Source organism: Mycobacterium celatum, assembly GCF_002101595.1.
GTDB lineage: Bacteria > Actinomycetota > Actinomycetes > Mycobacteriales > Mycobacteriaceae > Mycobacterium > Mycobacterium celatum.
In genome coordinates this window covers 1-55775 of sequence record NZ_LQOM01000017.1, presented here as the reverse complement: position 1 = coordinate 55775, position 55775 = coordinate 1, and the positions used below count along the sequence as shown (strand labels likewise).

The following is a 55775-nucleotide window of genomic DNA, read 5'->3' as shown; positions in this document are numbered from 1 at the left end:
GGAGACCTCGGGGTTGCACATGCCGGGGGCGGCGAAGCGGGCGAACCAGGCGTCGAGGTTGGCGCGCAGCTCGGGGGTGGCGGTTAGCTTGGCGATGCTCATGCCGTCGCGGCGCTGCGGGCTCCAGCTAAAGCCGCGGGCGCGGGCGCGGTCCTGGTCGCTGAATGTGCCGTCGGGGTTGATGGTGATGGCGTAGCGGTTGGCGACCTTCTCCAGCTGTTCGGGCCGGAGTTGGGTGGCTTGGTCGGCCAGAAACGCTTCGGCCTTGGCGATGATGGCCGCTGGGGTGTCGTGCGGCAGGTCGCGCATGAAGCTCTGGATCACCCGCAGATGGTGGGCATCCAATTGCCCGTCGCGCCACACCACCGCAGTGGCCGGCAGTTCGGGCGGCAGTGTTTGGCCGGTCAGGGTGGTGCGCGGGGCCAGCTGTTTGGCGTTGTGCAGTCGCCGCCGGGCCTCGGTGGGGCTGATGCGCAGCCAGTCGGCGACCACTTTGTGGACCGCGCCACCGATGGCGGCCGGCTCTTCCTTGGTTAAGCCGACGATGATGTCGTGGCCGGCCACCGCCTGGCGGCGGGCCGCGGTTTCCAGCCGTTGCAGGGCGCGTAGCCGCACCGCTGGCTCGTAGCTGGCGAAGTCGAGTTCGCGGACGTGTGCTACCGCGGCGTCCAGCGCATCGAGCGCGGCAGCCAGCTGCGGCGGATCGTCTAGGTGTATCGAACTCATGTTCGAAACACTACCGACACGCACCGACAAGTTTGCCATTCGTGCGCCCAGAGCCGCGGTTATCCACAGTCCGACATTCGTCCACAGCCTGAACGTCGCGCGTTGGGTTCGAGCGACAACCGCCGTCTCCTGTAGGCTTTCGACCTGCCGCCAGTGTGCTTTCGGCGGTATCGGGCTGTGGCGCAGTTTGGTAGCGCACTTGACTGGGGGTCAAGTGGTCGCAGGTTCAAATCCTGTCAGCCCGACCAAAGTCCGAGGGGTCAGGTCTCTTCTCGGTTGCCACGGCTGAGGCCCCAGGCAACAAGGACGACTGCGAGTGCTAACGTCCCATAGCCCAACGCCGAGGGCCACCAGGGTCCGCTCGAGTGGTTGGGCTCCTCCAAAGCGGCCAGCGCTACCAGGTAGCTGCCGTTGTCCGTCGGCCCGACACCGGGCAGCGACTGAGTCTTGGTCACCTTGATCTGGGAGCTGCCGCCCGGATCGTTGATCTGACCCCAGGCCAGGGTCGAGTCGTCGAGCAGGAAGGTGTCCCGGCTGCCCGCGGGTTGGCTGTCGTCGTGGCCCACCAGCTGCACCTGGCCGACTGACACGGCCTTGTCGTCGGCGGGGATCTCGGCCACGACGTCCCGGTACACCTCCGGAGCGGGCGGCAGGGCGTAGTCCGGCGGCGGCGGGCCGTCCCACCCCTCCGGTGGTATCCAGGCCCCGCCGCGGAAGCTGCCTGCCGCAACATGGCTGTCGCCGACCGCGGTGAACGGGTAAAGACCGGCTGCGGCCGCATCGAGCACTATCCGGCCACCGGCCGGCACATACGCCTCCCGGTAGGCGCCGTTGTAGAAGTAACGGAAAGTCATCGCTTCATTGAGCGGGTTGTACAGCATCGGCCGGTGGTAGGCGTCGTAGTCGACGTAGTCCCACAGCCGGGGGCGTGGCATCGACTGGTTGTCGGCCTTGATGACGTCAACGTTGCCGTTGTGGGCGTCGACCACGGTCTGCACCTGGTGGTTGAAATCCACCACCTGCAGCATCTTGTCCATGCCGGGACTCACCCGCGTCGCCGGTGCGGCCTTGGCAGCCTCGACAGCCTGCGTCGGCGCATCCAGTCGCTTGGGCGGTGTCACCAGCGGGGCGCTGCGCGACGCCCCCGGCGGCAGCGGATTGATCTTCGGACCATGAACCGGGCTCGGCGGCGCGGGAACGACCTGGGTCATCCTCGGCGGTGGCGGCTGCGGCACGACAGGCACCGGCGGAGCCGGCGGAATCTGTACCGGCACGGCGCTCGAGGGCGGCTGGGCCGGGCGGGGCGGCGGCCCTTCTTCGTAGCACGACCGTGACGACCGGAGGTGATATTCGGCCACCCAGAACAGGCATTCGTCGCAGAAGGTGGGGTTCGATCCGGCACCGGCGCAGGGAGCTGCGTGTGCCACACCGGGTGTGGTGGCGGCTACCGCCGGCAGCGGCGCGAGGGCTATGGCGATGGCCGCCGCGATCCCGAGTGCTTTCATCTCCGTCAATCATGTCAGCCCGACGCCGACCGGGGCTACTGGTGACCCGTGATGCCTTGCAGATCGTCTCGGATGCCCTGCAGAACGCCTTCGATCCCTTCCAGGTCACCCTGGATGTTGGGCAGATCAGGGAGAGGAGTCTGGGATGCCTGCCGCATGTCGCCCGAGGTTGTAGGTAGGTACTGCGGGCAGTACGAGACGATGGCACCCGCAGTGACGTAGGCGCTTTGATTGGCGTCCCACACCGACGATTGCTGCACGAAATGCACGGCGTCTGCGAAGTTTTGTTGCTGCGCGAGGAAGTCGCAGGCCGCATGCCCATGGCTGGTCACATATTCGCGGCTGGGAATCGGCACCTCCTCCTGCTTCAGGGCGTCGATGAATGCCTTGTCGACCATGTCGAGCGGCGGAGGGTGAGCGGTCGGCGGAGCCGGGTTGGGTCGCGCTTGCGACGGCGGCGGAGCTTCAGCGGGCGGCTGCGCTGGGGGCGGCGGGTTGCGGAACGTGTACATCGCCACGATGACTGCGACGACCGCTATCAGGGATAGCGGCAACGCCGTCAGGAGGCCGAAGCGGAGCCGCACACTCTTACGTCGGTAAGGCCTGACGACAGACGCTTCAAGCGGCTCGGATTCGGGCGCCTCCGGCCGGTGTCCCAGGCGCTCGTCGAGAAGCGCGTCGAATTCACGCGTGGACGGCGCACGACCGTGCTCGCGGGTTGACCGGCGCGCTGCTGCCAGGCGCCGCAACTCGGCGTCGATCGTGTCCCGATCGCGCATGATCTGAGCGTAAAGCAGCGCGAGGCAGTTGACGGACTTCTTCCCAGATGGTCAGTCGGTCTTCTCCCAGCGCTGGCAGCTGTGCGTCAGGAACGCCACGTCGCCCGGCTGAATCGCGACTTGCTGAGGACCGTTGGCGATGTTGTTATCGATGATGTCTGTCGGATTGAGGCTGTGCAGCCTGGCCCAATAGCAATCCGATTCTCCCTCCGCGCTCCGACCGCCGGTGCGGTAAGTGCCCAGCTCGATGTCGGTGCCGATCCGGTAGGTGCCATCGGTGTCCATGGTCGTTTTGGGCAGCGGAGTCGCGGGCGGCGGGACGGTGACAGTCACCGTCTTGGTGATCACCGGCTGCACCGTGGACGTCACCGTTGCCACCGAATGGCTTGACCCGCCGCACCCCGCGAGCACCATCGCCGCTGTGGCGATGGCGGTTCTCTTCGCGTGCATTGAAGAAGCGTAAGCATTGGGCGGCATTTTTTCGCCGTGGCTCGGCGTTACGGTGCTCCCATGAGGCGAAGCGGGTTGGATATCGCAAGTTCGCCGGCATTCACCGCGGAGGAGTCGGCCCGATATCACGCGGCGGGTTGGTGGGTCGACTCCACGCTGTCCGACGCGGTCCGGCGTAACGCCGAACGGTCACCTGACCGTGTCGCCTATATCGACTACTCGGTAACGTCTCTGACCTGGAGTGAATTCGACGCTGCGGCAACCGCTTTAGCCGAACAACTCGTCGGCCTTGGCGTTGCACGCGGGGACCGGGTCGCGGTGTGGCACGTCGACTCGGCCGCGATCCACGTGCTGTTCGTCGCCATAGAACGCTGCGGCGCCGTTGTGGTCGGTATCGGCGCACGCGCCGGCACCCGCGAAGTCGACGCGATACTGCGCAGTACGCAGCCCGGGCTCCTCATTACCGATCGACAGCGCGAAACTGTGGCGAGCATGGCCACCCACGTCATAAATGAAACGCTGCGCCTGAACACCGACGCGAAGCCCCGGGGGCTGACACTCGACTCCCGGCTCGGCGCCGACGACGTCTTCCTGATCAATTCGACGTCGGGGACCACTGGGTCGCCCAAATGCGTGGTGCACACCCAGAACCGTTGGCACTATTTCCATCAGAAGGCAGTCGCCAACGGGCGATTGACATCGAAGGACATCTTCCTGCCTGTCATACCCACGCCGTTCGGCTTCGGGATCTGGACCAGCCACACGACTCCGATCCATCTGGGCGCCACCGCGGTGAGAATGGCGCGGTTCACCACCACGGCGGCGTGCGAGGCGATAGCGCGTCACAAGGTCACCGTATTGTGCTGTGTCAGCACACAATTGACGATGTTGATAGCCGACCCCGCCTGCCGCGACTACGACTTGAGCTCGCTGCGTGTCGTTTTCACCGGCGGCGAGGCGTTGCCGTACCGGCCGGCCGCCGAGTTCGAGGAACTCACCGGCGCGACCATCCTGCAGTTCTACGGCTCGAACGAGACCGGGCTGCTCAGCGCAACCACGATGGATGACTCGCGGCAACGCCGGCTCCGTACCGCCGGGCGCATTGTGCCGGAGATGTCGGTCCGGCTCTTCGACGGCGACCGGGACGTCACGGCGACGGGACGCGGCCAGCCCGCGTGCCGCGGACCGGCCACCAGCCTCGGCTACATCGACGGTGCCGACCACGACAAGCTGTTCACCCGTGACGGGTGGATGCGGATGGGCGACATGTGCGAGATCGACGCCGACGGCTACCTGCGCGTCACCGGCCGCACATCCGATTTCATCCTGCGCGGCGGTAAGAACATCAGCGCCAGCCAGGTGGAAGACGCCGTGACGACGCATCCCGCGATCGCGGTAGCGGCCGCAGTGGCGATGCCCGATCCGGTGTTCGGCGAAAAGGTCTGCGTCTACGCCGAACTCGCCGATTCTGCCACCATCGAGCTGCCGCAGCTCGTCGACCATTTGTTGGCGCTGGGGATTTCCAAGGAGCTGTTACCCGAACGGCTGGTCGTGGTCGACGAACTGCCCCGATCGTCCGGTGGAAAGATCGCCAAAGCCCGGCTCCGCGAGGACGTGCGGGCCAGGATGGCGCGCGATCATGAACGATCCTGACGGAAGTTGACATCCTTTGTCACGGCTTCCCATTCGTCGATAGACGCGGTCACTGCAGCGATCTTGTCGCGCGCCGCCTTGAGCACGTCCCGGCCCAGCATTAGCCGCAGCGGCGGCTCGTCGAGCTTGGTCACCATCAGCACCGCCTCGGCCACCTTGCGGGGGTCACCGGGCAGATGGTCGGCGAATTGCTTGATCAAGTCCTTGCGCGCGGCGACATCGGCATAGTCGGCGATCGGAGTGCCGGACTCCTTCATCGACCTGGTGGCCCAATCGGTGCGGAATGCCCCCGGTTCGACGGCGGTGACCTTGATGCCCAGCGGCCGCACCTCGGCCGCCAGCGCTTCGGTCACGGCTTCCAGCGCGAATTTGGTCGACGAGTAGTAGGCGTTGGGCGGATTGGCCACCAATCCGGTCATCGACGAGATGTTGACGATGTGCCCGGTCCGTCGGGCGCGCATCCCGGGCAGCACCGCCTTGATCATGTCGACCGCACCGAAGTAGTTGATGTCGAACAGCTTTCGGACTTCGGCGTCTTCGCCTTCCTCGACCGCGGACAGGTAGCCGTGACCGGCGTTGTTGACCAGCACGTCCACTCCGCCGAACGCACCCTCGGCCGCGGCCACCGCGGCCGCGATCTGGCCGGCGTCGGTCACGTCGAGTTGGGCGGCCAGGGCGAGCTCACCGAACTCGTCGACCAAATCCTGCACCGCATCGGCCCGTCGCGCGGTCACCACGACTTGGTGACCGTCCTGTAAAGCGGCGCGGGCGATTTCGCGCCCGAATCCCGTCGAGCATCCGGTGATCAACCAGCGCGCCATCCCTAGACTGTCCCTTCCGGCAGGCGCCGCAGATATGTTCGTCGCCGCTCGGCGAGTTGGGCTTCCCGGCCGTGTGAGCTGACCCGCGGCAACTGCGGCACCTCGGCGTCGAGCCGGTCCAGCTGGACGACACGTCCGTGTGCGCCCAGGTCCGCGCGCGGACCGGCCTCGCCGAATTCGGCAATCCGCAGGGTGAGGATGCCTTCGCGCAGGCCATCGGAGTCGATCCAGTTGGCCACGCCGGGATCGATCGGGGAAATCACGTACGTGTAGCTGCCGTCCTCGTTGGCAACCGACTGCGCCTTGTTGAGGCTGCCGGTGCGGTCGACGATGTCCAGCGTGGTGCCCCAGATGTTGCTCAGCGGCACGGTGAAGTATTCGGCGCCACCGTCATTCATATCGACGACGAATGCCTCGCCGGGGGCGAGGTCGAAGCGCCCCATCACATAGACCTGGTTGCGCATCGCGCCGACCTTGTCCGCCGACCACGCCAGGTTGAAATTGTTCGGCGGCATCTTGTAGACGCCGTGGCTGAGTTTGCCCGTGAAATCTGCGAAATAGGCCATCATGTCCGCGGTCGCCTCGGCCTGCTCGTCGAGAGTGCGTGCCGCTGCGGCAGGTGGCCCGCCGAGCCGGCGCACGTCGAGATGGTTGGGGTCGTCGCGACCCCAGTCCAGCAGCACGTCGCGGATGTAGAACTCGTGTGCCGCGGGCGAAGTCTGGACGTGGTTGGGCCGGCCATTGGCGGGCTGGGCGTCGACCGTGATGGTGAAACTGCCGTCGGAGTCGACCGCCATGGTGCGGCCGTTGAGCACGTCGACAGTGCCCATCTGCGCGTCCCACAGTGTGAAGTAGTTCTCGGTCATCCGGTTCTCGCCCACCCGGCCGTGGATCTCATAGCGCTCGTCGCCGGAGATCGGGATGACCCGGTAGATGCTGTCGGGATTGTCGATGCCCCAACGAGATCCGGGAATGCGGCGGCCGTCCACCGGATGCGCGAGCCGGGTGATGCAGGTGACCTTGGGTCGCAGCTTGTCCTGGTTGGACGACCACATCGCCGCGGAGAACATCACCTCGGCGAACGCCTTGTCGAACCTCTCCCGCATCGCATCCGATGGCTTTGCCCGCTGGAGCCAATGGTCTGCGACGCTGCGGTACGCCGCTTTGACCACGGGATGCTCGATCAGTTCAAGCGCAGCCAACTCTTGTTCGTGCTGGGATGCCGTCGCGACGGGATGTTCTGCCATGAACTGCTCCTCACTGTCTGGCATGCTACCGAAAACACTTGCTGCACAACGTGAACAGCTCGTCGACCCGAGTGGCTGCTTCGAACGCGCCGCTGCCTCGCATGGGATCAGAACTTCAGGTGGTGGCTGACGTCGCCGAGCTGGTCGACGAACATCGTCCGGGTGTCGAACCACCAGGTGCCGTCCAGCCGGTGAAACGTGTCCTTGTAGTGCCCCGTCACGATCACCTGCAACGGCAACTCCGCCGTGGCCTGGGTGACGCAGTAATAGGACGTGCTGCGCGCGGTCCCGTCGGCCTCGTCGATGTAGAGCTGCACATTGCTGGTGTGGTGCCTGGTTTTCGGAGTGCCGTCGTCGTGAATGCGGGTGGCCATCTCGTACATCTGACGGACGGCGGCGGACCCTGCGGACACCGTCTGGGGCGGCCCGTTCTCCACACCACAGATGCGGCCGTGCTCGAACAGCCTCGCCACCGCGTCCAAGTCGCCGGCATCCAGGAGTTCGGCATACCGGTAGATCAGGTTGGTGATCTCCACTGCGCTGTCACTCACGTCGAATCACCTTGACCGGACTCCGCTTTCAGTCGATTCCTTATGACAGTCGCATAACCCCGGCAGAACTGGCCCGACTTGCGATCGTTGCACTTCAAGCCGTTAGTGTAATGGTCGTGACATCACCGTGGACACCAAGCCGGCTCGGCGACCTGACCGGCCGGCGCATCGTCGTGACCGGAGCAACGAACGGCGTCGGACTGGGCACGGCGCGCGCCCTGGCCAACGCCGGCGCGCACGTGATCCTGGCGGTGCGCAACATCCAACTGGGGGAGCAGCGGGCCGCGGAGATCGGCGGCTCGACATCGGTTGTCAAACTCGACCTGGCCGACTTGGCGTCGGTGCGCGCTTTCCCTGACCTGATCGACGGCGAGGTCGACATCCTGATCAACAACGCCGGCACGCTGACGCAGCGCCGCACCGAGACGGTCGACGGCTTCGAGATGACGCTGGCCACCAACCTGCTTGGGCCGTTCGCGTTGACCAACCTGCTGCTGCCCCGGGTGCGCGCCCAGATCATCAATGTCGGCTCGGATGCACACCGCTCGGCGACGCTGCGGCTCGACGACTTACACCTGCGCCACCACAAGTGGACGACGATGGGTGCCTACGCCGCCTCGAAGCTCGCGGTGATGCTGTGGGGGCTGGAGCTCGACCGCAGGCTGCGTGCCGCGGGGGCGCCGGTCGTCACGCACCTCACCCACCCGGGTTGGGTGGCCTCGAACCTGTCGCACGTCGGCGACTCGCCCCTGATGTCGCTGGCGCACAAAGCGGTGAAGTTCGTGGCCGGCCGGTTCGCGAACGACATCGACGCGGGAGCGGCGCCAACGCTGTATTGCATCAGCGAGCCGATACCGCCCGGCAGCTACGTCGGTGTCAGCGGCAGGCTCGGGCTGCGCGGCGGCCCGGTGCTCGCCGGGCGCTCGCCCGTCGCATCCGACTACGACGCCGCCGCACGTGTGGTGGCTTTTGCCGAAGACGCAACTGGCACAGGGCTATCGGTTTAGCGAGTGACCACGAAAGATCGGGTTCGTTGGGACGAGATTTACACCAGCAGCGGTCCACCACGGGCGGATGCGGTCGGCCCGCCGGCGCTGTTCGCGGACTTCGAGGATCTGTTCCCGACCGCGGGCCAGGCTCTGGATCTGGCCTGCGGGCAGGGGCTTGCGGCCGTGTGGCTGGTTCGTCGCGGCATGGCGGTCCGGGGATTCGACGTCTCTGCGGTGGCCATCGGTCACGCCCGGGATCTGGCCCGCCGGAGCGGCGTGGAGGATCGCTGCCGGTTCGACGTGGTCGATCTTGATCAGGGTCTGCCGAGCGGCCCACCCGCGAATGTCATTGTCTGCCACCGGTTCCGGGACCGTCGCCTCGACCGGGCGATCATCGGGCGGTTGGCCCCCGGGGGGCTGTTGGCGATCAGCGCGCTCAGCGAGGTCGGCGCCGCACCCGGGCCGTTTCGCGCCGCGCCCGGCGAGCTGACCTCCGCGTTTGCCGAACTCGAGCTGATCGCAGCGGACGAGGCCGACGGCGTGGCCTGGGTGCTGGCGAGGAGGTGAGCGCATACTGAAAGCCGTGGCCGGCCCGCTGCAGATGCGTGTGGAGAGTTTGAGCCGCTACCCGGTCAAGTCGATGCTCGGTGAGACGGTGACCACGCTGTTCGTCGACAAGGGCGGGGCCGCCGGGGACCGGCGGCTGGCGCTGGTGGACGCCACGACCGGGCGGGTGGCAAGTGCCAAACAGCCGCGGTTGTGGCGTGAGCTTCTGCACTTCTCCGCCACCGCAGACACCGACGGGGTGCGCATCCGCATACCAGACGGGACAACTGTGGCCGCTGACGAACCCGGCATCGACAACCTGCTCTCCGGGCTTCTCGGCCGGCCGGTCCACTTGGTGAGCAAGCGGCCGCAGGGTGCCACGCTCGAACGGCCCGACCCCGAGCAGGTGCTGGAGCTCGGCCTGGACGCGCAGGTCGATACCCGCATCGTCGAGATCGCCAAGGCGACGCCGGGCGACTCGTTCACCGATCTGGCGCCGCTGCATGCGATTACGACGGCCACCTGCGAGCGTATCGGCACCGAAGCGCTGCGTTATCGGCCGAACCTGGTGATCGAGACACCGCCCGGATACCCGCCCTACGCCGAAAACACCTGGGTCGGAAGGGAATTGGCCGTGGGAGAGGCGAGGCTTCATGTTCTGAAGCCCACGTCGCGGTGCGCGGTTCCCACGCTCGAACACGGCGCACTGCCCCGAGCCCCGCATGCCCTGCGCACGCCGGTGGCCGAAAACCTGGTGGAATCGCTGCCCTGCGCCGGGGTTTACCTGGAGGTGCTCACCCCGGGCACCATCCGCGCCGGCGACCCGGTCAGCCTTGGCCCATGAGGGACGGCCGCCGCCCGGTGGCGTAGCGTCGAGTCATGCGCCGTCGCGGCAACCCGGTACGGCTGACCCTGTCGATGCAACTCGGCAACGACATCGACGGGGCATGGTGGCCACGCACACCGGGTATCACCCGGGAGCTGCCCGAGTTGCTCGCGGTCCTGGGCACCCGCTTGGGCGACATCATCGGCATCAAGGTCAACTGGTCGGCGTCGCAGGGCCCGCCCAAGCTGGACTCCTTTGGCTGGGAAGCAAAGCGCCAGCACGTCATGACGATCACCGGCAGCGCGGCCAGCGCAACTCTGCTGATCGTGCCCTGTCGAACCGACACCGCACTTGCGGTGCTGGTGCTGCGCCGGGCCGCCGGGCTACCCATCGACCCGCTACACCTCGATACCCCGGCGGACCGGACCGCCGACGGCGTGGTTCGGGCAGCGCGAGCACAAACCACATGTGCTGTTCCCACCCAGTTGTAGACGGGCTCAGTCCACGGCCGTCGGTGCATCCGATGCCTTGACCAGCCGCACGTGCGGTCGGTCCGGGACCGCGTCGGCCAAAAACCAGCGGAAGGCGAGGTTGCCGCGCGGATAGTCCAGCGTGGTCAGCGAATTCGGGTGCCCGGTCATGCCGCGGGAGACGACGATTGTCACCAAACCGTCGGCATTGGGCACCGCGGCATGCCCGTTGATCGAGCTGCGCGCGTCGGTGACGCAGTGGGTTGCCATGAACTGGTTCCACACCACGAGATTCCAGAACCGGCAGGCGGGCGGCCGATGGGTGATCACGAGCGCCTCGTCGTCGTCCAGCACGAAACTGCCGTAGGCGTAACAGGCATCGCGAGCCGACCACCCGAAATTCGCGTCCGGCACCTGATACGGGTCAGCGAATTGGTTTGCGCCATGATCGGTTTCGTGTCCAAGCGTGTGTGCATCGTCGCCGCGTGCGCCGACGGCAAGGGGCACAATGGCGAACATGGTGCGCAGCCACGCGGCGCTGGCCCGTAGTGCGGCAGCGGTTTCGGCGTCGCCGTGGCGTATCGGGTCGGGCTCGTCGAGCGCCTCGATGCGCCAGCTCACCGGCCGGCCGGTCAGCGGGTTCGCCTGGTAGTCGCGGGTCATCAGCACCGCCGCATCGGGTGCCGGACCGAATTCGAACGAGAAGTTACCGTCCGCGTCGATGTCGAGATCGTCGTCGCGAACGATCGCCACGATCCGGTCCGACCACGCGCCGGGCGACGGTTCGTTGTAGGCGGTGAGCGAAAAGTAGACGCTGTCGCCCTTGTTGCCGCTGATCCGGTAGCGGCGTTTGGGGTCGATCGGGCAGATGCAGTAGTAGGCGTCGGTGTTGTCGCCGCCCCAGCGGCGGTCGCGCCGGAACGGGGTGTTCACCTCCACGAAGATCGGCCGGCTGGGCTCGGCGAACAAATACGTGTCGAGGGCCACCCCCAACGTGGTCGCGAGCATGCGGTAGCCGTCGGCAACGTGCCGGTCGTCGCTGACCGCGCGCTCGCCCTCGAGAAACGAGCGGTCCAGGCCGCCCAGGGTGTCCAGCAGCTCGCGCCAGGCGGCCGTCGATTGGTGGGTCATGCGCTGATTCCTCTCGTGATCAGGGCGGCCGTGCGCTCCACCCACGTGTCGTCGAGCTGGTCTGCACGGGTGAGCAGCGCCAGGAATGTGGTGCCGGCGACCGCCTCGACCACGTCGGTGGCGGTCACGTCGGGCCGGGCCTCGCCGCGCGCGACGGCGTCGGCGAGGCGCTGCGAGAGGCCGCGGGACAGGATCCCGGCGAACCGTTCCAGCAGCGCCGAATGCAGGGTGAGGTCGGCGGCCATTTCGGCGACCAGGCCGGGCAGCGCCGCGCGGGCGGCCGGGGTGGTCAGCACGGCGGCGGTCCGGCGCACCATCTCGCGCACGTCGCCGGCCAGCGACCCGGTGTCGGGCAGCGCGGTGGAGTCGCCCAGAGGGAACACCGCCTCGTGCACCAGGTGGGCCTTGCCCGGCCAGCGCCGGTAGATCGCCGGTTTGCTGGTGCCGGCCCGCCGCGCGATCGCGTCGACCGAGAGGTCGGCGTAGCCGGTCTCGGCGAGCAGTTCGACGGTTGCGCGCAGAACAGCGCCGTCAATTCGTTTGTCGCGGGGTCGGCCAATTTCCGTCGTCATTACGAAACTCAAAGTAACATAAGTCGCCGTGACCGACACCACAACCGTCTACCTGGACGATCTAGCCGAGCCCCGCTTCAGCCCCGACATCGAGCAGGTCCGCGAGTTGATGGCGGCGATGGCGCCCGACTGCCCGCTGGATGCCGACGCGCTGCACGCCAAGGCCACGGCCGAGACCGGGCTAAATGACTTCGGACCCGACGACTACCGGGAGCGCCTCGACGTCTATCTCGCGGCGCTGCACGAGGTCAGCGGGATGCACGGGCCCGGAATCGTCAATTTCCACGCGCAGCTGCTGGGTTGGCTGAAGAACCGGCTGTTGCTCACCGACCTGCTCACGCGGCACCCGGAGATTCGCGACATCGAGCTGCTGCCGCCCGTGGTCATTGCGGGCCTGCCGCGCACCGGCACCACCCACCTGCACAACCTGCTCGCGGCGGCGCCCACCTTCCGCGCGCTTCCGTACTGGGAGAGCGTCGAACCGTTTCCGCTGCCCGCCGAGGCGGGCATCGAGCCGGATCCGCGCCGCACCCGGATGGACGCGGCCGTCGAATTCATGAATGCCGTGATGCCGCACTTTCGGCTCATGCACGAGATGACGACCGACCACGTCCACGAGGAAATCCAGCTGCTGGCCAACGCCTTCTCGTCGATGCTGTTCGAGACCCTGGCGGACGTGCCGCGGTGGCGCGAGTACTACCTGGCCCACGACCAGACGCCGGCCTACGAATACCTCGCCCTGCAATTGAAGGCGCTGCAGTTCCTGCGCGGTGGCCGCCGCTGGCTGCTCAAGTCGCCGTCGCACCTCGAGCAGCTGCCGGTATTGGATGCCGTGTTTCCCGGAGTGGTCGTGGTCTTCACCCACCGCGACCCCGTGCCGGTGGCGCTGTCGATGATCACGATGATCACCTACACCGCGCGGATGCACCGCTCGCCGGTACCGGTCACCGAGATCGCGGCGTCGTGGATCGACCGGCTGGACCTGATGCTGGCCGCGCTGGTGCGCGACCGCGACGTCATCGGCTCGGACCGCTCGGTCGACGTCCGCTTCGACGACTTCATGGCCGACGAGCTCGGCGTCGCCGAACGGCTCTACGACCTCGCCGGCGAGAGGCTCACGGCCGGGGCGCGCGCGGCGATGGCGTCCTTTCTGGCCGGCCATCAGCGCGGCCGGCTCGGCCAGGTCGCGACGTCGGCCGAAATGTTCGGGCTCGACGAGCACGACCTGGCCGCGCGCTTCGGTTCGTACGTTGAGCGTTTCTTGCGCTGACTTACAGCTCCGGAGCGGCGTCGTCGGCCGCGGGTACCGGCTCCGGCTCGGGTTCGGGCGCAGGCGCCTCGGCCTCGACGGCCTCGTCTGGGGCGGGAGCGGGCGGGGTCTCTTCGGGGGCCACTGCGCCGACTAGAACGGCACCGTCCGGAGGCGGCGGGGCCTCCTCGAGCGCTTCCGGGTCCACCGGCAGATACATGTGATGGGTGAACTGGGGCTGATACGCGCCGCCGCCGCCGATTCTGACGCCGCCGCCTTCGCCGCTGGACACCGGAGTGCCATCCGGGAGCGTCACGGCGGTGTGGCCACTATTCCAGCCGATCACCAAAGCGCCGGGCGCAGTCCCGTAGTGGAACCCGCGAGCCAACAGGGCGGCCTCTTCATTTCCGGTGTTGAACCTATTCCCGAATATCGGGCGATCCGTGGCTGCATTGGACACCCAGGAAGCCAGGCCCGAACAGTCCGTTCCCGCAGGGGAATCCCCGCCGGTGACATACGGCGTGCCTGACACCTGTTGAATAAGTGTCATCAGCGATGCTAAAACAAACATGCGGCGGGACATTAACAACACCGCAGATGGCCGCCAAAAATTGTGGCGGCCACCACGTTTAACGTGCACCAATGACCTACGCTACATAAGCCGTCTCAAAAACCTAGGTAAATGCGGTTTTTCGAATCTGCATTCCATGTACGTGTGATCCGAACGTACGCTTAATGTTTCGTTTTCGCGATGGAGAAGTAACGCAGATCACCTTATTTGGTACCGAAAACTAGTCCGCGGGCGGCAATTGCGGTGCGCCATCAGCGGTCTGCAGTTCGGCCCGGGCTTCGGTGCCCACGCGCTCCGCCTTGACGTTGCGCGGACCCTCGTTCACCACGGTCGATGCGAGTGGCTGCCCGGCAGATTCCTGGCCCGCAACGATCACCTTGCGAGTGCGCCTGAACGAGAAGGTGATCTCCTCGGACTCTTCGAACACCTGACGGGCGGCGCGAACCGGCTGCGTTGTGGTGTCGATCGCCCGGGTGACAATTGTCGGCACCAGTGGGCCAAGCCACCGGGCAGCAGCTTTGGTGACGCCGGGAATGATGGGAACCAGGGGACTGGCCCGCGTCGGCATCGGCAGATTCGCTGTCTGCGAGGCGATTTCGTCGCTTGGCGGCAGTTCCGGGATGGGCGTCGGTGCTTCGAGCGCTTCGACGGCCAGCCGCGTCTGGGCAAGTTGCTGCTCAGCCCAAAGGGTTTCGGTGGCCGCCCGAACCTCGGCACGTTTCACCGCGATCGCGGTGTCCGCTGCCACCTCGGCGCGATCACGCTCCACGCGAGCGGCCGCGCGGCGATCGTGGCTCGTCTCACCGCGCCACATGCGAAGGATCAACGGCAACATGTTCAGCAGCACGAAGAACCCGACAATGGCCAACCGCAACAGCAGCGCACCGCAATTGGCCGCGCAGAGGTCACCCAAGGCCAGCCAGCGTGCACCGAACCCGCGATCGGCATCGGAAATCGCGGTCTGGCGTACCTGCGCGAGTTGGCCGGCGCTGTCGGCTATCTGAGCATCCAGCTGCCCGGCTCGCTGCTGACGCGCGGCGACGGCGTTGTCCAGTTCCTGCTGCGCGTCGGCGAGAAGTTCGTTCGCGGTGCGGGTTTCGGGGCCGACGCCGGGCACACCGGTGATGTGAGTCTGCGGGCAGGCCGGCGTGGGATGATACTCGCAGCGGGCGACGACCAGCGCCTCGTCGCGCTGTGCGCGCGCTTCGCCGACGGCCATGTCGAGCGCGTTTCGCGCGTCACGAAGCCGCTGAAGCTCGGCCGCCGACTGCGCGACCGCGGGGGCGGACTCGGCGTGGTGAGCGGCTTCTTCGTCCAGCCGGCGGTCGACCGAGCCGGCGAAGACGACGAGCGCGGCCAGTTCACCTACGACGGCGCCGACCGCTACAGCGACCGCTGCGCGTCCGATCAAGCCGGCGCGCGCCGCGCCGCTCGCGACGGCGCGGCTGAGGACACCGACGAGCACCCCGAACACCAGCGTCATCGGCAGCAGGGCCAGAACCGGCCAACGGGTCGATTCTGCGGCCGCGATCGTCGCGACCAGCCAGCTCAGCACGGCGTTGAGCAACACCACCACGCCGGCCACCGCGTGGGCGGAGCGCTCGTGACGTTCACCGAGTTCATCCCGGTGGCCACCGCCGAGCCAGGTCAGCAAGGCGGCGAGACGCGGTTCGGGTGTGTTGCGCGCGCACATGATGTCTCAGGGTTCCAGGCTGCGGGCGGACACGCCGAATCGAAGCGGCGCCGTGTGATGTGGTTCACACTGGTTTAGCCGCTCATCCGGGGTGGTAGTTATGCGCTGACACAAGCGCGGGCAAAGGAGCACGTTGTGACGGTTCGACGGCTGGTTCTGGCAATCGGGGCGGTAGTTCTGGTCGTCGGCATCATCGGGCTGCTGGTGCCGGTGTCGGTGTCCGACCAGAATGGCGGCAACATCGGCTGCGGTAACGCGCTGATCAGCGACACCAAGAGCGCCGAATCCGCGAACAACAAGTCGGTGGCCAACATCCCGATCCTCAACCAGGTCGTGCCGCACACCGACTATGTGGCCGAATGCCAGTCGGCGCTGTCCAGCCGCCGGTCGTGGACCATCCCGGTGGCCGTGATCGGCGCGCTCGCGGTCGCCGCGGCATTCTTTGTACGCGGTGGCCGATCGGCCGATTCGTTGTAGGCTGTTGCGGCGCAACGGCTTCAGAACACCCGTTTGATCACGCGGGCGGTGGCCTGCTCGAGCACGTGCTGACGCCCCAATGGGTTTCGCTCGCGCACGGCACGGCGCAACGCCGGACTGATCGTGATGCCCTGCTCGTAGGCCGTCACGACCCGCGGATCAACGTACGAACTGCGGGCGACCGCTGGCGTGTTACCCAATTCCTCGGCAACCGAACGCATCACGGCAGCTTCCTCGCGACGGCGAGCGGTTTTCGACGTCGGCTCCCGCGCGTTCGCGAACGCCTCGGCCGCCAACACCGTGCCGTGCCACGTCCGCAGATCCTTGACGCTGAACTCGTCGCCGACCAACTCGCGGAACCGGGTGTTGAGGTCGTCGGCGTGCACCTCACTCCAGCCGTCGGAGGTGCGGTAGACCAGCAGACGGGCAATGTCGGTTTCGGCCCGCAGTAACGACCGTACCGCCCGGATCACCAACGGGTCATCCAGTGAAACTGTCCGTCGCACACCGCTTTTAGCCGGGTAGTCGAATTCCACGCAATCGCGGTGCAGCCGCACGTGGTCACGCAGCAGAGTCGCCAGCCCGAAGCTGCCGTTCTCCTGGGCGTACTCTTCGCCGCCCGCCCGAAAGTAGCCGCGATCGATCAGGTGCTGGGCGACCGCGAGGACACGATCGCGTCGCAAACCACGGCCCCGCAGATCGCCGAGGACCCGCATGCGCCAGTCGGGCAACCGTTTCGCCAGGCTCAGCGCCCGGTCGTATTTCTCCTCGGCCCGCTCGGCCCGCCACTGCTCGTGGTACAGGTACTGGCGCCGCCCGGCGGCGTCCGTGCCGACCGCCTGGATGTGACCGTTCGGATGCGCGCAAATCCAGACGTTCTTCCAGGCCGGCGGTATCACCAGCGCTTCGATGCGGGCCAGCACCTCGGGATCGTCGACCGGCTCGCGCTGCCCGTCGATGTAGGAGAAACCGCGACCGCGACGAACCCGGCGGTAGCCCGGCCCACCCACGGTGCTTCTGCGCAGTCTCATGTCGGCACCGGTTTACCCGCGCCGAAGTCGGATAACACCGGGCTCGAGCCGACACAGCGGGATCAGCCGTCGGCTCAGAACGGGACGTGAGACGGTATCAACTTATGCAGACCTTCGACTACATGACCTACGAGGACTTCGGGCGGCGATTCTTCGAAGTGGCCGTTACCGAGGAGCGCGTCGGCGCGGCGTTCGCCCAGATCGCCGGTGACGAGTTCGAGATGGCCCCCATCGCCCAGGGCCCGGGCAAGATCGCCAAAGTCAGCGCCAAGGTCAAGATCCAGGAGCCGCAGATCAGGCGCAACGTGGGCGACGCGATCACCTTCGACATCCACATCCCGCTGGCGATCGACCTGCTCGTCGACCTCCGGCTGGACAAGCAGCGATTCCTGGTCGACGGCGACATCGCGTTACGCGCTACCGCGCGCGCCGCCGAACCGCTGTTGCTGATCGTCGACGTCGCCAAGCCGCGGGCGTCGGACATCACCGTTCATGTCTCGTCGAACACCATCCGCGGCGAGGTATTACGGGTCATCGCCGGTGTCGATGGTGAGATCCGGCGGTTCATCGCCAAGTATGTCGCCGACGAAATCGATTCGCCGCAATCGCAGGCCGCGCAGGTCATCGACGTCGCGGCCCAGCTCGACGAAGCGTGGAAGGGCATCTGAAACCCGGTTAACCGGATCCGACGGCGGGTATGGAAACGGCGTGGCACGAGTAGAGGTTTCGACGTCATCAGACCTCGAACCGCAAGCGGCGTGGAAACTGGCCTGCGACCTGAGCCGGTTCGGTGACTGGATGACGATCTTTGCCGGCTGGCGCAGCCCGGTCCCGTCGCGCATCGAGGAAGGCACCTGTGTCTCGTCGTGCATCAAGGTGAAGGGTTTTCGCAACATCGTGCATTGGACAGTCACCCGCTACGACGAGCCGCACGAGATCGAGCTGACTGGCCGTGGCCGCGGCGGGATACGGATCACGGTGACGATGACCGTCCGCGACAACGATCCGGGGTCCACCTTTCACCTGAACGCCGAGCTCAAGGGCGGGTTGCTCAACGGGCCGATCGGCCGGCTGGTGGCCCGGGTGCTGAAATCCGACGTGCGCCGATCGATCGACAACTTGGCGGCGTTGCAATGATCGGACGGCGTCGTGGACCATAGCCGGGCGCCGCTAGTGGACGCGCTGGCCGCCTACCACCGGCTCGATCGCTACGGGTTCAGCCCGCCCGGCCATCGTCAGGGCCGCGGCGCCGACGAGCGGGTGTTGGCGGTGCTGGGCCGCGAGCCGTTCCGGGACGACGTGCTGGCCAGCGGCGGCCTGGACGACTGGCGGTCGACCGGCGGCTACCTGTCCGATGCGGAGGACCTGATGGCCGACGCCGTGGGTGCCGCGTCGGCGTTCTTCTCGACGTGCGGCAGCTCGCTGTCCGTCAGGGCGGCGATGATGGCGGTGGCCGGTGGGTCCGACGCGGGGCTGCTGGTGCCGCGGGACAGCCACAAGTCGATCGTCGGCGGGTTGATCTTTTCCGGTATCCAGCCGCGCTGGATCACCCCGCGGTGGGACACCGCACGCCACCTGTCCCATCCGCCGTCACCGGAGCGGGTCGCCGGTGCATGGGAGCGGTATCCCGATGCCGCGGGCGCGTTGATCGTCAGTCCGTCGCCGTACGGCACCTGCGCGGATCTGCAGCGGATCGCGGAGATCTGCCACGAGCGGGGCAAGCCGTTGATCGTCGACGAGGCGTGGGGCGCTCATTTGCCGTTCCACCCGGACCTGCCGACGTGGGCGATGGATGCCGGCGCCGACGTCTGTGTGGTCAGCGTGCACAAGATGGGGGCGGGCTTCGAGCAGGGTTCGGTCTACCACGTGCAAGGGGATTTGGTGGATCCCGACCGGCTTTCGGCGTGCGCGGACCAGTTGATGACGACCAGCCCCAGCGTGCTGATCTACGCCGCATTGGATGGCTGGCGCCGGCAGATGGTGCAGCGTGGACGTGAATTACTCAGTGCCGCATTGGCTTTGGCCGCTGAGGTGCGACACCGGATCAGCGAGATCCCCGACGTGGTGGTTCTCGAGGATGAGCTGCTCGGCGTGGAGGCGTCGCACGACCTGGACCGCCTGCAGGTGTTGCTGGACGTGTCGGCGACCGGCACGTCGGGGTATCAGGCCCGCGACTGGCTGCGCGAGCATCGCTACCTCGACGTGGGGCTGGCCGATCACCGGCGCATCTTGGCGACACTGTCCTTTGCCGACGACCGACGCAGCGCCGGCCGTCTTGTCGATGCGTTGGCCGCCTGGCGAGAGGCGGCCGGCTCGTTCGACCGGCCACCGCAGATGCGGCTACCGACGCCCGATAAGTTGCAGCTGGAGAACGTGATGCTGCCGCGGGATGCGTTCTTCGGTCGCACCGAACTCGTCGCCGCGGAGAAGGCGGCGGGCCGGATCGCCGCCGAGCAGATCACGCCCTATCCGCCCGGCATTCCCGTCGTGGTGCCCGGCGAACGGCTCAACGATGCGGTCATCGAATTTCTCCGTACAGGCCTTCAGGCCGGGATGCCGTTACCCGACTGCGCGGACCCGCAATTGGAGCAGATCCGCGTCGTGGCGTGAATGTCAAAGTGGCGCAAAGCCGTTCAGCAGCGCACGCATGGATTGCGCCACCGCGTGCCGCGTCCGGACCGGATTGGCAGAGTTCGCGATCAGCATCGCACCGCGCGTCAGAGCGCCCAGCAGTAGTCGGGTGACAGTCTCCGGATCATCGACCCGCAGCGTGCCGGCCTCCGTTGCGGCCCGAAGCGCCTCGACGATCACCGCGAAAGCGTAGCGCTCGTCGAGCTCGGTATAGCGCGCCAGCCCCAGCACCGCGGGCCCGTCGAGGATCAAGATGCGCTGCAAGTGCGGTTCCAGCACGGCGTCCAGGAATGCCTCGAAACCGCGCGCGAGCTCGTCGAGGTCGGCGGACGCGTCCTGCGCAGCCTCGACGGCTGCCGTGATCAGCTCGGTGTGCGCTTGCTCGAAAACGGCCTCGAACAGCGCCGTCTTGGTGGGGAAGTGGTGATACAGCGCGCCGGTGGTGACGCCGGCGGCGCGCGCCAGGTCTTCCACCGACGTTTCGCGAAAGCCCTTCTGGCCGAACAACTCCCGGCCCGCACGAACCAGTGCATCCCGGGTCTGCGCAACCTGTTGGGCGCGCAGCGACGGGGGCGGCGTCGGTCCCGGCATGCCCATCAGCCTATTGACATAGTCAAATTATGTGACATAGTATCGCTATCTCATACTGATGGAGGTTCTCGGATGAAACCAGCCCCTGCACTCGCCGGGCCCGTCGACGAAGTGCGGCGCGCCGACGCAGACACCAGAGCGGCGCTGGCCGACGCGGTCGGACGCAGCATCGAGTTGTGGCGCGGCATCGACAATCCCGCCGCGCGCGTGCCGGGGCTGAGGTGGACGGCCGCCGAGACTGCGGCGCATGTGGTCGGCGATATGCGGGAATACGCCCAAGCGCTGACCCGCCATGCGCGCGGAAAGGTCGACGGCGAGGAGATCCCGGCCGGGTCGCCGGCGACGTTGCGAACCGCGGTCAACGATCGCCACCTCACCGATGTCGGCGTGCGGGACCCACGTCGGCTCGCCGACATGCTGCACCAAACGGCCGAGCACTACCTGGCCGCGGCCGCCGCCGTCGACCACACCCCGATCGTCACCGCCGACAGCCTCGTCCTCGAGCCGGCATTCATGACGTGTTTGTTGCTGGGCGAGCAGCTGGTGCACGGGCTGGACATCGCGCGGGCCACCGGGCAACCGTGGACGATCAGCCGCGACGACGCGCTGCTGGTGGTACCCGCCGCGCTGGCGCTGGCGCCGAATTACCTGCGGCAGTCGCGAACTCGGGGCATGCACACCAGCTTCGAACTGCGGATACGCGGTGGCGGCCGGTATCGGATGGCCGTCGACGACGGTACTGCCGTCGTGAGCGCGGCGGGCGGCAAGGCCGATTGCGTCGTCACCGCCGATCCGGTCACGTTCCTGCTGGTGGGCTACGGCCGCGTGTCGCAGTGGTCGCAGATCATCCACGGCAAGCTGCTGGCCGGTGGCCGCAAGCCCTGGCTCGCCGCCAAGTTCGGCACCCTGCTGGCCAGCCCGTAACACGACGGGGTCGCTACCCTGGGGACGATGACGTCCGTTGCGATCGTGGGTAGTGGGTTCACCGGCTTCGAGTGCGCACGCCGACTGGCCCGCCGGGTGAGAAGGCACAACGTCGACGTCACAATCATTTCTCCGGTCGACTACATGCTCTACACCCCGTTGCTGCCCGACGTGGCAGGCGGTGTGGTCGACGCGCGGTTCGTCACGATCCCGTTGGCGGGCACGCTCCATGGCGTGCGCACGGTGCGGGGCCGCGTCGAAAGTGTCGACCTGGAACGGCACACCCTTACCTTCACCGACCTCGAGCAGCGCGCCCGAGAGCTGTCCTGGGATCGGCTGGTGCTCACCCCGGGATCGGTCACCCGGCTATTCGACATTCCCGGATTAGCCACGTATGCAAGGGGTTTGAAGTCGATCGCCGAAGCGCTCTATCTTCGCGACCACGTCCTCGAGCAATTCGAGCTGTCCTGTCTGGAATCCGACGACGAAAGCGCACAGGCGCGGCGCACGATCGTGGTCGTCGGGGCGTCATATTCGGGCACCGAGCTCACCGCACAGCTGCGCGCGCTGGCCGACGCGGCCGCCAAGCACATGGATTTCGAACCGGGCGACGTGAAGTTTCTGCTGCTGGACCTGGCCGAACAGGTGATGCCCGAAGTCGGAGAAAAGCTGGGAGACAAGGCGATGCGGGTGCTGCGGCGCCGCGGTGTCGATGTTCGGCTGGGCGTCACGCTCAGAGAGGTACATCCCGACTACGTGGTGCTCAGCGACGGCTCGCGAGTCAACACCCACACCGTCGCCTGGGTAACGGGGGTGACGGCTGCGCCGCTCATCGAGACACTCGGCCTGCCGACCGAAAAGGGCCGCTTGAAGGTGCAGACCGACCTACAGGTTCCCGACCATCCCGACGTGTTCGCCGCCGGGGACGCTGCCGCGGTTCCCGACGTGACCCAGCCGGGGAAGATCACCCCGCCGACCGCCCAGCACGCGATCCGACAGGGCAAGGTGCTGGCCGACAACGTCGCCGCCAGCCTCGGCCACGGCAAGCCGAAGCAGTACAAGCACCGAAACATGGGCTTGGTCGTCGACCTCGGGCCGCGAAGCGCCGTCGCCAATCCGCTGGGCGTGCACTTGTCGGGATACCCGGCGAAGGTGGTCACGCGCGGCTATCACCTCTACGCCATACCGCGATTCGTCAACCGGTGGGCGGTGTCGCTGGCGTATCTGACCGACATGTTCTTCGCCCGGACGCTGGTGTCGATGGGGCTCTCGACACAAAGCGACGCCGAATTCTCCACCAGCGAAGGCATTCCGCTGCCGAAGACCGGCTGACCGCGCTCGTCTACAGCGTCTGGTGGCGGCCGAAGTACTTGTGGTCTTCGCTGTAACCGCCGTAGCCGCTACCGATTTCGGAATAGTGCTCGACGAACTCGATGCCCTTGATCCACTTCACTTGCTTGAAGCCGTGCTGCAACTCGTTGCGTAACCGCAGCGGCTTGCCGTGCATATAGGGCAGCGGCTGGTCGTTCATGTTGTAGGCCAGCATCGACATGTGGTGCCACATCTGGTCGATGGGATGCGCGTTGTAGTAGATCCCACCGGTGGCGCCCAGGCCCATCGAGTAGAACACCACCCACTTGGCCTGGGGCAGCGGTTTGACGATGTCCATGATCGTCTTCATCTGCACGCCACCCCATTTGGCGACACCCGACCATGCCTGGATGCAGAAGTGCTGGGTGATCTGGTCGTGGTAGGGCAGGGCCTTCAAATCGTCGAGCGAGAACTCCATCGGGTTCTCTACGAGCCCGTAAACCTTCAGCCGCCAATCCCGGAAGTCGTTCTTCTCCAACTCCTTGTACTCGACGGTCTCCGGCAACCGGCCGTTACGCCAGTGGTGCGGCGAGATGTCTTCCTCGGTGAATGCGCCGGGCTTCGGGTTGAGGTTTTCCAGCAGCCGCTGGAAGGGCCCGATCAACGCGTACCCGACGCGCTGCACCACACGCGGGTGGCGGATGGTGAACGGCGTGGCCCACACCCAGGCGACCGCCGTTACCAGCATCGCCACCATGAACACCAAAAAGCCCGCCCAGCTGTTGTCGTCGCGGGCGGCGAACATGTGGTTGAGGTTGCGCAGCGCGTCGGTGGCGAACACCAGCGTGACGTGCACGAGGATGAAGAACAGGAAGTAGACCAGCACCACGAAGTGCAGCGAGCGGGCGATTTGAATGTTGAGCCGCTTGCTGATGATGGTGAGGCGCTGCGAGAGCGCCGGCGACATGCCCAAGCCGGTGATCAGCGCGGCCGGTGCGGCGATGAAGACGGTGGTGAAGTACGCCAGCAACTGCATGCCGTTGTAGGCCTCCCACCCGTTGTCGGTCGGCCAGTGCAGCGACAGGTACTGGATGGCCACCGAGGCGGCGTTGGGGAAGACGTCCCAACTGGTCGGCACGATGTGCCGCCACTGCCCGGTGGTGAACAGCAGCACGTAGAACACCGCGCCGTTGAGCAGCCACAGCACGTCCACGCCGAGATGCCACCAGCGGGCCAGGCCGATCGAGTGCCGGAAGCCGGGCAGCCCGAAATGCCGGGGCAGCGCGACAGTGTCGGCGTTGGCGGTCCAGTATTCGTCGTCCGGGACCGGCGGGCCGACCCGCAGCCACTCGTCCTTGCCGGGTGTGGAGTTGCGGCTGAAGTACAGCCGCGGGTGGTCGCAGAGGATCTGGATGCCCGTCCGGATGATGAACATCATCATGAACAGGTTGAAGAAGTGGGTCCAGCCGATCCAGGCAGGCATGCCGGGTATGACGCCTGACGGGTCGGAACCCGGGTGTCGCTCGACGAACTCTCGTACGGCGGGCGTGTGGTAGAGGCCCTTGCCGATCGCCACCCCGGCGACCAGCAGCGCGAAACCGATTGGAATCAGCCACATCAGGTTGAACCACTTGTCGCGGCCCACCCGCAGTTTCGGCGCGGTGGCCCGCCGGGTGAGGTCAAATCCGCCGCCGTAGTTCTCTACATCGACGACGTCGTGGGCTTTGTGCACCTCGGTGCGGTAGCCCTGCTCCAACTCCATCTCCACGTCGACGACGTCGGCGGGTACGTCAACATGGTGGGTGGAGTCTGTCGGTACGACGTCGGTCTCGGCCAAATCGATGCGCCCCTCGGGGCCATTAGCGTCCGTGGTCGTCACGCGGCCGAACTTACACGAGACGCCATTGTTACTGCGGTAAACATCGGGGAAACACTGGCCGTGAATTACCTGGTCATGGCCGGGTTCTCGCAAGCGGTTCACGGGTGCCTACGCAATTTATGACGTATCTACGGCTATATTTGGTTCTATATTCCGAATATGCGGTAACACTGGCGATTTGTTCACGCGGTTGCGCTGACCTAAACCGGGTCCGGTCGGCCGGCTTTACATCACGACCATCCCAGGTGGCCGCCGAAATCCTTCTGGCGCTGCGCAACGAGCACACATCGGTGTGGCCCGCAGCACAACTGCAGCAGCGGTCGCCGGCAAACCGAGTGAGATTCATCACACCCGACGCGCAGCCGCGGATGACGTCTCACCGCGCGAAGTCCAACCCGGCGGCTTGGCCGCCTGGCTACTAACGTCACGCCGGACGGCGCGCGAGTTAGGTCCTGCGGAATGAAATTTGCATTGGCAAGCTACGGAAGCCGCGGCGACGTCGAGCCCTTCGCCGCGGTGGGGCGCGAGTTGCTGCGCCGTGGGCACGAAGTGTGCATGGCGGCCCCGCCGCACATGATCGGCATCGTCGAGGCGGCCGGGCTTACCACCATTGCCTACGGCCCCAGCCCACAGGCTCGCCATGCCCAGGATCCGCTCAGCATGATGAGCGAGCTGATGGACCACGTCAGCCGGGCCCTAGAGGAATCGGGTGCGACGCTGACCCGGCTAGCAGATGGTGCCGACTTGCTGTTGACCGGCACCAGCGAACAGGGGCTGGCCGCCAACGTCGCGGCGCACTACGGCATTCCGCTGGCGGCGCTGCACTTCTTCCCGGCGCCGGAGTTGGCGCCGGGATTGCTCTTCGAGAACGTGGCAACGCAGGCGGACCAGGCTCAACGCCGAGCACTGGGTTTGCCGGCAGGGCAGACGGTGCCAGGCCCATCGCTGGAGATCCAGGCCTACGACGAGCTGTGCTTCCCCGAACTGGCTGCCCAATGGGCGAAAAGCAGCAACCGACGGCCGTTCGTCGGCGCGTTGACACTGGAGTTGCCCACCGATGCCGACGACGAAGTATTAGCGTGGATCGCCGCAGGAACACCACCCATCTACTTCGGCTTTGGCAGCAGCGTGCGGCTGGCATCTGCAGCCGACACGGTCGCCGTGATCGGCGAGGCATGCGCGCAGTTGGGCGAGCGGGCGTTGATTTGCTCTGGGGCAAGCGAATTCAGCGACATCCCGCAGTTCGACCATGTCAAGGTCACCGACACAGTGAACCACGCGGCCGTTCTGCCCGCGTGCGGGGCGATCGTCCACCATGGCGGTGCCGGCACCACTGCGGCTGGCATGCGGGCCGGAATCCCCACGTTGATCCTGTGGCGCTGGCTCGATCAGCCGCTCTGGGCAGACGTGGTCACGCGCCTGAAAATCGGTTCGGGTCACCAGTTTTCGGACACTACGCTGGAATCGCTGGTGGCCGACCTCCGATCACTCCTTACGCCGCAATGCGCCGCTCGCGCCCGCGAGGTAGCCGCCCGGTTGACAAACCCCGCCGAAAGCGTCGCTCTGGCCGCCGATCTGCTGGAAGACGCTGCTAGGTAGACCGCAGGCGGCGCGCCGGCCGAGCCTCGATGGCGTTGATCGTCAGCGTGCGAACGGCGATCCGCCAGCCCACATCTGTGCGCTGGTACTCGTCGTCGTAACGCAGATGCCAGACCACGTCGGTGAGCTGATCCGCATTGCCGCTCCAGTGGTGGGCGATGCAGGCGATGCGGCCCCGCGCGGTATCGGGTCGCGGGCCGTCGTCGTAGACCTCGCCCACGATCGCGTGCTCGGTGCGCACGGTGACGGCGACTTTGGCGATCGCCGCTGCGATGGCCGCCCGCCCGCTGTGCCGCTGGACCGGCTCCAGCGCGGCGGGCGGGTCGGGCACGGCAAGTTGAGCGGTGTCGGTGAAAAGAGCTGCAACAGCGTCGAATTGGCGATCGTCGACGCCTGCGGCGTATCGGTGCACCAGATCGGAGAGCGCCGTCCGGTTAGCTGCGATGAGCATCATGCCGGCAGCGACAGACGTTGCGCGCAGGCCGACAACGCGTCCTTGGCCTGCTCGATGTCGGTGATCGGCGGCATGGCCAACACGATCCGGTCGGCGCCCTGCTCGCTCAGCCGGCCCGCGCGGTCGGCGTCGATCTTGGTGACCGAGTGGCCCAATGACACCTCGAGGAGCTCTGGGTCGCGGCCCGCAGCCGAGGCCTCGTCGCGCATCAGCGTCAGCAACCTCGCCAGCCCGGGGCCGGCGACTCCCAACGGCTGAAATCCGTCCCCGAAACGCCCGGCCCGTCGCGCCGCCGCGCCGCTGTGCCCACCAATATGAACCGGAAGTTGCGCGCCCGCAACAGGTTTCGGGTAGCAAGTGATGTCGTCGAAGTGAAAGAACTCGCCATGGTGACTGACCCCGTGCGAGTGGTCGTCCCACAGTGCCCGCAGCACGGCCAACTGCTCGTCGGCCCGCCGCCCCCGGCTGTCGAATTCGGTTCCGCAGGCTTCGATTTCTTCGCGCAGCCAACCGACGCCGACACACAGCCGAAGCCGCCCACCCGACAGCACGTCGACGGTGGCCGCACGCTTGGCCAGCACAACCGGATGGTGATTGGGCAGCACCAGAACTCCGGTGGCCAGACCGAGCCGCTCGGTGTGGCCGACCAAAAACGCCAGCAGATCAAGCGGATCGGGGACCGGGCAGTCGGCCGCGAGTTCCACCCGGCCCGAGCTGTCGTAGGGGTAGACGCTCTCGTAGCGGGTCGCCAGCACGGTGTGCTCGACGACCACGATCGACTCGAAGCCGCAGATCTCCAGATGCCGCGCAAACGCCGCCATCCACACGGGGTCACCGGTGACACCGGCGCCGACCGGGGCGACCACCGCGAATTTCATGACCCGTGAGGTTAACGGGTCGTCTGGGCGTGCAGCGTTTCGGCCAGCCGGGCGGCCCGCGGATCGGTGAAGACGTCCTCGAGCAGCACCGGCCGACCGTCCGGTCCGGACAGCGGGACACGCCAGTTGGGGTACTCGTCGGTGGTGCCGGGCTGGTTCTGGGTGCGGTGGTCGCCGACCGCGTCGCTCAGCGCCAGGCCCAGCATCCGCGACGGCGTGCGCCCCAGGTACTCGTGCAGGGCCACCACGGTTTCGTCGAGGTCGGCGTGCCGGCCCAGCAGCCCGACCCGGCGCAGCTCGGCCAGCCAGGCTTCCCGGTCGGCCTGGGCGGCGGCGAGTTCCTCGTCGACCGGGCGGGTCAACAGTCCCAGCGAATCCCGAAGCCGTACATGCTCACCGGCCAGATAACCGGCCGTCGGCGGCAGGTCGTGGGTGGTGACCGACGACAGGCAGTACTCCCGCCAGCGCTCGGCCGGAAGCGGGCCGCCGTCACCATCGCGGTCGCGCTCGAACCACAGAATCGAGGTGCCCAGCACGCCGCGTGTCCGCAGATAGTCGCGCACCCACGGCTCGACGGTGCCGAGGTCTTCTCCGACGACCACCGCCCCGGCGCGATGGGCCTCCAGCGCGACGATGCCGACCATCGCCTCGTGGTCGTAGCGCACGTAGGTGCCGTGCGTGGGCGGCGAACTGTCGGGGATCCACCACAGCCGGAACAGTCCGATGATGTGGTCGATGCGCACCCCGCCGGCGTGGCGCAGTATGGCGCGGATCAAGGCCCGGAACGGCTGGTACTCCTGCTCGTCGAGCCGGTCCGGGCGCCACGGCGGCTGCGACCAGTCCTGGCCGAGCTGGTTGAACTCGTCCGGCGGCGCGCCTGCCGTCACACCGAGTGCCAGCACGTCCTGCAGCGCCCAGGCGTCCGCGCCGCTGGGATGCACGCCGACGGCCAGGTCAGCCATGATGCCCAGCGACATCCCGGCCGCCACCGCCCGCGACTGGGCGGCGCCCAGCTGCTCGTCGAGCTGCCACTGCAGCCAGCGATGGAAATCCACCTCCGCCGCGTGCTCGGCGACGAAATCCGCCACCCCGGGCGCGCCGGGGTGCTGCAGCGATTCCGGCCATTGACGCCAGTCACCGCCGTACTCTTCGGCCAGCGCACACCAGGTGGCGAAGTCGTCGAGCGCGGAGCCCTCGCGCGCGCAGAACGCCGCATAGGCCAGTTGCCGGCCGGCCGAACGCGGGACGCGGTAGACGACTTGCAGCGCCTTGCGTTTGGCCGCCCATGCGCCGTCGCGGTCGATCGAGTCGGCGGCTGCGCGGTCGCGGGCCCGGTCACGCAGCCGCCACACCCGGCCGCGTTTGGGTAGGTAGGCGAACTCCGGGATCGCCTCGACACGCAGATAGAGCGGGTTGACGAAGCGCCGCGACGTCGGCAGATAGGGCGACGGTTCCATCGGCTTGGTCGGTGCGGCCGCATGCAGCGGGTTGACGAGCAGATAGCCGGCGCCGTGCCGCGACGCCGACCAGACCGCCAGGTCGGTGAGATCGGTCAGGTCGCCGACGCCCCACGACCCTCGGGACCGCACGCTATATAACTGTGCCGCCAGCCCCCAGGTGCGGCGAGCGCCGAGCCGCTCCGGCAATCCCAGCCAGTCGGGCGTCACGATCAGCGCGGTGTCGGCCTCCTCGTCACCGGAGCGCAGATGCAGGCGGTGATAGCCCAGCGGCAGGTCGGTGGGCAGCACGAAGCTGGCCTCGCCGACCAGGCGCCCGTCGAGGTCGAACGGCTCGGTGAAGTTGTCGACCTGCCGTACGCTGCGGCGCAGGGTTCCATCCTCGAGCTGCACCCACACCTCGGCGGGATGGCCGTGGGTTACATGCGCCCAAAAGCGGGTCTGCGCGCCGGCACGGCCCACGATGGTGGCCGGCAGCGGACGGGCCCAATACGCGCGGTCGAGGGCGCTCAGCGCGGCGGCGCGTTCAGCCTCGGTACCCGCGGCCACCCCGAACGCTGCGAGGACGGCCACCACCGTGCTTTCCGGCACGGCCACCCGCCGACCGGTCCAGTCCTCGTAGTCGGCGGCGATTCCCAGCCGCCCGGCGAGTTCGGTCAACGACGGGGCAGTGGGCGTCATGCAGCCAATCTTGCAAGACGAGCCGACTTCGCTCCGCGTCGCTACCATTCCAATGAAGGCTTGACGATTCCAGCAGGACAGATGGCAAGTGATGATGCTGTGGTGCAGGCCACCATCGGGACGGGTCACGACATCGCGTCTCGCGTGGCGAGGTCGGTGGGGGTGCCCTACGGTTATCGATGTGAATAGTGGCGATCCGCATTTTGCAGGCGTTCCGTCGGTTCGGGGCGTGATCCGCCGTGCCGTCTGAGCAGGGCGGCCAGCGCGGCTCGGGGTACGGTCTCGGGCTGTCGACGCGCACCCAAGTAACCGGCTACCAGTTCCTGGCGCGACGGACCGCGATGGCGTTGACCCGCTGGCGGGTCCGGATGGAGATCGAACCGGGCCGGCGCCAGACGCTGGCCGTCGTGGCGTCGGTGTCTGCGGCGGCGGTGATCTGCCTGGGCGCCCTGCTGTGGTCGTTCATCAACCCCTCCGGCCAGCTGAACGAGTCGCCGATCATCGCCGACCGCGATTCCGGCGCGCTGTACGTCCGGGTCGGCGACACGTTGTATCCGGCGCTGAACCTGGCATCGGCCCGGCTGATCGCCGGCCGCGCCGACAACCCGCACAAGGTGCGCTCGAGCCAGATCGCCGAGCAACCGCACGGCCCGATGGTCGGCATTCCCGGCGCCCCGTCCTCGTTCTCGCCGACCACACCCACGTCGTCGTCGTGGCTGGTGTGTGACGCGGTCACCTCGACCGCCGGGGTGGGGGCGCCGTCCCCGGTGACCGTGACGGTGATCGACGGCACCCCGGACCTGTCGAATCACCGGCGGGTGCTGAGCGGATCGGACGCGGTGGTGCTGCGCTACGGCAACGACACCTGGGTGATCCGGGAAGGCCGCCGATCGCGCATCGACGCGGGCAACCGGGCCGTGCTGCTGCCCCTGGGCATTACCCCGGAACAAGTCACCCAGGCCCGGCCGATGAGCCGCGCGCTCTACGACGCCCTGCCGGTGGGCCCCGAGCTGACGGTGCCCAAAGTGCCCGACGCCGGCAGTCCGGCTAATTTCCCCGGGGCCCCCGGTCCGGTGGGGACGGTGTTCGTGACTCCGCAAATCAGTGGGCCACAACAATATTCGGTGGTGCTGATGGACGGTGTGCAGACCGTGACGCCGGTGGTGGCCCAGATCCTGCAGAACGCCGGCGCCACCCCGGGCGCTCATCTGGTGACGGTCGCGCCGCCCGCCCTGGCGAAGATGCCGGTGGTGACCGGCCTGGATCTGTCGGCCTATCCGGATGGCCCGCTGAAGGTGGTGGACATTCGCGACAACCCGGCGACCTGCTGGTGGTGGGAGAAGACCGCCGGCGAGGAGCGGGCGCGCACCGAGGTGGTGTCCGGTCCGACCATCCCGGTGGCTCAGTCCGACACCAACAAAGTGGTGTCGCTGGTGAAGGCCGACAACTCCGGCCGGGAAGCCGACCGGGTCTTCTTCGGCCCCAACTTTGCGAACTTCGTCGCGGTCACCGGCAACGATCCCGGCGCGTCGACGACGGAATCGCTGTGGTGGCTTTCTGATTCGGGTGTGCGCTTCGGGGTCGACAACACCCGCGACGCACGCAGCGCGCTGGGCCTGACCTCGACGCCGAGTCCGGCGCCGTGGGTGGCGTTACGTCTGCTGGCGCCCGGGCCGACGCTGTCACGAGCTGACGCGCTGGTGCGCCATGACACCCTTCCGACCGACATGAACCCTGCAGAATTGGCGGTACCCAAGTGAAACGTGGCTTTGCGCGGCCCACGCCGGAGCGGGCGCCGGTAGTCAAGCCGGAGAACATCGTCCTTCCGACGCCGCTGAGTGTCCCGCCCCCCGAGGGCAAGCCGTGGTGGCTGGTCGTCGTCGGCGTGCTGGTGGTCGGCCTGCTGGTCGGCATGGTCGGTATGACCGTGGCCAGCGGCTCGCGGATGTTCCTGGGCGCCGGCGCGATCTTCCCGATCTTCATGATCGGCGGCGTCGCGATGATGATGTTCGGTGGCCGGTTCGGCGGGCAGCAGCAGATGAGCCGGCCCAAGCTCGACGCGATGCGCGCCCAGTTTATGTTGATGCTGGACATGCTGCGCGAAACCGCCCAGGAATCCGCCGATTCCATGGACGCCAACTACCGGTGGTACCACCCGGAGCCGACCACTTTGTCGGCCGCCGTGGGCTCGCCCCGGATGTGGGAGCGCAAGCCCGACGGCAAGGACCTCAACTTCGGGGTTGCCCGCGTCGGCGTCGGAATGACCCGGCCCGAGGTGACCTGGGGCGAGCCGCAGAACATGCCGACCGACATCGAGCTGGAGCCGGTGACCGGGAAGGCCCTGCAGGAGTTCGGCCGCTACCAAAGCGTCGTCTACAACCTGCCCAAGATGGTCTCGCTGCTGGTCGAGCCGTGGTATTCGCTGGTGGGCGAGCGCGAGCAGGCGCTGGGCCTGATGCGGGCGATCATCTGCCAGCTGGCGTTCTCGCACGGGCCCGACCACGTCCAGATGATTGTCGTCAGTTCCGATGTGGCGCAATGGGATTGGGTCAAGTGGCTGCCCCACTTCGGTGACCCGCGCCGCCGCGACGCCGCGGGAAATGCGCGGATGGTGTACGGCTCGGTGCGTGAGTTCGCCGCCGACCAAGCCGAATTGTTCGCCGGCCGTGGGTCGTTCACGCCGCGGCACGCCAGCTCCTCGGCGGAGACACCCACCCCGCACCACGTGGTCATCTGCGACATCGAGGACCCGCAGTGGGAATACGTGATCAGCACCGGCGGCGTCGACGGTGTGACGTTCTTCGACCTGACCGGGTCGGCGCTGTGGACGGCCGTCCCCGAGCGGGTGCTGACCTTCGACAAAACCGGGGTGATCGAGGCGCTGCCGCGCGACCGCGACACCTGGATGGTGATCGACGACAACAAGTGGTTCTTCGCGCTGGCCGACCAGCTGACCGAATCCGAGGCCGAGCAGTTCTCGCTGCGCATGGCGCAGTGGCGGCTCGCCGAGGCTTACGAGGAGATCGGCCAGCGGGTGGCGCACATCGGTGCGCGAGACATCTTGTCCTACTACGGGATCGAGGATCCGGCGTCGATCGACTTCAACGCCCTGTGGAACGGCCGCGGCGATTCGATGCGCCGGTCGAGGTTGCGGGTGCCGTTCGGCAACCGCTCCGACAACGGCGAATTGCTGTTCCTGGACATGAAGTCGCTCGACGAGGGTGGCGACGGCCCGCACGGCGTGATGTCGGGGACAACCGGTTCGGGTAAGTCGACGCTGGTGCGCACCGTGCTCGAGTCGCTGATGCTCGCCCACCCGCCGGACGAACTGCAGTTCGTGCTCGCCGACCTCAAGGGTGGGTCGGCCGTCAAGCCGTTCGCCGGGGTGCCGCACGTGTCGCGGATCATCACCGACCTGGAAGAAGACCAGGCGCTGATGGAGCGCTTCCTGGACGCCCTGTGGGGCGAGATCGCCCGGCGCAAGGCGATTTGCGACAACGCCGGTGTCGACGACGCCAAGGAGTACAACGAGATGCGCACCCGGCTGCGGGCCCGCGGCCAGGACATGCCGCCGCTGCCGATGCTGGTGGTCGTCATCGACGAGTTCTACGAGTGGTTCCGGATCATGCCGACCGCGGTCGACGTCCTCGACTCGATCGGCCGGCAGGGCCGCGCCTACTGGATCCACCTGATGATGGCGTCGCAGACCATCGAGAGCCGGGCCGAAAAGCTCATGGAGAACATGGGTTACCGGTTGGTGCTGAAAGCCCGCACCGCCGGCGCTGCGCAGGCCGCCGGCGTGCCCAACGCGGTGAATCTGCCGGCACAGGCGGGGCTGGGCTATTTCCGCAAGAGCGGCGATGAGATCATCCGCTTCCAGGCCGAGTTCCTGTGGCGCGACTACCGCCGCGGCGTGTCGCTCGACGAGGACGGCCAGGCGCCGCTCGTGCACAGCGTCGATTACATTCGCCCGCAACTCTTTACCACCGCGTTCACGCCGCTGGAAGTCAGCGTGAGCGGTGCGGATCTCGACGCGCAGCGCGAGATCACCAACGGCGAAGTGATCACCGACACCGATGACGTCGACATCGACGTCGACGTCGACGATGAGGAAGAAGAAGAGGCGATCCGCACGCCGAAGGTCGGGACCGTGATCATCGACCGGCTGCGCCAGATCCCGTTCGAGCCGTACCGGTTGTGGCACCCGCCGCTCGACGAGCCGGTGGCGATCGACGACTTGGTGAACCGCTTTTTGGGCCGGCCCTGGCAGCAGAACTACGGCAGCGCCCGCAACCTGGTGTTCCCGATCGGGATCATCGACCGGCCCTACAAGCACGACCAGCCGCCGTGGACCGTGGACACCTCCGGCGCGGGTGCCAACGTGCTGGTCCTGGGGGCCGGCGGGTCCGGCAAGACCACCGCGCTGCAGACGCTGATCTGCTCGGCCGCGATGACCCACACGCCCGAGCAGGTGCAGTTCTACTGCCTGGCCTACAGCAGCACCGCGCTGACCACCGTGGCGGGACTGCCGCACGTCGGCGAGGTGGTCGGGCCCACCGACCCTTACGGCGTGCGGCGCACGGTCGCCGAGATGCTGGCGTTGGTGCGCGACCGCAAGCGCAGCTTCCTCGAGCACGGAATCGCCTCGATGGAGATGTTCCGGCGGCGCAAGTTCGCCGGCGAACCGGGCCCCGTGCCCGATGATGGCTTCGGCGACGTCTACCTGGTGATCGACAACTACCGGGCGCTGGCCGAGGAGAACGAGGTCCTGATCGAGCAGGTCAACCAGATCATCAACCAGGGGCCGTCGTTCGGTGTGCACGTGATCGTCACCGCCGACCGGGAATCGGAGCTGCGGCCGCCGGTGCGTAGCGGTTTCGGCTCCCGAGTGGAGCTGCGGCTGGCCGCGGTGGAGGACGCCAAGCTGGTGCGTTCCCGGTTCGCCAAGGACGTCCCGGTCAAGCCGGGCCGCGGCATGGTCGCGGTGAACTATGTGCGACTGGACAGCGATCCGCAGTCCGGCCTGCACACGCTGGTGGCCAGGCCCGCGCTCAGCAGCACCTCGAACGCGGTGTTCGAGTCCGACAGCGTGGCCGCGGCGGTCAGTCAGGTGGCGGTCGGTCGGACCCGTCCGGTGCGCCGCCTGCCGGCGCGCTTCGAGCTTGAGCAGCTGCAGGCACTGGCCGCCGCCGATCGCCGCCAGGGCGTCGGCGCGGGCGGAATCGCTTGGGCTGTATCGGAATTGGACCTCCAGCCGGTCTACCTCAACTTCGACGACAACGCGCACTTGATGATCACCGGCCGTCGCGAGTGTGGGCGCACCACTACGCTCGCCACGATCATGCGCGAGATCGGGCGGATCTACGCGCCCGGCGCCAGCACCGCACCGCCCACGTCGCGGCCGTCCGCGCAGGTGTGGCTTGTCGATCCGCGTCGTCAGCTGCTGACCACGCTGGGCTCCGACTACGTCGAGAATTTCGCGTACAACCTCGACGGGGTCGCCGCGATGATGGATCAGCTGGCCGCCGCGCTGTCGCGCCGCGAGCCGCCGCCTGGGCTGTCCGCCGAGGAGTTGCTGTCGCACTCGTGGTGGAGCGGGCCGGAGATCTTCCTGATCATCGACGACGTGCAGCAGCTGCCGCCGGGCTTCGACTCGCCGCTGCACAAGGCGGCACCCTGGGTGACCAGGGCGGCCGACGTCGGCTTGCACGTGATCATCACCCGCACCTTCGGCGGCTGGTCGTCGGCGGGCAGCGACCCGATGCTGCGGGCGCTGCACCAGGCGAACGCGCCCTTGCTGGTGATGGATGCCGACCCCGACGAGGGCTTCATCCGCGGCAAGATGAAGGGCGGCCCGCTGCCTCGCGGCCGCGGCCTGCTGATGGCCGAGGACACCGGCGTGTTCGTCCAGGTCGCGGCCACCGACCTGCGTCGGTAAGCGGCTCCTCAGAGCCACCTCATAGCCAACGCACAGCTGGCACTTGTCGTCTGCTCACCCTGCCTTTTTAACGTCGCTGAACAGTGACTGATGGGGTAGTGGTGAAGGGAGTGCCTGATGTCGTTTGTGACGACACAGCCGGAAGCGTTGACCGCGGCGCAGTTTGCCGCGTATGCGCAGATGTACCAGGCGGTCGGCGCGCACGCGGCCGCGATCCACGACATGTTCGTCGCCACCCTCGGTGCCAGCGCCGAGTCATATGCAGCCACCGAAGCTGCCAACGTGGTCGGAGCCGGCTAGAGGGGGAGCGATGCTGGATTTCGGGGCGCTGCCGCCAGAGATCAACTCCGCGCGCATGTATGCCGGGCCCGGTTCGGGACCGATGCTGGCCGCCGCGGCGGCCTGGCAGGAGTTGGCCGTCGAGTTGAATTCCGCGGCGGCGCACTATGGTTCGTTGATCTCCGGGTTGACCGGCGGGGCGTGGGCGGGGCCGTCGGCGGTGTCGATGGCGGCCGCGGCCACGCCGTACGTCGGCTGGCTCGCCGCCACCGCTGGCCAAGCCGAACAGGCCGCTGCGCAGGCCGCGACGGCGGCCGCTGCTTATGAAACCGCTTTTGCCGCAACGGTTCCTCCGCCGGTAATTGCAGCCAACCGCAGCCTGCTCGCCACTCTGGTCGCGACCAACGTCCTCGGGCAGAACAGCCCGGCCATCGCGGCCACCGAGTTCCACTACGCCGAAATGTGGGCGCAGGACGCCGCGGCCATGTACGGCTACGCCGGCGCGTCGGCCGCTGCCGCGAAACTGACTCCATTCACGGCGCCGCCGCAGACCACCGACCCGGGCGGGTTGGCCGGCCAGGCCGCCGCGGTGGCCCAGGCCGCGGGCAGCTCCGCCGGCACGCATGTCGAGACGGTGATGTCGGCAGGCCCGCAACTGATTTCGGCGACACCCCAGGCGTTGCAAGCACTGTCGTCGGGGTCGTCTTCGTCGTCGTCCACGTCGGGGATGTCGTCGCTGTCGTCACTGAGCATGCTGACGATGCCGGCGCGGATGGCCATGATGCCGTTGAGCATGCTCACCCGATTGTTCACGATGGGCGGGGCCAACGCAGCGAGTACTGCGGCCAGGGCCGTGGGCAACACCGCTAACGCGCTGGGATCGGCCCTGCGTGGCGGACTCGGTTCCGGCGCCGGCGCGCTGGGCTCCGCGGGGTTTTCCGGCCTCGGCAGTGGTTCGGCGGTGACGGCGGGGATGGGCCGGGCGGCTTCGATCGGCGCGCTGTCGGTGCCGTCCGGTTGGGCCGGGACGGCGTCGGCGATAAGCCCCACTGCGGCCGGCGCCTTGCCGGCCAGCGCAACCCCGGCGGTCCAGGCAGCCGCCCAGCAGGCGGTGCCCCCCATGATGCCGATCACAAATATGGCCGGGCGCGGCGCGGTCGGCGGCGCCACTCCGCGGTTCGAGGTTCGGCCGACTGTGATTCCGCGCTCACCGGCCGGCGGCTAACGGTCCCCATTCATCCCGCTCTACATCGAAATCGTGCACGTCGTCGGAAGCTGGTTCCCGATCATCTAGAGCAAGAGTGCCGCCTGTTAGGGAGGCCGCGCGCAACTATCGCGGGTCGCAGCAGGCGGCCCATTCCGGCGAGTGCGCCAGCCTAGGTGTCGCCAAGACCACTTCGCATAGCATGGTCAGCCCCGGGCCGGGCCAGCCGTGCGGGACCGGTTTTCTCAGGCGATTCCCGGCGTTCATTCACGCTGCATTAAATGATCCCCGGTAATTTTGCTCACGGTGATTAAAAATTCGCCCTGGTCGGAAGGATCGCCAGCGTCGATGGCATAACGGTCCGGTGACCGTCCACCCACGGCAGCACGTTTCGCACCCACTTGATGTGCTACCGCATACCGATACCGAGCGTGCAGCTGCCGATGTCCGGCCTTGATGTCGTAGGTTCGCGCGCCTGTGCTTCCAGGTGGTTGGCGGGCCCACGTCGGCGCAACAGCGACCGGTGATTTGCGCGATTCGCGCCGGCCGCACGGTGAGGAGGAACGTGGATGACCGCACCACCTGCCGGCAAGCCGCGCAGCGAAGGCCAATGGGCGCTGGGAATGCGCGAGCCGCTCAACGCGACTGAGGAGCTCAAGAAGCAGGGCAATCCGCTCGCCGTACGCGGGCGGATTGAAAACGTTTACGCCAAATGTGGTTTCGACGGCATCGAGAAGACAGGCCTGCGCGGCCGCTTCCGCTGGTGGGGCCTTTACACCCAACGTGAGCAGGGATACGACGGCTCCTGGACGGGCGACGAGAACATTGACGTCTTGGAGTCGCGGTACTTGATGATGCGGGTGCGCTGTGACGGCGGTGCGCTGTCGGCCGCTGCAGTACGCACCCTGGGCGAGATTTCCAGACTGTATGCCCGCGATACGGCCGACATCTCCGACCGCGAGAACCTGCAAATGCACTGGATAAAGGTGGAGAATGTCCCGTTGATCTGGCGCGAGCTGGCCGTGGTTGGGTTGCAGACCGCAGAGGCGTGCGGTGATTGCCCGCGGGTGATTCTGGGCTCACCGCTGGCCGGTGAATCGCTCGACGAGGTGCTCGACCCGAGCTGTGCGATCCAGGAGATCGTGCGGCGCTATATCGGCAAGCCCGATTTCGCCGACCTGCCGCGCAGTACAAGACCGCGGTTTCCGGTCTGCAGGATGTCGCGCACGAGATCAACGACATCTCGTTCATAGGCGTGCACCACCCTGAGCACGGCCCGGGCCTGGATCTGTGGGTCGGAGGCGGCCTGTCAACCAATCCGATGCTGGCCCAACGAGTGGGAGCCTGGATCCCGCTCGAGGAGGTGCCCGCCGTGTGGGCAGGGGTGACCTCGGTGTTCCGCGACTACGGCTACCGCCGGCTGCGTTCCAAGGCACGCATGAAGTTCCTGATCAAGGACTGGGGCATTGAACAATTCCGGGAGGTCCTCGAGACCGAATACCTCAAGCGGCCGCTGATCGACGGTCCACCGCCACCGCCGGTGATCCACCCGATCGACCATGTCGGAGTGCAACGGCTGAAGAACGGACTCAACGCTGTCGGGGTGTCCCCGGTCGCCGGCCGCCTGTCCGGCCCGAAGTTGTCTGCGGTCGCCGATCTGGCCGAACACGTTGGCTCGAACCGGATCCGGTTTACGCCGTATCAGAAGTTGATCATTCTGGACGTGCCGGATAAGCATGTCGACTGTCTGGTCGCCGACTTGGACGCGCTGGGCCTGCCGTCACGGCCGTCACACTGGCGGCGAAACCTTATGGCCTGCACCGGCATCGAGTTTTGCAAATTGTCTTTCGCCGAAACACGTGGCCGCGCACAGGTTTTGGTACCCGAACTGGAGCGCCGGCTCGAGGATATCAATGCCGAGCTGGACGTGCCGATCACCGTCAATATCAACGGTTGCCCCAACTCGTGCGCGCGGATCCAGGTCGCCGACATCGGGTTCAAGGGCCAGATGATCGACGACGGCCATGGTGGTTCGGTCGAAGGCTTCCAGGTGCATTTGGGCGGAAGCCTCGGGCTGGACAGTGGGTTCGGCCGCAAGCTGCGCCAGCACAAAGTCAGCAGCAGTGAGCTTGGCGACTATATCGAGCGGGTGGTGCGCAATTTCGTCAAACACCGACATGACGGCGAACGCTTCGCGCAGTGGGCCATGCGCGCTGACGAGGATGACCTGCGATGAGTGGTGAGACAAACGGCTGGACCGAAACGCAACTGCGCGAGTTGGCGGCGCGCGGCGCCAAGGAGTTGGAGGGCGCCAGCGCTACCGAACTGTTGCGCTGGACTGACCATCATTTCCGGGGCGTCAACGTGCCTCGCGGGTGGGCCACCTGCGGCTGGGTGGTGGCCTCCAGCATGCAGGACGCGGTGCTGGTGGATCTGGCAGCGAAGGTCCGCCCAGGGGTGCCCGTAGTGTTTTTGGACACTGGATACCACTTCGCCGAAACCATCGGCATCCGCAACGCCGTCGATGCCACCTACGACGTCCACGTCCTCAACGTCATCCCCGAGCACACGGTGGCCCAGCAGGACGAACTGCTGGGCAAGGATCTATTCGCCCGAAATCCCAACGAATGCTGCCGGCTGCGCAAGGTCGCGCCGCTGTCCGAAGCGCTGCGCGGCTTCGACGAGCAGTTCAGGCTGGTGAAAGTCAACCCGCTGGCCGCATGGTCGGATCGGGACATGGCCGACTACATCGCCGAGCACGATGTGCTGGTCAATCCGCTTGTCTACGAAGGGTATCCGTCCATCGGATGCGCTCCATGCACTGCCAAGCCCGCTCGGGAGGCCGATCCGCGTAGCGGGCGCTGGCAGGGGTTGTCCAAGACCGAATGCGGGTTGCACGCCTCATGACTACGCTGGTGCTGACCGCGCACGGCAGCGCGGACCCGCGATGCGCGGCCAATGCGCGCGCCGTCGCTGGCCGGCTGCGGCGCACGCGCCCCGGTCTTGACGTGCGAGTGGGGTTCTGCGACCAGAATTCGCCGGGGCTGGCCGAGGTGTTGGCCGGGTTGCGGGATGCCCGCGCGGCAGTGGTCACCCCGCTGCTGCTGGCAGACGCCTATCACGCGCGTATCGACATTCCCCGACAAATCGGGGGCTGCGGTCGTCGCGGCGTGCGCCAGGCGGACGTGCTCGGCGAGGACGATCGGCTTGTGACGGTGTTGCGGGAAAGGCTTGGCCGCCTTGGCGTTTCCGGGCGGGATAGTGAGCTCGGTGTGCTGGTGGTTGCCATCGGCTCGTCGCACGCCGCGGCGAATGCGCGCACCGTGCAGGTAGCGCCAAAGCTGGCGGCCGCAACCCGCTAGACCGCTTCGACGAGGCGCTGAGCGACCACCGCATGTCGGCCTGAGTGGGCTACCCCTCAATCCACACACCAGCTGTGAGAAAGCACGGGGTTTGATCCCCGATGGCGAACACCTGGCTGGTGCACCACCGGCACGCTGCCAACCGATACATTGACCCAGGCGTCAGGTGGGAATTTCAGCGAGTGAGTTGACGACGTCGAGCCGGTCGGCCCGGCGGTGACCGGGTCAGCCCCAGCTCAACGGTAGCGACTTGAGCGCAAAGCTCTTCGACGGGAATTTGATTTCGGGGGTGTAGCCCGGTGGCAGTTCGAAGTCGGGGATCTGCCTGAGCCACTCATCGACGATGATATTCAGCTCTATGCGTGCCAGGTGCGAACCCAAGCAGCGGTGTGGTCCGCCGCCAAATCCCCAGTGTCGGTGCATCTTTCCGTCCATGATCAACTCGTCGGTGGATGTCGCGTCGCTGCCGTCGCGGTTGATCGCGGCCGTGCACAACACCACACGTGTGCCTGGGGGAAGCGTCATGCCGCCCACCTCGACGAAGTCGGTGGTAACCCGGGCCGCCGCCGGCGCCGACGGCTCAAGGCGGACGATCTCTTCGATGAAAACCCTGATCTGCTCTGGATTATCGTGAAGCAATCTGCGCAGCTGCGGTCTGCGCGCCAACTCGAATAGCGAGAAACCGATCGCCGCGGCCACCGTGTCCAGACCGGACACAACCAACAGTTGGGTCATGCCGAGCAGCTCGAGATCACTGAGATCGCCCGGACCGGTCATCACTTGCGACAACAGGTCAGAGCCCGGGTTCTGCCGGCGTTGTTGGATGGCGTCGCTGAAATACACCAACAGTTCGTGCCCGTCGGACGTGCCGGCCACCATGGCGTCCTTCAAGCCGATCACGCTATCTCGGACCTCCAGCGGCAGCCCGTAGAGGTCCAGGAACACCTGATACGGGTAGAGGCGCGCGAAATCTGCCATCGCCTCGCACTCGTTTCGGCCGGCGAGCGCCGCAATCATTTCGGTGGCGTGGCGCTCCAGCATGGGCCGGGATTTACGAAATGCCTGCGGGCTGAAGTAGGGTTGCAGGATTTTGCGATAGCGGGTGTGCTCCGGGGGGTCGGACGCTGAAGGCAGCACCGGCACTGGGCTACCGGGGGGCTGAAGCGCCAGTTGCGCCGAGAAGAGATTAGGTTTGCATAGCGCTGTCAGCACGTCCTCGCGACGGGTCAGGTAGTAGGCGCCGTTCATGAACACGACTGGTCCAGCGTCGCGCAACGTCTTCCAACCAACACCTCGATCGGTGGCCATCGGTAGCGTGGAATGCTCCAGCCGCGGTAGGTGGAACGTGCCTGGCTGGCTTCCGCCGAACGTACGACCTGAATAGCTTTGCCCGGAGTTGACTTCCGGCGGGCGCACATCGAGATTCATTTTGTCCTCACTTGGAGTGCGACCGACCGGGCTGAACGGCGAACAGCCTCAGCGGCGTCACGATTGGGCTACTCAACTGCCATCTGCCATCGTACGAGTCGTGCTGGCGCTCTGAAGGTTCACAGTGGCACGAGTCTACGAGAATAGACGTGGCCAGCAAACTCCACCGAGCTGTGAAAACGATCAAAGTCTGGTAAGTGGTGCCATAGTTCGCTTGCCCGTCTGCCGATCGCTACGACCGCGCCGTGGAACTCAGTCACGATCGACACCCCGCCCGAACGGGCACACAGGCGAAGCAGTCAGAAGCCGGATAACCGAACTACGGGTGAACGATTGCCATCCGCGGATGAACAGTAGTTGTCCAGGAATGAATAGTTGGCGTCCGCGACGGCGATTCTCCGCACGGCCATCTAATCTCACCAACGAGCGACTGTTCAGTGACGAGCGGCCGTGCTCAACATTGTTGATGCTGAGGGTTACCGAGGGAAGAAAGCGCATTTCGGCTGTGAGCAGACACCACGCTTCGTGGGCCGGCGCGAGTCAGCCGCTCGCCAATGAGCCTCCCGACCGATTCTTGACCACACCGCTGGCCGCCGTTGAAGCCGCTCAACGCGTCGACGGCGCACTGAGGAGGGCTTAGTGCTGGATTTCGGCGCGTTGCCGCCGGAGGTCAATTCGGGTCGGATGTATTCGGGTCCGGGGCCGGGGCCGTTGTTGGCTGCTGCGGGGGCCTGGGATGGGTTGGCGGCGGAGTTGAGTTTGGCTGCGACCGGCTATGACTCGGTGATTTCGGAGTTGACCGGTGGGCCGTGGGTGGGTCCGGCGTCGATGTCGATGGTTGCGGCGGCTGCACCGTATGTGTCCTGGTTGAGTGCGACGGCTGCGCAAGCCGAGCAGACGGCTAATCAGGCCCGCGCGGCGGTGGCGGCCTATGAGGCGGCGTTTGCGATGACGGTGCCGCCGCCGGTGATTGCGGCCAACCGGGCGTTGTTGATGGCGTTGATCGCGACGAATTTTTTCGGCCAGAACACCCCGGCGATCATGGCCACCGAGGCGCACTACATGGAGATGTGGGCCCAAGATGCCGCGGCGATGTATGGGTATGCGGGGGCGTCGGCGGCCGCCTCGACGGTGACGCCGTTTACCCCGCCGCCGCAGACCACCAACCCCACCGGGGTGGCCGGGCAGGCCGCCGCGGTGGCCAAAGCCGCCGCCACGCCGGCCGGCACCTCCGCGCAGACCACCGCCTCGACCGCCCCGCAGCTGGTCTCGTCGACGGCGGTTCCCCAAGCGCTGCAACAACTTTCGTCGACGTCGACAGCGACCGGGCCGTCGACGTCCGGCTCGTCGCTGTCGTCGTTCCTGCCACCACCGTTCGGCACCGGCCCCGGGCTGACGTCGGCGAACCTCGACACGATCCTCAAGCGAACCACGGGGATAGCGGGGTACTTCCCGCTCGGCATGTCCTCGTTTTTTGCCTCGATCGGCCAGCAGTTGACGTTTGGTCCTGGGGGAGCGACGGCGGGTTCGGGTGGTGCGTGGTATCCGACGCCGCAGTTTGCCGGCCTGGGAGGTCTCGGTGGCAGTGGTGGCTCGCCGGTGCTGGCGAATGTGGGCCAGGCCGATACGATCGGCCGGTTGTCGGTGCCACCGAGTTGGGCTGGCGGCGCTGTCCAGGCCAACGAGTCGGCCGCGTTGTCCTCGGCCAGTAGCCTCGGCGCCGCAGCTGAGAAAAACGGGCCGGCGGGGCTGCTGCGCGGAATGCCGCTCTCGGGCGCGGGCCGGCGCACCGCCAGCGGCTTCACCCACCGCTACGGCTTCCGCTACAGCGTGATGACCCGCCCCCCATCCGCCGGATAACTGACCAACCCGCCACCGGCCTTTATCCGCGACGAGATTTTTATCCGTCTCGCCACGCCGCCTACACACGGACCTCAAGTCGCGACGTGCTGATCGCCGAGACCTACCGCTTTGTTTACGCAGCTAGTGGAAGTTACGTGCGCCGACCACCGCGGTTGCCGTGACGGCTGGCGACCCGCAGACGACGGTACGAGGGGTGCAACGGACGCGACCTTCACGGGGCACTGCCCAGCGATAGCAACCTAATCTCAGCAACAAGCACTAAGTAGTTGCCCAATGTCGTTGACGCTGGCCGTTGTTGAGAAGAAAGCGCACCCCTATTCGTGGCTACACAGTTGGAAATGCTCCTGACGGCGCGGCATTTTGGCGCATCACAAGCTACCGGTCTCGGTTTGAACAACAGCGCCAATTCATACCCGGCCACCGATGCCGCCGGTCGGAAAAGCGACCTAGCTGATCGTCGGCGATAGGGGTGGATTTCGGGTTGTTGCCGCCGGAGGTCAATTCGGGTCGGATGTATTCGGGTCCGGGGCCGGGGCCGTTGTTGGCTGCTGCGGGGGCCTGGGATGGGTTGGCGGCGGAGTTGAGTTTGGCTGCGACCGGCTATGACTCGGTGATTTCGGAGTTGACCGGTGGGCCGTGGGTGGGTCCGGCGTCGATGTCGATGGTTGCGGCGGCTGCACCGTATGTGTCCTGGTTGAGTGCGACGGCTGCGCAAGCCGAGCAGACGGCTAATCAGGCCCGCGCGGCGGTGGCGGCCTATGAGGCGGCGTTTGCGATGACGGTGCCGCCGCCGGTGATTGCGGCCAACCGGGCGTTGTTGATGGCGTTGATCGCGACGAATTTTTTCGGCCAGAACACCCCGGCGATCATGGCCACCGAGGCGCACTACATGGAGATGTGGGCCCAAGATGCCGCGGCGATGTATGGGTATGCGGGGGCGTCGGCGGCCGCCTCGACGGTGACGCCGTTTACCCCGCCGCCGCAGACCACCAACCCCATCGGGGTGGCCGGGCAGGCCGCCGCGGTGGCCAAAGCCGCCGCCACGCCGGCCGGCACCTCCGCGCAGACCACCGCCTCGACCGCCCCGCAGCTGGTCTCGTCGACGGCGGTTCCCCAAGCGCTGCAACAACTTTCGTCGACGTCGACAGCGACCGGGCCGTCGACGTCCGGCTCGTCGCTGTCGTCGTTCCTGCCACCACCGTTCGGCACCGGCCCCGGGCTGACGTCGGCGAACCTCGACACGATCCTCAAGCGAACCACGGGGATAGCGGGGTACTTCCCGCTCGGCATGTCCTCGTTTTTTGCCTCGATCGGCCAGCAGTTGACGTTTGGTCCTGGGGGAGCGACGGCGGGTTCGGGTGGTGCGTGGTATCCGACGCCGCAGTTTGCCGGCCTGGGAGGTCTCGGTGGCAGTGGTGGCTCGCCGGTGCTGGCGAATGTGGGCCAGGCCGATACGATCGGCCGGTTGTCGGTGCCACCGAGTTGGGCTGGCGGCGCTGTCCAGGCCAACGAGTCGGCCGCGTTGTCCTCGGCCAGTAGCCTCGGCGCCGCAGCTGAGAAAAACGGGCCGGCGGGGCTGCTGCGCGGAATGCCGCTCTCGGGCGCGGGCCGGCGCACCGCCAGCGGCTTCACCCACCGCTACGGCTTCCGCTACAGCGTGATGACCCGCCCCCCATCCGCCGGATAACTGACCAACCCGCCACCGGCCTTTATCCGCGACGAGATTTTTACCGCGGGGGCGGCGCGCCGGCACCCGGGCCCCGTGCCTGCAACCTGTCGATGACCAGCGCACGCTAGGCGGATTTGTGCAGGTAGGGGCTATCGAAGTGGACGGAAAACCTAACTGCGGATGAACAGCCGATACCCATGGGTGAACACTAGTGATCCGGGAATGAACAGTTGGCGTGGAGAACGCGCAGCAAGGCGCAGGCCAGCTAGCCTAACGACTGAGCGACTTTTCTGGAGGTCGTTGAGACTTACGGTTATTGAGGAGGGAACCGCATGTCCTTCGTGACCACGCAGCCCGAGGCGTTGTCGGCGGCGGCCGCCAACCTGACGGGTATCGGTTCGGGGATGGCCGCGCAGAATGCCGCCGCGGCTGCCCCGACCACCGGGGTGGTCCCCGCCGCCGCCGATGAGGTGTCGGCGCTGACCGCAGCGCAGTTCGCCGCGCACGCTCAGATGTACCAGGCAGTCAGTGCGCAAGCCGCGGCCATCCACGAGATGTTCGTCAACACTCTGGGCACCAGCGCCGGATCGTATGCGGCCACCGAGGCCGCCAACGCGGTCGCGGCTGGCTGAGGAGGGTTGTAGTGCTGGATTTCGGGGCGTTACCACCGGAGATCAACTCCGCTCGCATGTACGCCGGTCCGGGATCGTCGTCGTTCCAGGCTGCCGCGTCGGCCTGGAATAGCCTTGCGGCCGAGTTGAATTCGGCCGCCGCCGGCTACGACACCGTGGTCACGCGGCTCGCCACTGAGGAGTGGATGGGTCCGGCGTCGACGTCGATGGCCAACGCCGCGGCACCCTATGTGGGGTGGATGCAGACCACGGCTGCGCAGGCCGAGCAGGCGGCCACCCAGGCTCGGGCGGCCGCCGCAGCCTATGACCAGGCGTTCGCGGCGACGGTGCCCCCACCGCTGATCGCGGCCAACCGCGCTCAGACGGCGCAGCTGGTGGCCACGAACGTTCTCGGCCAAAACACTCCGGCGATCGCGCAGCTTGAGGCGCAATACGGCGAGATGTGGGCCCAGGACGCGGCCGCGATGTACGGCTACGCGGGCCAGGCGGCGACCGCCGCGAAGGTGACGCCGTTCGTCGCGCCCGCGCAGACAACCAACCCGGCCGGGCAGGCCATTCAAGCCGCCGCGGTGACCAACGCCGCCGGCACTGCGTCGGGCACCAGCGCGCAGTCGACGCTGGCTCAGCTGCAATCATCGGTGCCGTCCGCGCTGCAAAGTCTCGCGACGCCGACGTCCACCGCATCGTCGACCACGACAGACCCGTTCCTCGGAATTTGGCAGCTCCTGTCAGGACAGTCGACGTATCCCACATCGCTGTCGGGGCTGGTAAACGCGTGGGCGCCCTACGGGGGCTTCCTATATAACACCGAGGGTCTGCCGTACTTCAGCATCGGTATGGGCAACAACTTTGTGCAGATAGCCAAGACCGTGGGACTGATCGGGGGTTCTGCCACCCGCAGCAGCCGGAGGTGCCGCCAAGGGGGCAGCCGGAGGGTTGGGTGGGCTCGGAGGCCTGTTGGGCGGCGGCGCCGGAGGTGGCGCGCCGGCAGCGGTGTCAGCCGGTTTAGGCAACGCGGGCGCAGTCGGTCGATTGTCGGTACCGCCCACGTGGATTGGCGGAGCCCCGTTGACGGCTCCGCACGCTCCGATGCCCATCAGCAGCGTCGCCGCCGCACCGGAGAGTGGGGCTGGCGGAAACCTGTTGGGCGGCATGCCACTGGCCGGTGCCGGTGCCGGACACGCCGGGGGTGCCGGCCCCCGATACGGGTTCCGTCCCACCGTGATGTCACGCCCGCCGTTCGCCGGCTGACATCACTGGCGACGCCGGTACACGAGCCAGCGCAATTCGACAGGTGATTCCTGCGGCGCGACGTCGAACAGGTCGAGGCCATTGGCCCAATTGTCGTACCAGCCGGTGGGCGGCCAAGCCCCTTGCGGCAGATGGGCTTTCTCGTACTCGCCGGCGGAGTCGTCGGAATCGAGTTCAAGAGGCAACGGGGCCGCCGCGGCCGTCATCTCGTCGCGGGTGAAAATCATTGTGTTGCACTGTTGTCCGAGTTCTCGGGCGGCATCATCAGGGGTGTAGTCGTGGCGGGGCAAGAAGGCGTTGAACACCAAGCGTCCGCCGGGGGCCAGGCACTGGGCGGCCAGCTCGAACATGGCGTGTAGCTGCTGCGTGGTCCGGAAGTCGGGCACTACCTCCGAGAGCACGATCAGCTGATAGTCCCGGCGCAGACCATCCACGCTCGCCAAGACGTCGCGTTCGATGATGCGTACGGCGAGTGACTCCCGTTCGGCTTCATAGCGGATGATGTGGGCGAACTTCGGGCTGATCTCGACCGCGTCGACCGGGTGGCCGCCTCGCGCCAAAGCCAGGGCGTTGCGCCCGGTTCCCGCGCCGATGTCGAGCACCGGATGCGTTGTGGGATCGGCTGTTTCGCCGGCCAGAGCCCACACGCGGGCATCCGGTTCGGTGCCGAACAGCGGTCCCTCGCGTGTGGTGACCCAGTGGTCGTACTCGGTCTCGATCGTCGACGATTCCGCCTGCACGCGGTAGTGCAGGGTGGTGCCGAACGGCGCGTGGTACGAGATGACGATGTTGGAACGCGACGAGGCCGTGTAGGCCTGGGTCAGCTGAGCCGCCAGGACCGCCTTCAGCTGAGCGAATTGGTCGGCGGTGAACTCCACGCCCATGCCGGCGAAGACGTTGTGACACATCGTGACGTACTCGTCGAGCATGGCGGGAACGGCCGGCAGTGTGATCTGGCCCGAGGCCACCGACCGACGGTACAACCGCCGGGCCATGGCCTCGCGCAACATCGATGGATCGACCGATCTAAGGGCCGGATCGTCCATCAGACTCTTCTACACGACCCGCCCGGCGGCCGCACGGTGGGGTGGACGGCAGCGAACGCATCGCCGCGAGAGTGTCGGGGCAGTAACCCAAACATGAACAGTTGGAAATTGTTTCGAAGATCGCGAGATTTCGTGCGGTGGAGGGTAGGTTGCGGCTTGGTAAACAGTCGGGGCCCGGGTTAGGAGTGTCATATGACGCAGCCCGTGAAGTTACCTGGGTTTCTGGCAAGACCGCGGACTGCGCCCGACCAAAACCACGGCGCCTGCCTCCCGCCGAAAAATGGCAACGGTCATCGAACGCTCGCGACGGGCACCATGCTGATGCGCCCCGTGAAGCCTGCTGAGGCAGCTCAGGCGCGACTCTTCGAGGAGATACTCCAAGCCGAGATCGCCGAACTACGCGAACTCGCTTACCGGATGGCACAATCGCTGGATCAGCAACCCGCGAGCGGCAGCACCGGGCCAGCCGGGCACCTATTGCGAATCCATTCGCGCATCGACGAGATTCACCGCCTGCTGAACGCACTACGGGGCCGGTTTCCGCACTCCCAGCGGGACGCTGAGCTGCAGCCGGAATAAGTTCGGCGAGTAGCCGGGTGTGCAGCCGGCAATCCGGCCGCTGACGAAGCGATGTCAATCCTCGTCCAAGATGAGCGCCATCTCCGGGCAGGCCGCCACCCCGTCGCGAGTCACCTGCGCATCCTCGGGCCGCACCTCGTGTTCTTCGAGGATGGAATAACCGGACTCGTCGATGGGGAAGAGATCGGGGTCGACGGCATAGCACTGGGCATGGCCCACGCATTTCGACTGTTCCAGACGAACTCTCATGGGGATTTCCTCCCAGGCACACGCACGACGTCGATTCTAGGAGACTGCTGGAGCGCGCATACGATGCGTGGCATGAGCACCGTAGACGGAGGCTGGGCTGGCACCTTTCATCTACCGCGGCTTGACTACTACTCGCTGCCGATGGCGGCTGACCGCGGCGTCGGGTGGAAGGTGCTTCGTGATGCCGGCCCGGTGGTGTTCATGAACGGCTTCTACTACTTGACCCGCCGGGAGGACGTGCTCGCGGCGCTGCGCAATCCCACGGTCTTCTCGTCGCGATTGGCGCTCCAACCGCCGGGCAGTCCGCTGCCGGTGGTGCCGCTGGCGTTCGACCCGCCGGAGCACACCCGGTACCGAAAGATCCTGCAGCCGTATTTCAGCCCGTACGGGTTGAGTAAGTCGCTGCCGGTGCTACGCGAACATGCGGTCGCAATGATCGAGTCCATCGCCGAACGGGGCGAATGCGAGGTGATGGCGGATCTGGCAAATGTGTATCCGTTTCAGGTGTTCCTCGATCTGTACGGTCTGCCGTTGGAAGACCGTGACCAGCTGATCGCCTGGAAGGACGCCATCATCAACGACTCGCCCTATCCGACGGAGGCGGAAGTCACCTCGGCGCGCGAGCTTTTTGACTACCTTGTCGATGCGATCGCACAACGCCGGCAGAACCCGGGCACCGACATGTTGTCCAAAGTCATGACCGGCGAGGGTGCGTTCAGTGATCTCGAGCTGCTAGGCATGAGCCACCTGTTGATCCTTGCCGGGCTGGACACAGTGACGTCGGCGATAGGGTTTTCCCTGCTGGAACTGGCGCGCAGACCGGCGCTGCGGAGCATGCTCCAGGACAATCCGAAGCAGATCAGGGTTTTCATCGAAGAGATCGTCCGGCTGGAACCCTCGGCACCGGTGGCGCCGCGAGTCACCACGCAGACTGTCGTCGTCGGCGGCATGACTCTACCCGCAGGCTCACACGTGCGGTTGTGCATGGCCGCGGTCAACCGTGACGGCAGCGACGCAGTGTCGACCGACGAGCTGGTCATGGACGGCAAAGTCCACCGGCATTGGGGATTCGGCGGCGGGCCGCACCGCTGTTTGGGATCGCATTTGGCGCGCATGGAATTGACCGTGATCGTCAGCGAGTGGCTGAAAAGAATCCCGGATTTCACGGTTGCGCCGGATTACGTGCCCGAGATCGCTTTTCCGGCTAAGACCTTCGCGCTCAAAACATTGCCACTGCGCGTCGGCTGAATTGACTAACTGCGTGCGACCAACTCACCACGACGCTGCCCGTGGCAGGTAAGGGTCCATAAAGCCCGGGCGCGACGGGGCGGGGCGCAGACGGTCGTTCATGGTCGTCGTCCCGATGTGGCGTTCGAAAATCCGCCAGCCACCCTCGGTGCGTCGCAAGCGGTCCGTCATGGCGGAGTAGACCCAGATGGCCGGCAGATCATCCGGGCCGTCGGGCACGTCGCCCCGGACCACCTTCGGCCCCGTCTGCTCCGGCGCATAGCGGATGAGCAGGTTGTGGTAGCGCACGATCACTCCGTCGTCGCCGTCGCGATCGACGATCTGGTTGGTCGCGATGCGGCTGACCCCGGGAACGCTGTACGGATACATCTCTTGGAAGAAGCGCCGCGTTTCCGCCCGGCCACGATTGATGCCGTGGGTGTGGTAGGTCACGCTATCCGGTAAGAACGCCTCGACCATTGCATCGATGTCCCAGGCATCGAACAGCAGGTTGACGCGGTTGATGAAGTCGACGGCACTCGCCCGGTCCGCAGGATCGACAGTGCTGTCCAGGGCTACCGCGGGCAAGTTCGTCATGGTCACCTCCCGACCGTCGGTGCGCATCGATCGTTAACGGGCAGTTTACCGCTCGTTCACTTACAGGCCAATCACGAAACGCTGAGTGGTAGCTGTGCGTTGCCGGTGAATCCGAGGGGCTTATCCGCGGCAAGATTTTTATCGCTCGCGCGAGCACTTTTGGCTGTCAGGCACTGCGAGTCATGACCGCGCCGGCGCTTGGCCGGTAGCCATTCTCAATCCGCAAGCGCAGAATTCGTCCAGGTTGTTGGCCACTTCGGCGTCGCGAGCGCCGACTTGCGTCCCCAACTTGTTACTGAGTTGTTACTGCAGATGAACAGTTGTTGTCGCTGGGTGAACACTTGCGAACACGGGGCGTTGGCGGCGGCGACGATCAATACGGCCATCTATTGTCATGGACGGAACGATTGCTCAGACTTTTGGAGGAGGAGGCTAGATGTCGTTCGTGACCACACAGCCCGAGGCGTTGTCGGCGGCGGCCGGAAGCCTGCAGGGGATCGGCTCGGCACTGAGCTCCCAGAACGCGGCTGCGGCGGCCCCAACGACGGGGGTAGTTCCGGCAGCGGCCGACGAGGTGTCGGCGCTGACCGCGGCACAGTTCGCCGCACACGCGCAGATGTACCAGGCGGTCAGTGCGCAGGCCGCGGCCATTCACGAGATGTTCGTGAACACGCTGGGCACCAGCGCGGGCTCGTATGCGGCCACCGAGGCCGCCAACGCCATCGCGGCCGGCTGAGTACCGAAGTAGCGTTGATTGATGAATCTCACGACTGCCGCAGCGTCCGTGCGGTCCGGAATTCGTCCCACCGTCGTCCAATGCACGGTGGCAGCCGGTTAGGGGGAAGGGGGATCGTCCGTTGTGTATTCGGGTCGGCGGTTATGCCACCGCGTAACCCGTCCGGCTATCACTCGTGAGTTCGGGTCCAGAGCACAGACCAGTAAGGAGACATTCAAGTGACCACGCGCTTTATGACCGATCCGCACGCGATGCGGGACATGGCGGGCCGTTTCGACGTGCACGCTCAGACCGTCGAGGACGAGGCCCGCAAGATGTGGGCGTCCTCGCAGAACATTGCCGGTGCCGGCTGGAGCGGGACGGCTCAGGCCACCTCCTACGACACCATGGGCCAGATGAACACCGCGTTCCGCAACATCGTCAACATGCTGCACGGTGTGCGCGACGGGCTGATTCGCGACGCCAACAACTACGAAGCTCAAGAGCAGGCCAGCCAGCAGATCCTGAGCAGCTGACCCACTGCGGTTTTCGCCTCATCTGCGTAAGCTTTCACAACGTTAGGAGAACACTTCCCATGACGATCAACTACCAGTTCGGCGACGTCGACGCCCACGGTGCTTTGATTCGCGCCCAGGCCGCTTCCCTGGAGGCCGAGCACCAGGCCATCATCCGCGATGTGCTTGCTGCCGGGGACTTTTGGGGTGGCGCTGGGTCGACGGCCTGCCAGGAGTTCATCACCCAGTTGGGTCGCAACTTTCAGGTGATCTACGAGCAGGCCAACGCTCACGGCCAGAAGGTGCAAACCGCCGGCTCCAACATGGCCAGCACCGACTCCGCCGTCGGCTCCAGCTGGGCGTAGCACACTCGAAAGCAAGGCACGGCAGCACACCCCCCTCGGTGTGCTGCCGTGTCCTGCGGTTTCCAACTACAGAGACACGAGAGTAGCGATGGACCAACAGGGCACCCGGACGGATATCACCGTCAACGTCGAGGGTTTCTGGATGCTCCAAGCGCTGCTGGACATCCGCCACGTCGCCCCCGAGCTGCGTTGCCGGCCATACGTCTCCACCGATTCCAGCGACTGGCTCAACGAGCATCCGGGCATGGCGGTGATGCGCGAGCAGGGCATCGTCACCGACGACACGGTCAACGAGCAGGTGGCCGCCCGGATGCGAGTGCTGGCGGCGCCCGATCTGGAGGTCATCGCGCTGCTGTCGCGCGGCAAGCTGCTCTACGGCGTCAAGCAAAAGGAAGAGGGCGAAGAAGAGGAGCCGGTCGGGTCGCGCGACATCCCCGACAACGAATTCCGGGTGGTGCTGGCCCGGCGTGGGCAGCACTGGGTCTCGGCGGTGCGGGTCGGCGACGAGATCACGGTCGACGACGTGGCGATCACCGACACCGCCTCGATCGCGGCGCTGGTCTTCGACGGGCTGGAGTCGATCCACCACGCCGATCCGGCGGCGATCAACGCCGTCAATGTGCCGCTCGACGAGATGCTCGAGGTGACCAAAGCGTGGCAAAGCTCGGGCTTCAACGTGTTCTCCGGTGGCGACCTGCGCCGCCTGGGCATCAGCGCGGCCACGGTGGCCGCGCTCGGGCAGGCGCTATCGGATCCGGCTGCCGAGGCGGCGGTCTATGCCCGGCAGTATCGCGACGACGCCAGAGCGCCAAGCGCGTCGGTGCTGTCGCTGAAAGACGGCTCCGGCGGCCGCATCGCGATGTACCAGCAGGCCCGCACCGCCGGGTCCGGGGAGGCGTGGCTGGCCATCTGTCCGGCCACCCCGCAGCTGGTTCAAGTCGGGGTGAAGACCGTTTTGGACACGCTGCCCTACGGCGAGTGGAAAACGCATCGCAGAGTTTAACAATTGCGCGGGAAAAACCGTGCACACCAAGGATTTTGATGGCGCCATTCGCTCGGGGTGCGGATCGCCCGAAATGCTCTAGAATTGGCTCGAGAATTGGGACTGGAGTCACAATTATAAATCGCGAGGCGAGGCACATGGATTCACAATTCGTCGGCAAAGAGGTGTCGCGGTGACCGCGGTGGTGGCCGAGGCGCCCCAGCCCGGCGCGGAGGCGGTTTCCACCCCACAAGCGGCAGTGGTCGCGGTCATGGCCGCCGACGTGCAGATCGGTGTGTTGCTGGACGCGAACGCCCCGGTTTCGGTGATGGTCGACCCGCTGCTGAAGGTCGTCAACAGCCGGCTTCGGGAGCTCGACGTCGCACCGCTGGAAGCGACCGGACGCGGCCGGTGGGCGTTGTGCCTGATCGACGGCACCCCGCTGCGGGCCAATCAGTCGCTGACCGAGCAGGACATCTACGACGGCGACCGGTTGTGGCTGCGGTTCATCGAGGACACCGAGCACCGCTCCCAGGTCATCGAGCACATCTCGACGGCGGTGTCGGTCAACCTGTCCAAGCGGTTCGCCGCCATCGACCCGGTTGTCGCGGTCCAGGTCGGTGCCGCGATGGTCGCCGTGGGCGTGACGCTGGCCGCGGGGTTGCTGGGCTGGTGGCGCTGGCGGGATGACTCGTGGCTGACCGCGAGCTATGCGGCCGTGGTCGCAGTGCTCGTGCTGACCGTGGCCACGCTGGTGCTGATGCGGTCGACATCGGTGGCGGGCCGGCGCGTCGGCGACGCCGTGCTGATCAGCGGCCTGGCGATGCTTTCGGTCGCCGCGGCCGCGACACCGCCGGGACCGGTGGGCGCTCCGCATGCGGCGCTGGGTTTCGCCGTCGCCGGTGTCGGGTCGATGCTCGCCATGCGACTGACCGGCCGGCGGCTGGGAATCTACACCGCGATCGTCACGATCTGCGCCGCCGCGATGCTCGCGGGCGCGGCGCGGATGCTGCTGGGGACCGGCCCGGTGACGCTGATGACCTGCGTGCTGCTGGCCTGCGTGATCGGCTACCACACGGCGCCGTCGATGTCGCGCTGGCTGTCCGGCATCCGGTTGCCGGTGTTCCCGTCGGCCACCAGTCGCTGGGTGTTCGAAGCCCGGCCTGACCTGCCGACCACCGTGACGGTCTCTGGCGGCGGGCGCCCGGTTCTGGAGGGCCCGGCCTCGGTGCGGGATGTGCTGCTGCGGGCCGAGCGTGCCCGCTCGTTTTTGAGCGGTTTGCTGGTTGGGCTCGGCGTGCTGACGGTGGTGTGCCTGGCCGGCTTGTGCGACCCGCACACCGGGCAGCGGTGGTTGCCTGTGCTGCTGGCCGCTTCCACTGCCGGGTTCCTGCTGCTGCGCGGTCGCTCGTACGTCGACCGCTGGCAGGCGATCACGCTGGCCCTGACCGCGGTCATCATCGTCGCGGCCGTGGTGGTCCGCTACGTGCTGGTGCTGTCGTCACCGCTCGTGGTGTCGGTGGGCGTAGGGATCCTCGTGCTGCTTCCGGCGGCCGGGCTGACCGCTGCGGCGGTGGTGCCCAACACCATCTACAGCCCGCTGTTCCGCAAGATCGTGGAGTGGATCGAATACCTGTGCCTGATGCCGATTTTCCCGCTGGCACTGTGGCTGATGAATGTCTATGCAGCGATCCGGTACCGGTAGCAGGCGCGGGGCCCGCGCGGCCAGCCTGGCTGCCACCACACTCGTCGTCGCGTCGGCGGCACTGGCTGGATCGCCGTCGGCCTACGCGATCAACCCACCCGTGATCGACCCGGCCGCAGTGCCGCCGGACAGTCCGCCCGGACCGGCGCAGCCGATGCGGCAAAGCGCCTACTGCACCGAGGTTGGGGTGTTGCCGGGCACCGATTTTCGGGTGCAGCCAAAATACATGGACATGCTGAACTTGGCGGAGGCATGGCGGTTCGGCCGGGGCGACGGAGTCAAGGTCGCCGTCATCGACACCGGGGTCACCCCCCACCCGAGGCTGCCGCACCTGACCGCCGGCGGTGACTACGTGATGGGCGGCGGCGACGGGCTCTCGGACTGCGACGCCCATGGCACGATCGTGGCGTCGATGATCGCTGCGGCGCCGGCCACGAGCGCGGAAACCGCGCCCCCGCCGGCCCGTAAACCCCCTCC

The 55775-nt window shown here is 66.7% G+C and carries 49 protein-coding genes, 1 tRNA gene and 4 pseudogenes; 33 read left to right on the top strand and 21 right to left on the bottom strand.

Features of this window, described 5'->3' with window-relative positions; translation table 11 throughout:
- Positions 1-726, bottom strand: a 726-nt coding sequence (locus tag AWB95_RS05710) for a DUF222 domain-containing protein (RefSeq protein ID WP_139818460.1), incomplete at its 3' end; no start/stop codon positions are given.
- A gap of 171 nt (positions 727-897) precedes the next feature.
- On the opposite strand from AWB95_RS05710, the gene AWB95_RS05705 reads away from it, so the two are divergent.
- Positions 898-974: transfer RNA gene (locus AWB95_RS05705), tRNA-Pro, on the top strand.
- Positions 975-986: 12 nt separating this feature from the next.
- Here AWB95_RS05705 and AWB95_RS05700 read toward each other — a convergent pair.
- The 3 genes from AWB95_RS05700 to AWB95_RS05690 are packed head-to-tail and all read right to left on the bottom strand — an operon-like array spanning position 987 to position 3460.
- Positions 987-2231, bottom strand: a complete 1245-nt coding sequence (locus AWB95_RS05700) for a hypothetical protein (RefSeq protein WP_062540928.1) — start codon at positions 2229-2231, stop codon at positions 987-989.
- 35 nt (positions 2232-2266) lie between these two features.
- Positions 2267-3010, bottom strand: coding sequence for a DUF732 domain-containing protein (locus AWB95_RS05695; protein WP_062540927.1), 744 nt, complete (start codon positions 3008-3010; stop codon positions 2267-2269).
- 51 nt (positions 3011-3061) lie between these two features.
- Positions 3062-3460 (bottom strand): Rv1352/Rv1906c domain-containing protein, encoded by a 399-nt coding sequence (locus AWB95_RS05690; protein WP_062540926.1) that lies wholly within the window; start codon positions 3458-3460, stop codon positions 3062-3064.
- Between the two features lie 60 nt (positions 3461-3520).
- On the opposite strand from AWB95_RS05690, the gene AWB95_RS05685 reads away from it, so the two are divergent.
- Positions 3521-5113 carry a class I adenylate-forming enzyme family protein gene (locus AWB95_RS05685; RefSeq protein WP_062540925.1) on the top strand — a complete coding sequence of 531 codons (1593 nt, stop codon included), beginning with the start codon at positions 3521-3523 and terminating at the stop codon, positions 5111-5113.
- Here the strand turns inward: AWB95_RS05685 and AWB95_RS05680 are convergent.
- From AWB95_RS05680 to AWB95_RS05670, 3 genes are all read right to left on the bottom strand, one after another.
- Positions 5098-5934, bottom strand: coding sequence for an oxidoreductase (locus AWB95_RS05680; RefSeq protein WP_062540924.1), 837 nt, complete (start codon positions 5932-5934; stop codon positions 5098-5100). The genes AWB95_RS05685 and AWB95_RS05680 overlap by 16 nt on opposite strands.
- Before the next feature lie 2 nt (positions 5935-5936).
- Positions 5937-7181: a hypothetical protein gene (locus tag AWB95_RS05675; RefSeq protein WP_062540931.1), complete on the bottom strand. Its 1245-nt coding sequence runs from the start codon at positions 7179-7181 to the stop codon at positions 5937-5939.
- A 107-nt stretch (positions 7182-7288) separates the two neighbouring features.
- Entirely contained in the window at positions 7289-7732 is a 444-nt protein-coding gene (locus AWB95_RS05670; RefSeq protein WP_062540923.1) for a nuclear transport factor 2 family protein, read from the bottom strand.
- 116 nt (positions 7733-7848) lie between these two features.
- On the opposite strand from AWB95_RS05670, the gene AWB95_RS05665 reads away from it, so the two are divergent.
- From AWB95_RS05665 to AWB95_RS05650, 4 genes are read left to right on the top strand one after another with little or no spacing between them, the layout of a single operon-like run.
- On the top strand, positions 7849-8739 hold the full coding sequence (locus AWB95_RS05665; RefSeq protein WP_062540929.1) for an SDR family NAD(P)-dependent oxidoreductase: 891 nt from the start codon (positions 7849-7851) through the stop codon (positions 8737-8739).
- Between the two features lie 3 nt (positions 8740-8742).
- On the top strand, positions 8743-9288 hold the full coding sequence (locus AWB95_RS05660; RefSeq protein ID WP_062540922.1) for a class I SAM-dependent methyltransferase: 546 nt from the start codon (positions 8743-8745) through the stop codon (positions 9286-9288).
- Between the two features lie 34 nt (positions 9289-9322).
- Positions 9323-10111, top strand: a complete 789-nt coding sequence (locus AWB95_RS05655; RefSeq protein WP_062540930.1) for an MOSC domain-containing protein — start codon at positions 9323-9325, stop codon at positions 10109-10111.
- Positions 10112-10146: 35 nt separating this feature from the next.
- Entirely contained in the window at positions 10147-10584 is a 438-nt protein-coding gene (locus AWB95_RS05650; RefSeq protein ID WP_062540921.1) for a DUF5994 family protein, read from the top strand.
- A 6-nt stretch (positions 10585-10590) separates the two neighbouring features.
- Here AWB95_RS05650 and AWB95_RS05645 read toward each other — a convergent pair whose 3' ends face one another.
- Positions 10591-11694, bottom strand: coding sequence for a DUF1214 domain-containing protein (locus AWB95_RS05645; RefSeq protein WP_062540920.1), 1104 nt, complete (start codon positions 11692-11694; stop codon positions 10591-10593).
- On the bottom strand, positions 11691-12266 hold the full coding sequence (locus AWB95_RS05640; protein ID WP_085167805.1) for a TetR/AcrR family transcriptional regulator: 576 nt from the start codon (positions 12264-12266) through the stop codon (positions 11691-11693). Before AWB95_RS05640 ends, AWB95_RS05645 begins: the two co-directional genes overlap by 4 nt.
- Before the next feature lie 28 nt (positions 12267-12294).
- On the opposite strand from AWB95_RS05640, the gene AWB95_RS05635 reads away from it, so the two are divergent.
- Positions 12295-13536 carry a sulfotransferase family protein gene (locus tag AWB95_RS05635; protein WP_062541743.1) on the top strand — a complete coding sequence of 414 codons (1242 nt, stop codon included), beginning with the start codon at positions 12295-12297 and terminating at the stop codon, positions 13534-13536.
- Position 13537: 1 nt separating this feature from the next.
- Here AWB95_RS05635 and AWB95_RS05630 read toward each other — a convergent pair whose 3' ends face one another.
- On the bottom strand, positions 13538-14086 hold the full coding sequence (locus AWB95_RS05630) for a hypothetical protein (RefSeq protein ID WP_062541744.1): 549 nt from the start codon (positions 14084-14086) through the stop codon (positions 13538-13540).
- A 220-nt stretch (positions 14087-14306) separates the two neighbouring features.
- Complete coding sequence (locus AWB95_RS05625) at positions 14307-15779, bottom strand: DUF4407 domain-containing protein (RefSeq protein ID WP_085167803.1); 1473 nt, start codon at positions 15777-15779, stop codon at positions 14307-14309.
- 135 nt (positions 15780-15914) lie between these two features.
- Here AWB95_RS05625 and AWB95_RS05620 point away from each other — a divergent pair, with 135 nt between their 5' ends.
- Positions 15915-16256, top strand: a complete 342-nt coding sequence (locus AWB95_RS05620; RefSeq protein WP_062540079.1) for a hypothetical protein — start codon at positions 15915-15917, stop codon at positions 16254-16256.
- Positions 16257-16276: 20 nt separating this feature from the next.
- Here AWB95_RS05620 and AWB95_RS05615 read toward each other — a convergent pair whose 3' ends face one another.
- Positions 16277-17287 (bottom strand): DNA topoisomerase IB, encoded by a 1011-nt coding sequence (locus AWB95_RS05615; protein ID WP_062540078.1) that lies wholly within the window; start codon positions 17285-17287, stop codon positions 16277-16279.
- Positions 17288-17391: 104 nt separating this feature from the next.
- Here AWB95_RS05615 and AWB95_RS05610 point away from each other — a divergent pair, with 104 nt between their 5' ends.
- The 3 genes from AWB95_RS05610 to AWB95_RS05600 are packed head-to-tail and all read left to right on the top strand — an operon-like array spanning position 17392 to position 19897.
- On the top strand, positions 17392-17955 hold the full coding sequence (locus AWB95_RS05610) for a hypothetical protein (RefSeq protein WP_062540077.1): 564 nt from the start codon (positions 17392-17394) through the stop codon (positions 17953-17955).
- 40 nt (positions 17956-17995) lie between these two features.
- Entirely contained in the window at positions 17996-18424 is a 429-nt protein-coding gene (locus AWB95_RS05605; RefSeq protein ID WP_062540076.1) for a type II toxin-antitoxin system Rv0910 family toxin, read from the top strand.
- A 12-nt stretch (positions 18425-18436) separates the two neighbouring features.
- Positions 18437-19897, top strand: coding sequence for an aminotransferase class I/II-fold pyridoxal phosphate-dependent enzyme (locus tag AWB95_RS05600; protein WP_062540075.1), 1461 nt, complete (start codon positions 18437-18439; stop codon positions 19895-19897).
- Between the two features lie 3 nt (positions 19898-19900).
- On the opposite strand, the gene AWB95_RS05595 is transcribed toward AWB95_RS05600, so the two are convergent.
- Positions 19901-20509, bottom strand: a complete 609-nt coding sequence (locus tag AWB95_RS05595; protein ID WP_232315677.1) for a TetR/AcrR family transcriptional regulator — start codon at positions 20507-20509, stop codon at positions 19901-19903.
- A gap of 72 nt (positions 20510-20581) precedes the next feature.
- Here AWB95_RS05595 and AWB95_RS23620 point away from each other — a divergent pair, with 72 nt between their 5' ends.
- Complete coding sequence (locus AWB95_RS23620) at positions 20582-21433, top strand: maleylpyruvate isomerase N-terminal domain-containing protein (RefSeq protein ID WP_232315676.1); 852 nt, start codon at positions 20582-20584, stop codon at positions 21431-21433.
- A gap of 27 nt (positions 21434-21460) precedes the next feature.
- Complete coding sequence (locus AWB95_RS05585; protein ID WP_062540073.1) at positions 21461-22765, top strand: NAD(P)/FAD-dependent oxidoreductase; 1305 nt, start codon at positions 21461-21463, stop codon at positions 22763-22765.
- A gap of 10 nt (positions 22766-22775) precedes the next feature.
- Here the strand turns inward: AWB95_RS05585 and AWB95_RS05580 are convergent, their stop codons facing one another.
- Positions 22776-24506: a molybdopterin-dependent oxidoreductase gene (locus tag AWB95_RS05580; RefSeq protein WP_062540080.1), complete on the bottom strand. Its 1731-nt coding sequence runs from the start codon at positions 24504-24506 to the stop codon at positions 22776-22778.
- Between the two features lie 576 nt (positions 24507-25082).
- On the opposite strand from AWB95_RS05580, the gene AWB95_RS05575 reads away from it, so the two are divergent.
- On the top strand, positions 25083-26222 hold the full coding sequence (locus AWB95_RS05575; RefSeq protein WP_085167801.1) for a glycosyltransferase: 1140 nt from the start codon (positions 25083-25085) through the stop codon (positions 26220-26222).
- Here AWB95_RS05575 and AWB95_RS05570 read toward each other — a convergent pair.
- The 3 genes from AWB95_RS05570 to malQ are packed head-to-tail and all read right to left on the bottom strand — an operon-like array spanning position 26215 to position 29692.
- Complete coding sequence (locus tag AWB95_RS05570; RefSeq protein ID WP_062540071.1) at positions 26215-26676, bottom strand: nuclear transport factor 2 family protein; 462 nt, start codon at positions 26674-26676, stop codon at positions 26215-26217. The two genes, AWB95_RS05575 and AWB95_RS05570, sit on opposite strands and share 8 nt — an antisense overlap.
- Positions 26673-27554: an LLM class F420-dependent oxidoreductase gene (locus tag AWB95_RS05565; RefSeq protein WP_062540070.1), complete on the bottom strand. Its 882-nt coding sequence runs from the start codon at positions 27552-27554 to the stop codon at positions 26673-26675. Before AWB95_RS05565 ends, AWB95_RS05570 begins: the two co-directional genes overlap by 4 nt.
- An 11-nt stretch (positions 27555-27565) precedes the next feature.
- Positions 27566-29692 carry a 4-alpha-glucanotransferase gene (gene malQ / locus AWB95_RS05560; RefSeq protein WP_062540069.1) on the bottom strand — a complete coding sequence of 709 codons (2127 nt, stop codon included), beginning with the start codon at positions 29690-29692 and terminating at the stop codon, positions 27566-27568.
- 239 nt (positions 29693-29931) lie between these two features.
- Between malQ and eccB the strand changes: the two genes are divergently transcribed.
- The 7 genes and pseudogenes from eccB to AWB95_RS05525 all read left to right on the top strand — a co-directional run.
- The gene (gene eccB / locus AWB95_RS05555) at positions 29932-31452 is read left to right on the top strand and encodes a type VII secretion protein EccB (protein WP_062540068.1); all 1521 of its coding nucleotides are present in this window, start codon (positions 29932-29934) and stop codon (positions 31450-31452) included.
- Entirely contained in the window at positions 31449-35630 is a 4182-nt protein-coding gene (gene eccCa / locus AWB95_RS05550) for a type VII secretion protein EccCa (protein ID WP_062540067.1), read from the top strand. Before eccB ends, eccCa begins: the two co-directional genes overlap by 4 nt.
- A gap of 144 nt (positions 35631-35774) precedes the next feature.
- Positions 35775-35930 (top strand): annotated as a pseudogene (locus AWB95_RS05545) (PE family protein); the annotation flags it as partial.
- 10 nt (positions 35931-35940) lie between these two features.
- Complete coding sequence (locus AWB95_RS05540) at positions 35941-37134, top strand: PPE family protein (protein WP_085167799.1); 1194 nt, start codon at positions 35941-35943, stop codon at positions 37132-37134.
- Between the two features lie 548 nt (positions 37135-37682).
- A pseudogene (locus AWB95_RS05535) lies at positions 37683-39349 on the top strand (nitrite/sulfite reductase).
- Positions 39346-40020 (top strand): adenylyl/phosphoadenylyl-sulfate reductase, encoded by a 675-nt coding sequence (locus tag AWB95_RS05530; RefSeq protein WP_062541748.1) that lies wholly within the window; start codon positions 39346-39348, stop codon positions 40018-40020. The pseudogene AWB95_RS05535 and the gene AWB95_RS05530 overlap by 4 nt, the downstream one beginning before the upstream one ends.
- Positions 40017-40472, top strand: a pseudogene (locus AWB95_RS05525) (sirohydrochlorin chelatase); the annotation flags it as partial. The gene AWB95_RS05530 and the pseudogene AWB95_RS05525, both read left to right, overlap by 4 nt.
- A 228-nt stretch (positions 40473-40700) precedes the next feature.
- On the opposite strand, the gene AWB95_RS05520 reads toward AWB95_RS05525, so the two are convergent.
- The gene (locus tag AWB95_RS05520) at positions 40701-41783 is read right to left on the bottom strand and encodes a cytochrome P450 (RefSeq protein WP_062541749.1); all 1083 of its coding nucleotides are present in this window, start codon (positions 41781-41783) and stop codon (positions 40701-40703) included.
- Positions 41784-42542: 759 nt separating this feature from the next.
- Here AWB95_RS05520 and AWB95_RS05515 point away from each other — a divergent pair.
- The 4 genes and pseudogenes from AWB95_RS05515 to AWB95_RS05500 all read left to right on the top strand — a co-directional run bounded on the left by AWB95_RS05515 (position 42543) and on the right by AWB95_RS05500 (position 47318).
- On the top strand, positions 42543-43763 hold the full coding sequence (locus AWB95_RS05515; RefSeq protein ID WP_085167797.1) for a PPE family protein: 1221 nt from the start codon (positions 42543-42545) through the stop codon (positions 43761-43763).
- Positions 43764-44235: 472 nt separating this feature from the next.
- The gene (locus AWB95_RS05510) at positions 44236-45453 is read left to right on the top strand and encodes a PPE family protein (protein WP_085167795.1); all 1218 of its coding nucleotides are present in this window, start codon (positions 44236-44238) and stop codon (positions 45451-45453) included.
- Positions 45454-45767: 314 nt separating this feature from the next.
- Positions 45768-46067 carry a PE family protein gene (locus tag AWB95_RS05505; RefSeq protein ID WP_062541548.1) on the top strand — a complete coding sequence of 100 codons (300 nt, stop codon included), beginning with the start codon at positions 45768-45770 and terminating at the stop codon, positions 46065-46067.
- A 14-nt stretch (positions 46068-46081) separates the two neighbouring features.
- Positions 46082-47318, top strand: a pseudogene (locus AWB95_RS05500) (PPE family protein).
- A gap of 2 nt (positions 47319-47320) precedes the next feature.
- On the opposite strand, the gene AWB95_RS05495 reads toward AWB95_RS05500, so the two are convergent.
- Positions 47321-48364 carry a class I SAM-dependent methyltransferase gene (locus AWB95_RS05495; protein ID WP_062538362.1) on the bottom strand — a complete coding sequence of 348 codons (1044 nt, stop codon included), beginning with the start codon at positions 48362-48364 and terminating at the stop codon, positions 47321-47323.
- Positions 48365-48556: 192 nt separating this feature from the next.
- Here AWB95_RS05495 and AWB95_RS05490 point away from each other — a divergent pair, with 192 nt between their 5' ends.
- Positions 48557-48943, top strand: coding sequence for a hypothetical protein (locus AWB95_RS05490; protein WP_139818458.1), 387 nt, complete (start codon positions 48557-48559; stop codon positions 48941-48943).
- A gap of 54 nt (positions 48944-48997) precedes the next feature.
- Here AWB95_RS05490 and AWB95_RS05485 read toward each other — a convergent pair whose 3' ends face one another.
- Positions 48998-49192 (bottom strand): ferredoxin, encoded by a 195-nt coding sequence (locus AWB95_RS05485; protein ID WP_062538364.1) that lies wholly within the window; start codon positions 49190-49192, stop codon positions 48998-49000.
- Positions 49193-49264: 72 nt separating this feature from the next.
- On the opposite strand from AWB95_RS05485, the gene AWB95_RS05480 reads away from it, so the two are divergent.
- Positions 49265-50440 carry a cytochrome P450 gene (locus tag AWB95_RS05480; protein ID WP_062538368.1) on the top strand — a complete coding sequence of 392 codons (1176 nt, stop codon included), beginning with the start codon at positions 49265-49267 and terminating at the stop codon, positions 50438-50440.
- A 24-nt stretch (positions 50441-50464) separates the two neighbouring features.
- Here AWB95_RS05480 and AWB95_RS05475 read toward each other — a convergent pair whose 3' ends face one another.
- Positions 50465-51043 (bottom strand): nuclear transport factor 2 family protein, encoded by a 579-nt coding sequence (locus AWB95_RS05475; protein ID WP_232315460.1) that lies wholly within the window; start codon positions 51041-51043, stop codon positions 50465-50467.
- A 409-nt stretch (positions 51044-51452) separates the two neighbouring features.
- Here AWB95_RS05475 and AWB95_RS05470 point away from each other — a divergent pair, with 409 nt between their 5' ends.
- The 6 genes from AWB95_RS05470 to AWB95_RS05445 form a co-directional block, all read left to right on the top strand.
- A complete protein-coding gene (locus AWB95_RS05470; protein ID WP_062538365.1) occupies positions 51453-51752 on the top strand; it encodes a PE family protein in 300 nt (99 codons plus the stop codon).
- Between the two features lie 218 nt (positions 51753-51970).
- Positions 51971-52267, top strand: coding sequence for a WXG100 family type VII secretion target (locus AWB95_RS05465; protein ID WP_062538366.1), 297 nt, complete (start codon positions 51971-51973; stop codon positions 52265-52267).
- A 59-nt stretch (positions 52268-52326) separates the two neighbouring features.
- Positions 52327-52611 (top strand): WXG100 family type VII secretion target, encoded by a 285-nt coding sequence (locus AWB95_RS05460; protein ID WP_045384667.1) that lies wholly within the window; start codon positions 52327-52329, stop codon positions 52609-52611.
- 88 nt (positions 52612-52699) lie between these two features.
- Positions 52700-53614 carry an ESX secretion-associated protein EspG gene (locus tag AWB95_RS05455; protein ID WP_062538367.1) on the top strand — a complete coding sequence of 305 codons (915 nt, stop codon included), beginning with the start codon at positions 52700-52702 and terminating at the stop codon, positions 53612-53614.
- A gap of 172 nt (positions 53615-53786) precedes the next feature.
- Entirely contained in the window at positions 53787-55298 is a 1512-nt protein-coding gene (gene eccD, locus AWB95_RS05450) for a type VII secretion integral membrane protein EccD (protein ID WP_083134196.1), read from the top strand.
- A partial coding sequence (locus AWB95_RS05445; protein ID WP_249025631.1) for a S8 family serine peptidase occupies positions 55276-55775 on the top strand: 500 nt, incomplete at its 3' end. The genes eccD and AWB95_RS05445, both read left to right, overlap by 23 nt.

Coding starts and splice junctions, on each gene's coding strand:
- AWB95_RS05570 (WP_062540071.1), bottom strand. CDS start 26,676: ATGATGCTCATCGCAGCTAACCGGACGGCGCTCTCCGATCTGGTGCAC.
- AWB95_RS05640 (WP_085167805.1), bottom strand. CDS start 12,266: ATGACGACGGAAATTGGCCGACCCCGCGACAAACGAATTGACGGCGCT.
- AWB95_RS05505 (WP_062541548.1), top strand. CDS start 45,768: ATGTCCTTCGTGACCACGCAGCCCGAGGCGTTGTCGGCGGCGGCCGCC.
- AWB95_RS05565 (WP_062540070.1), bottom strand. CDS start 27,554: ATGAAATTCGCGGTGGTCGCCCCGGTCGGCGCCGGTGTCACCGGTGAC.
- AWB95_RS05630 (WP_062541744.1), bottom strand. CDS start 14,086: ATGTTTGTTTTAGCATCGCTGATGACACTTATTCAACAGGTGTCAGGC.
- AWB95_RS05625 (WP_085167803.1), bottom strand. CDS start 15,779: ATGTGCGCGCGCAACACACCCGAACCGCGTCTCGCCGCCTTGCTGACC.
- AWB95_RS05540 (WP_085167799.1), top strand. CDS start 35,941: ATGCTGGATTTCGGGGCGCTGCCGCCAGAGATCAACTCCGCGCGCATG.
- AWB95_RS05475 (WP_232315460.1), bottom strand. CDS start 51,043: ATGCGCACCGACGGTCGGGAGGTGACCATGACGAACTTGCCCGCGGTA.
- AWB95_RS05615 (WP_062540078.1), bottom strand. CDS start 17,287: ATGAGACTGCGCAGAAGCACCGTGGGTGGGCCGGGCTACCGCCGGGTT.
- AWB95_RS05575 (WP_085167801.1), top strand. CDS start 25,083: ATGAAATTTGCATTGGCAAGCTACGGAAGCCGCGGCGACGTCGAGCCC.
- AWB95_RS05695 (WP_062540927.1), bottom strand. CDS start 3,010: ATGCGCGATCGGGACACGATCGACGCCGAGTTGCGGCGCCTGGCAGCA.
- AWB95_RS05485 (WP_062538364.1), bottom strand. CDS start 49,192: ATGAGAGTTCGTCTGGAACAGTCGAAATGCGTGGGCCATGCCCAGTGC.
- AWB95_RS05495 (WP_062538362.1), bottom strand. CDS start 48,364: ATGGACGATCCGGCCCTTAGATCGGTCGATCCATCGATGTTGCGCGAG.
- AWB95_RS05585 (WP_062540073.1), top strand. CDS start 21,461: ATGACGTCCGTTGCGATCGTGGGTAGTGGGTTCACCGGCTTCGAGTGC.
- AWB95_RS05490 (WP_139818458.1), top strand. CDS start 48,557: ATGACGCAGCCCGTGAAGTTACCTGGGTTTCTGGCAAGACCGCGGACT.
- AWB95_RS05685 (WP_062540925.1), top strand. CDS start 3,521: ATGAGGCGAAGCGGGTTGGATATCGCAAGTTCGCCGGCATTCACCGCG.
- AWB95_RS05580 (WP_062540080.1), bottom strand. CDS start 24,506: ATGGAGTTGGAGCAGGGCTACCGCACCGAGGTGCACAAAGCCCACGAC.
- AWB95_RS05680 (WP_062540924.1), bottom strand. CDS start 5,934: ATGGCGCGCTGGTTGATCACCGGATGCTCGACGGGATTCGGGCGCGAA.
- AWB95_RS05700 (WP_062540928.1), bottom strand. CDS start 2,231: ATGAAAGCACTCGGGATCGCGGCGGCCATCGCCATAGCCCTCGCGCCG.
- AWB95_RS05650 (WP_062540921.1), top strand. CDS start 10,147: ATGCGCCGTCGCGGCAACCCGGTACGGCTGACCCTGTCGATGCAACTC.
- AWB95_RS05480 (WP_062538368.1), top strand. CDS start 49,265: ATGAGCACCGTAGACGGAGGCTGGGCTGGCACCTTTCATCTACCGCGG.
- AWB95_RS05655 (WP_062540930.1), top strand. CDS start 9,323: ATGCGTGTGGAGAGTTTGAGCCGCTACCCGGTCAAGTCGATGCTCGGT.
- AWB95_RS05460 (WP_045384667.1), top strand. CDS start 52,327: ATGACGATCAACTACCAGTTCGGCGACGTCGACGCCCACGGTGCTTTG.
- AWB95_RS05595 (WP_232315677.1), bottom strand. CDS start 20,509: ATGCCGGGACCGACGCCGCCCCCGTCGCTGCGCGCCCAACAGGTTGCG.
- AWB95_RS05645 (WP_062540920.1), bottom strand. CDS start 11,694: ATGACCCACCAATCGACGGCCGCCTGGCGCGAGCTGCTGGACACCCTG.
- AWB95_RS05455 (WP_062538367.1), top strand. CDS start 52,700: ATGGACCAACAGGGCACCCGGACGGATATCACCGTCAACGTCGAGGGT.
- AWB95_RS05520 (WP_062541749.1), bottom strand. CDS start 41,783: ATGGCCACCGATCGAGGTGTTGGTTGGAAGACGTTGCGCGACGCTGGA.
- AWB95_RS05675 (WP_062540931.1), bottom strand. CDS start 7,181: ATGGCAGAACATCCCGTCGCGACGGCATCCCAGCACGAACAAGAGTTG.
- malQ (WP_062540069.1), bottom strand. CDS start 29,692: ATGACGCCCACTGCCCCGTCGTTGACCGAACTCGCCGGGCGGCTGGGA.
- AWB95_RS05470 (WP_062538365.1), top strand. CDS start 51,453: ATGTCGTTCGTGACCACACAGCCCGAGGCGTTGTCGGCGGCGGCCGGA.
- AWB95_RS23620 (WP_232315676.1), top strand. CDS start 20,582: ATGAAACCAGCCCCTGCACTCGCCGGGCCCGTCGACGAAGTGCGGCGC.
- AWB95_RS05690 (WP_062540926.1), bottom strand. CDS start 3,460: ATGCACGCGAAGAGAACCGCCATCGCCACAGCGGCGATGGTGCTCGCG.
- AWB95_RS05530 (WP_062541748.1), top strand. CDS start 39,346: ATGAGTGGTGAGACAAACGGCTGGACCGAAACGCAACTGCGCGAGTTG.
- AWB95_RS05610 (WP_062540077.1), top strand. CDS start 17,392: ATGCAGACCTTCGACTACATGACCTACGAGGACTTCGGGCGGCGATTC.